Origin of the sequence: Mesorhizobium sp. B2-3-15, assembly GCF_006442875.1 — a bacterium.
GTDB classification, from domain to species: domain Bacteria; phylum Pseudomonadota; class Alphaproteobacteria; order Rhizobiales; family Rhizobiaceae; genus Mesorhizobium; species Mesorhizobium australicum.
Window position 1 is genome coordinate 115,344 of the sequence record NZ_VFVO01000008.1, and the last position, 56,227, is coordinate 171,570.

Genomic DNA, 56,227 nt, shown 5'->3' on the forward strand with positions numbered 1-56,227 from the left:
TCGGCGGGCGTCATCCGCGCTTTCTTGTCCACTGGTCGGCAAAGACCGCCAGAATGACCACAGTGCCTGAGGCGACATATTGCCAGAAGGAAGGCACGTTCATCAGGGTCAGTCCGTTCTGCAGGGCGCCCAGGGTCAGCGCGCCGATGAGCGAACCCAGCGGATTGCCGACGCCGCCGAACAAGCTCGCCCCGCCGATGACGGCCGAGCCGATCGCCTGCAGCTCGAAGCCGCTGCCACCGATCGGTTCGGCAGCACCAATGCGCGCGATCAGCACGAAGCCGGCAAGGCTCGAAAGCACCCCGGATATCGTGTAGACCGTGACCTTCACCCGCTCGATGTTGATGCCCGAGAGCCTTGCTGCCTCCTCATTGCCGCCAATGGCGATGATCTGCTCGCCGAGCGCCGTGTAGCGGACCAAGAGATAGGCGAGGGCTGCCACCGTCAGCGCCAGCAGCACGGGCGTGGGGATATCAAGGACGCGGCCGGCGAAGATGGCGCGGAATTCCTTGGCCAGCCCGTAGATCGGCTGGCCGTCGGTGTAGATCAAGGCGGCGCCCCGGAAGATGCTGAGCGTGCCAAGCGTAACGATGAAGTCGGGCAGCTTCAGCCTGGCGATCAGCACGCCGTTGAGGAAGCCGCAGACCAGGCCGACCAGCAATCCCGCGCCGATGCCGGCGAGCAGCCCATGCGAGAGCATGTCGGCGGCCACCATGCTGGACAGGCCGACGATCGAGCCCACCGACAGGTCGATGCCCTTGGTCATGATGACCAGCGTCATGCCGACTGCGATCACTGCATTGATCGACGACTGCAGCATGATGTCGATGAGGTTCGACGGCTGGTAGAAGGTGCTGTTGAGCACCGAGAAAACCAGGAAGAGCGCCACGCAGCCGATCGCCACGCTTGCCTTGCGCAGCACATCGCCGCGCCGCGCCAGCGCGGGGCTCTTTCTGACGGCCGCTTCCGTCCGCGGCGGGGAACTGAGTTCGGTCACGAATTATCCTCTCTGGCGCCAAGCGCGATCAGCCGCTCCTCGGTCAGGCCGCCGGTGTTGTCGACAATGTTGCGCAGGCGCCCGCCGCTGACGATCCCGATGCGGTGGCAGATCAGCAGCAGTTCCGGCAATTCCGACGACACCACCAGCAGCGCCGCTCCATCGGCGGCGAGGCGGCGCAGCAACGCATAGATCTCCGCCTTGGCGCCGACATCGATTCCGCGCGTCGGCTCGTCGAACAGGAACACGCGCGCGCCCGTCGCCAGCCAGCGGGCGATCACCACCTTCTGCTGGTTGCCGCCAGATAGGTTGCGCATCTCGGTGCCGATCGAAGCCGGGCGGATGTGCAGCTCATCGACATAGCGCCTGGCGGCCCGCTGCCTTTCCGCGCCCTTGATCACGCCAAGCGAGGCAAAGCGGCCATGATTGCCGAGGCCGAAATTGCGTTCGACATCCATCATCGGGACGATCGCATGGCCCCTGCGGTCCTCGGGGATCAGGGCGATGCCGGCCCGCATGGCGTCCGCTGGCGTGCCGAGCGTCACGCGCCTGCCGGCAATGCTGATCTCGCCGGCCGAGAGCGGATCGATGCCGAAACAGGCGCGCAGGATGGCGGAGCGCCCGGAACCGACAAGCCCCGACAGGCCGACGATCTCGCCGGCGCCGATCGACAGGGTAACGTCGCCGATGCGGGCCGTGGAGATGCCGCGCAGCTCGATCAGCGGTGCACTTGCGACCGGCGCCGGCTTTTCCGCACTCATCTCGCGCGACAATTCGCGGCCCGCGATCAATTCGTTGAGCCGGGCCTCGGAATAGTCGCCGATCGGACCGAAGGCGACGACTTCGCCGTCGCGCAGGATCGTCACGTGGTCGGCTATGGCGCGGATTTCGTTCATCCGGTGCGAGATGTAGACGATCGCCTTGCCTGCCGCCTTGAGGCGCCGGATGACGGCGAACAGGCTTTCCTGCTCGGCCGGCGTCAGGCTTGACGTCGGCTCGTCGAAGGCAATGATGCGGCCGCCGCGCGCAAGCGTCCGGCTGATCTCGACCAGTTGCCGGTCGGCCATGCCGAGTGCCGATACCGGCGTGTCGGTATGGAGATGCGGCGCGAGGTCGTCGAGGATGGCGCGCGCCTGGCGGCGGAAGCCGGCGCGTGGAACGAGCTTTAACCCGCGTGTCCGGCCGAGGAAGATGTTCTGGGCGACGTCGAGCTGTGGCACCAGGCTGAGCTCCTGGCTGACGAGGCCGATGCCCATGGCCAATGCGTCGCGCGGCCCATCGATGCGCACGGCGCCGAGCGGATCGAGCGCGATGCGGCCCTCATCCGGCTGAACGATGCCGAACATCACCTTCATCAGCGTGGACTTGCCGGCGCCGTTCTCGCCCAGAAGGGCGTGAACCTCGCCGCCGCGCAAATCGAGATTGACGCCTTTCAGCGCCTGGACGCCGGCGAAGCGCTTGGCGATGCCGGTCATCCGAAGTGCGGGAGGACGGCTTTCGCCGTCCTCCGCTTGGGGGACTACACTAAGCACCTGCGGTGCCTCAGTTTGTCTTAGGATCGGGAAAATCCTTGACGTTCTCCTTGGTGATAACGGCCTGGGGCGACAGGATCCACTGCGGAATGGCCTGGCAGCCGAGAAGCCGCAGCGCCATCTGCACGCCGAGCTGGCCTTCCTCGAACGGGAATTCCGCCACCGTCGCGCGCATCTCGCCGGCGCCGACCGACTTCTTCGCTTCCCGGATGCCGTCCGTTCCAACCACGGCGACCTTTTCCAGGCTGCTGCCGGTGGTGACGGCTTCGACGACACCGAGCGCCATGCCGTCATTGTTGGCATAGATCCCGGCGAGGTCAGGCGTCTGGCGAAGGATGTTGGAGGTGGCGTTCAACGCGGTCAGCCGGTCCCAGTTGCCGGGCTGGCTCGCGACGAGCTCAAGGTTGGAATATTTCTTCAGCTCTTCCTTGAAACCCTGGATGCGCAGGCGCGCATTGGGCGAACCGGCAGCGCCCTCGATCTGGGCGACCTTGCCGCCGTCCGGATAGGTCTGGTGAAGGAAGGCGGCTGCCTTGGCGCCGATCGAGACCTGATCGGTGCCGATATAGGTGCTGGCGCCTTCGGTGCGGGCGTCGTCGATGATGATGGTGGGGATGTTGGCGGCGCGGGCCGCTTCGATTACCGGCGCCAGATTGGAATCGGATTGCGGCGAAAGCAGCAGCGCGTCCGGCTTCTGCGACAGCACCGTCTGCGCAAGGTTGAGCTGCTCGATCATCGAGCTTTCGTCCTTGGCGGCCTGGACGTCGACGCTGATCTTGTACGTCGCCGCCTCGGCCTTCGCGCCGGCCGCGACGTCCTGCCAGAACTCGTTGATCAACGTCTTGGTGACATAGGCGAAATGCAGTTCCTTCTTGGGCGCCGGCACCGCGCCGAATTCCGCCTCGACGGCCGTCGACTCGATCTTGTCGGTCTTGGCGGTCGGATAGGCCGGGCAACTGTCCTGCGCGAAAGCGGGGATCGCGCTGAAAAGAGCGAGCGCCGTCGAGGCGGCAAGCAGGCCGCTTGTCCGTAACTTCATCGAAATTCCTCCCATTGGGTGCCGGATCAGCTCCGGAACTTCCTCTTCCCTGTAGACCGGGCGCCGGGCCAAATCCTCACGCCCTCCCGCGCCCTGACTGTTCACGACTTCACCGTGTTGCAGCAAGTTGAAAACTAGATCATTCAATCTGTTAGATGCAAATTAGAAGCCCTATCCGATTTGTTAGCCAGGCTAAAAGAAAAATGATATGGCGGAGGCCGGCCAGAACGGGTGGACAAGGCATGCAGATACCGGTCAAGGCGATTTGGGTTTTCCATGCCGCGGCGCGCGCGGGCAGCATTTCGCGCGCCGCCGAGGAGTTCGGCGTGACACCGTCGGCGGTCACCCAGCAGATCCAGGCGCTCGAGGTCCAGCTCGGTGTGAGCCTGCTGACCAAGATGGGCCGCCGGGTGGTGCTGACGGAAGCGGGCGAACGCTATTTCGCGACCATCACCGACCAGATCGAGCGCATATCCGAGGCCACCAGCACGATCCGCGGCTACCGGTCGGTGACTATGCTGACCGTCCGGGCGACGCCGACATTGTCCAACAAATGGCTGCTGCCGCGCCTTGCCTCTTTTCTCGACCAGAACCCGGAATTGGAAATCCGCCTCGATGGAACCAACGAGCCGACCGATTTCAATCGCGAGCTCGTCGATCTGGAAATACGCCATGGCGACGGCCGCTGGCCCGGCCTTTTCGTCGAGGGCATGGCCGAAGAGACGTTCATTCCAGCCTGCGCGCCGGCCTTGGCGGCAGCGGGCTCGCTTAGCGCCGAGGAGCTGACGCGGTTCCGGCTGATCCACTCGGTCAAGTCGCAGGCCCAATGGCCCGCCTGGTTCAAGCTCGCCGGCTTGCAGCCGGCACACAGATGGCGCCGCATCCTGTTCGACCGCAGCCACATGGCGATCGACGCAGCCCTCGACGGGATGGGGATCGCGCTCGAAAGCAGCATGATGATGGAGCGTGAACTGCGCGACGGCCGGCTCGTCTGTCCTGTCGCCAATCCTCCTTCCGTGCGCATCGTCACGCAGTGGATCGTCTGCCCCCGCGACCACCTTCGGCAAAAGAAGGTGCGGCTTTTCCTTGACTGGCTGCGCGCGGAGCGCGACCAGACGCCGGGCCAACCGGCACCGCAATAGTCATCCCCCGGGCTTGATCGGATCCGCCGCCAGCATTCAGGTCGTCTACTTGATAACTGTACAGCTTTCTGTATTTGTGTGAAAAATCCGAAAGCCGAAGGTTTCTCATGCTATCCCGTTTCGCCACCCGATTGAACTCGTTCGCTTCCGCGCCGCATCTGCAATGGCCGGACCTTTCCGGCAAGCCGAGCATGATGCAGATGGCTGAGCGCGCCGCGACGGTGCCTGGGCTTACCGACCTCGACCTGAACTTCCCGGATCACGTGTCGGGGGAGCCCGCGGCCATTGCCCGGCGGATCGGCGACCTTGGCCTGTCCATCAACGGCCTTGCGATGCGCTACTACACCAACCCGGCGTTCAAGCGGGGAGCCTTCACCAATCCGGACAAGGCCGTGAGGCGCGAAGCGATCGATCTGACCAAGCGCGGCATCGACGCGGCGCGCGCCATGGGGACCGATCTGATGACGATCTGGCTCGGCCAGGACGGCTTCGACTACAACTTCCAGCTTGATTACGCGCAGGTCTGGGATTGGGAGGTCGCCGGCATACGCGAAGTGGCCGGGCATGATCCGGGCTGCCGCATCAGCATCGAGTACAAGCCCGACGAGCCGCGCGCGCAGTCGCTGTTGCGGGACGCGGCGACGACGCTGCTTGCCATCGCCGAGGCGGGATCGCCCAATCTCGGCGTCACCATTGATTTCGCGCATGCGCTCTACGCGGGCGAGCAGCCGGCCCTTGTCGCGCATCTGGTCCATCGCCGCAGCCGGCTGCTGGGCGTTCATCTCAATGACGGCTACGCCAAGCGCGATGACGGGCTGATGGTCGGCGCGGTGCATATGCGCTCGACCCTCGAACTGCTCCACCAGATCCGCCGCGACGGCTTCGACGGCGCGCTTTACTTCGACACCTTTCCCGATACCAGCGGGCTCGATCCGGTCGCCGAGTGCGAGGCTAACATCGCGACCGTGCGGCGCCTGCTGAAGATTTCCGAGAATCTGGCTGGCGACAACGGCCTTGCCGACGCGCTGGCCGGTCAGGACGCTGTGGCAAGCCAGAGGATCGTCAACAGGGCCTTGATCGGCGCGTGACCGGCGCTCATCAATGCCGCGGGAGGCGATGATGCCGAGGAAGAAAGCATGAGCCTGCCGCTTGGCGATCCGAGGACGATCGGGCCGCGCATCCGCATGATGATGCCGCACCTCACGCCGCTGGAGGGGCGGGTGGTCGACATGATCCTCGGCCGGCGCGATTTCGGCGAGGCGACATCGTTGAAGACCGTGGCGGAAGACGCCGGCGTGTCGGAGGCGATGATCGTCAAGGTTGCCAAGAAACTCGGTTTCGACGGGTTCAGGGATTTCCGGGCTGGCCTTGCCGGCTACAACCGCCTGCCGACCGCCGATCTGCATGAGGAGCTTTCGCCCGACGACACGGATGCTGAGATCGCGCGCAAGGTGTTCCGCACCTCCGTCCATGCGTTGGAGGAGACGCTTGCCATTCTCGATCCCGAAGCGCTGGAGCGCGCGGCCGACCTGATCTTCGGCGCGCGCCAGCGTGACCTCTATGGCGTCGGCGGCTCGGCCCAGATCGCCCGCGACGTTGCGCACAAGCTGCTGCGCATCGGCGTGCGCACCAGCGTGTTCGACGATACGCATATGATGCTGATGTCGGCTTCGCTGCTGGGGGAAGGCGATGTCGCAATCGCCTTCTCGCATTCGGGCGCCAGCACGGCGGTGATCGAGGCTGTCGAGCTCGCGCGCCGGCGCGGCGCCCGCACCATCGCGCTCACCAATTATGCGACGTCGCCGCTCGCCGGGGTCGCCGATGTCGTGCTGTGCTCGACCGCCCAGGGCTCGCCGTTGCTCGGCGAAAATGCTGCCGCGCGCATTGCCCAGCTGATCATCTTCGACGCTGTCTTCGCCGCCGTCGCGCGGCGCGACCTGAAGGCGGCCGAGCGCAACCTCGCCGCGACCATGGGCGCCGTCGCCGGCAAGCGGCGCGGCGCATGATCGCTTCATCTCGCCCTGTCGTGGTTGTGGTCGGCAGCCTTCACTACGACATCATGGTCGACGCGCCAGACCGCCCCCGCAAGGGCGAGACGGTGACCGGCTTCGGCTGGCGGCCGAAATTCGGCGGCAAGGGTGGCAACCAGGCGGTCGCGGCGGCGAGGGCAGGCGCCGACGTGCGCATGGTGGGCGCCGTGGGCGATGATGATTTCGGCCGTTTTCTCCTCTCCAATCTCACCACTGCCGGTATCGACGCATCCCGTGTCGCCCGCATCGACGGCTTGGGATCAGGGATGAGCGTTGCCATAACGGATAGTAGCGGGGACTATGGCGCCGTCATCGTTGCCGGGGCGAATGCCGCAGCCGATCCGCAAGGCTTGGCCGACCCCACGCTTTGGCGAGATGCAGGCGTACTCGTTCTGCAGAACGAGCTGCCCGATGCCATCAATCTCGCCGCGGCGAAGGCCGCGAGGCTGGCCGGAGTGCCCGTGTGCCTCAATGCCGCGCCGTACCGGCCGCTGGCGGACGAGTTCATCGCGCTGGTCGACACACTGATGGTGAATGCGATCGAGGCCGAACAATTCTCGGGCTGCCCGGTCGGGGATATTGCTTCCGCCGTTGGCGCGGCCAGGCAGCTCTCCAGCCGCTGCGCCACTGTCGTGGTGACGGCGGGCGGAGACGGCGTGGCCGGCATGCATCGCGGCCAGGATCCCGTCGTGGTCCCCGCGCTTCCGGTCCAACTGATCAGCACGCATGGCGCGGGCGATGTTTTCGCGGGGACTTTCGCCGCCGCACTGGCCAGGGACCACGCCTTTGCGCAATGCCTCGAGGCCGCGAACCAGGCGGCCGCTATCCACGTTTCGACCTGAAGGGCATTTCAATCTTTAGCGCAGCTAAACAATCGAGCGCCCCTTCTAAATTGCGCTAACAGCTTTCTCGCCATACGAATGAGCCCGTCCGGCAAGCACAGGCCGGATCATCGGCGGCACGGCCGGCCGGGAGGTAGCAACGTCACTGCAGGAGGGCGCCTGGCGCCTTCGTTGCGTGCCCGGTTAACCGGGGACGCAAGCCTTTGTATGCCTCGCCGAAGCCGACGCCGGGCCCGAAAATTCGGTCGTGCGAAGGAAACAGACATGAACCTCTACACTTTGCTTGCCGCGCGCGCGGATCGTGGTCGTCCGGTGCGGGTGGGCCTGATCGGTGCCGGCAAGTTCGGCTCGATGGTGCTCTCGCAGGCACAGCGTATCGCCGGCTACCACATGGTCGCGGTGGCGGACCTGAATGTCTCCAAGGCACGAGACTCCTTGCAGCGCGTCGGCTGGCCAGCGGAGCGATACCAGGCAAAGGATGCCGGCGAGGCGGTGAAGAACGGCACGACCTTCGTCACCGACGACGTTGCCGCCCTGCTCGCCTGCGAGGAGATCGAATGCGTGATCGAGGCGACGGGTCATCCGATTGCCGGAACGCGCCATGCGCTGGCGGCGATCGAAGCCGGCAAGCATGTCGTCATGGTCAATGTCGAGGCCGATGTCATGGTCGGCCCCATCCTCGCCGAGAAGGCGCGCCAGAAGGGCGTCGTCTATTCGATGGCCTATGGCGACCAGCCGGCGCTGATCTGCGAGCTGGTGGACTGGGCGCGGGCGACCGGCTTCGAGGTTACGGCCGCCGGCAAGGGAATGAATTTCGAGCCGCGCTACCGCTACTCCACCCCCGACACCGTCTGGGGCTTCTTCGGCTGGAGCGAGGAGGAAGTGGCGAAGGGCGATTTCAATCCGAAGATGTACAACTCCTTCACCGACGGTACCAAGGCGGCGATCGAGATGGCCGCGGTCGCCAACGGCACCGGCCTCGACTGCCCCGATGACGGCCTGGGCTTCCCGCCTTGTGGCCTGCACGACCTTGCCAGGGTGTTCCGCCCGGCAGCCGATGGCGGCCGCATGGCGCGCTCCGGCCTGGTCGACATCGCCGCCAGCCAGGAGCCGGACGGCCGCGAGGTGTTCAACAACATCCGCTACGGCGTCTTCGTCACCTTCAAGGCGCACAATGAATATTCGCGCGCCTGCTTCAAGCAGTACGGGCTGCTGACCGATCCTTCCGGCTGGTACGCCTCGATGTGGCGGCCCTTCCACATCATCGGGCTGGAGACCTCGATTAGCGTGCTCTCGGCCGTATTGCGCAACGAGCCGACTGGCACCTCGAAGGAGTTCCGCGGCGACGCCGTGGCGACCGCCAAGAAGGACATGCAGCCGGGCGAGATGCTGGACGGCGAGGGCGGCTACGCGGTCTGGGCCAACGCCATTCCCGCCTCGATCAGCCTTGAGCGCGCCGCACTTCCCATCGGGCTGGCACACAATGTGCGGCTGAAGCGCGCCGTCCGGAAGGACCAGATCGTCAGCTTCAACGATGTCGAGCTAGTGAACGACCTCGATGTCGTGAAGGTACGCCGCGAAATGGAAGAGCGGTTCCGCCCGACGCCGAGCGTGGCCGCCTGACCGTCCCCGGAGGAAAATTCATGGGCGAGCACAGCACGCCACGCTTCGTGGTGATCCCTGAATTTCGCGTCAGGCCGGAGGTCAAGGCGGCGTTTTTCGAAGCGGCTCTCGACGATGCCCGCCATTCCTTGGCCGATGAAGGTGGATGCCACCGGTTCGATGTCGTCTGCCCGGAAGGCGCTGAGGACACGGTGGTGTTCTATGAGGTCTACGACAATCGCGCCGCATTCGAGGCGCATCTGCAAACTCCGCATCTGAAGCGCTTCCAAGCGGCCATGAGGACGCTCGGGGTCGCGGAAACGGTCGTGCGCTTCGGCGCGCTCAAGGGTCCGTGAGCAGGCAAGGCGCCGCAATGAATGCCAGCAGCAGGATCGGTTTCATCGGAACCGGGATCATGGGAAGCCATATGGCACGCCGCCTGGCGCAAGCCGGGTTCTCCGCGACGGCCTGGAACCGCAGCCCCGACAAGGCAGAGGCGCTGGCGCCCTTCGGCGTCGGCCTTGCTACGGAGGCCGCGGAGGCGGCGCGGCACGCGGACATCGTGATCGCAATGCTGAGTTCCGGACCGGTCTGCGATGAGGTGCTGTTCGGACAACATGCGGTGGCCGACGCCATGTCGCCGGGCTCCATGCTTGTGGTGATGAGCTCGATCCCTGTCGAGACCGCGCGCAGGCAGGCAGAACGGGCAGCGGACAAAGGCATCCGCTATGTCGACGCGCCGGTCTCGGGTGGCGAGAAGGGCGCCCGCGAGGGTACTCTCGCCATCATGGCCGGCGGAGAGGCTCGCGCCATCAACGCGCTCGCGCCAGTCCTTGCCCCGCTCGGCCGCGTCATCCATGTCGGTCCAGTCGGCGCCGGCAGTCTGGCCAAGCTCGCCAACCAGCTGATCGTCGCCAGCAACATCTGCGCCGTTGCCGAAGCATTGCTGCTTGCCGAACGGGGCGGGGCGGATCCGGCGCGGGTGCGCGAGGCACTGCTCGGCGGCTTTGCCGACTCGACCGTTCTTCGCGAGCACGGGCGGCGTATGATCGAGGCTGATTTCGTGCCCGGCGGTCCGGCGAAGTATCAAATCAAGGATACCGGCACGGCGCTTGCGCTGGCGGCCTCGCTCGGATTGACACTGCCGGTCGCAACGGAAGTCGACCGGATTTTTCGCGGCCTCGTCGACAATGGCGGCGGCGATCTCGACCACAGCGCCGCTATTGTCGAACTGCGGCGCATGAACCTTTGATAGGGTGGCAGATCAGTAGCTGGTCGACAACTGGGCGTTCAAGGGCTCGCGTAGCTGTGGCTTTTCATGGTGCAAAACGGTCTCTGCGTCACGCTGGACGCATCGCCCGCTAGCCTACCCATCGAATACATCAGGCAAACTATCTTCGACGACGCTCAAATTCCTATCGAAAGCCTCGATATCGGATGCGTGGGCCCGGAGAGACCGCACCTTGTTTAGGATCGCCGCAACTGCCGCTTCTTTGTCGGGCGCCATGCGTGTTGTCACCGCTTTGGCCGCCAAAGCAGAAAAATCTATGGCGGCATAAGCCGATACTGCTGAAGCATCTGTTGCTTTTGGCCGGTCTTTTACGATTGCGCGCCGGCCTGGCGGCGGAGTTATACGGCCTGCTTTTGCGGCAAATGTTGCGCCGCGCCGCAGGCGGGTCTGCAAGAGGCCTGAGCGGTACGCCGGTGCTGTCGGCACAATCGTCGGGAGCGCAGGAGATGGAACCGCCGCGGAAGCGTCCAACGCAGGTCTTTTCGTGCGCGAAGCGTCGGTCGAGGCGGGCAGGGGCATGAACGCGCGTTTGGCTAGCTGGCCGTCAGCGAAATAGAAATTGCGGGTGCCGAGGATCGGCAGTTCGCCACGCGGCAATATGATGACCTTATTCTTGTCGAGGGTGCGGATTTCATCTGGCCGCATCAGGGGCCGCCGCACTTCCTTGCGGTGCTCCGAGCGCGTGTAATATGTGTCGAATAACGTTGCCTTGGTGCGCGTAACATCCTTTTGCACGTCCGACGTTTCGCCGAGCTGCTCGGAAACGTAGCGCAGATCGTCGGCGTCCTGCGCGCCGAAAAAGATCTGCACGCGAGCAGCGTTGATGAGCGTCTTGCGCCCTTCCTGGCGATAAATCTCGTCTACGGCCTTCAGCGACTGCACGAAAAACCAAATGGAAACGCCGTTGCCGCCGAGCACGCTCGCCATTTCGGTCACGTTCTCGAGCTTGCCGAGGTTCTGGAACTCGTCGAGCAGCACAAGCATCGGATGCTCGTCCGGACGCGGCATGGTTTCCGACATGAAGTTCATCATCTGCGTAATCATGACGTTGAATAACGGTCCGAGGGAAGTGATCTGCTCGCGCCGTATGTCGAGATAAAGAGAGATCCGGTCGCGCTTGAGTTTGCGAATATCGAACGTGCTGCGCGAGGTAGCTCTCATCAGGCGCTCGTTGAGAAAGGGGGCCATGCCGGTCCGCACGCCGGCGTAGATTCCGGAAAACTGCCGCTCAGACATCTCGAAATAGGGCAACAGGGTTTGCAGCGTGAAATGCGAGCATTCGCGGCGTCGTTCCTCGCGTAGCGAGCCGATGAACTCCAGGAGCGGCTGCTCGGCGCCGTTCATTATCTCGAGGATTGTGGCGAAGGTCTTCCTCTCGCTCGGGATCGCATGCGATTCCATGACGAAGGACGCGATGCCGGTAAAGAGGAGGCGGGCATCGTTGACCCAATAGGGGTCCGCGTTCGAAGGGGGGCGAGGAAACAGCGCCGCGGCGATGTTGCGAAGGTCGATGTCGCGCTGTGCTGAGTCCAGCGAGATGAAGTCCATCGGATTGTAGCATGCGGTATTGCCGTCGGGATCAGCCGGCGCGAAACGCACCACGCGGCTGATGGTTGAACGATAACCGGCGGTGGCTGCATAGGTCTCACCCCGCAGGTCGAGAACCACGAGCGAATGCGGCCAGGTCAAGGCGTTCGGGATGATGAGTGACGTGCCCTTACCGGAGCGCGGCGGCCCTATGACGAAGCCGCCGACATCATCGCCATCAATCCACAATTTCTTGCCGCCGATCAGCTTGCGCTGGGTCCAGCGGATTTTGCCGGAGCGCTGATCGCGGCCGGGCGACAAAATTTCGGCAAACCTGCCGCCGGCTCGACCGACGAAGACGCCGCCAACTTTTGTCAGGCCGGTTTTCGATATGTCGCTCATGGTCATGAAGCGAGAGTCATTGCGCTTTCTCGGGCGCATGAGAAACAAGATGACCAGTGGCAAGAGAAACCCTAATGCACCCGCTGCAACGGCATATTGTACGCGGTCAAAATTTCTCGCGGTCACGTCAGTCCAGGCCAGACGAACAACCGGCAAGGGATTGGCGTTCAGCTGGTCAAACAGGACGTGGGAGCCAGTCCGGTACCAATCTGTCGCGACATAGGCGACCGTGAAGAGCAGGGCGCCCATGGCCATCGCCATGAGCACCATGAAAATTGCTGTTGCGATTTTCTGCATTGATAGGCCTCGTTAGATCGTCTCCGCCTTGGTGAACTTGATCTCGCTGATACCGCGCCGTCCGCCTTCACTGCGGACCATCTGGACGACCACCGGAATGACCTCGCGCAAGTAATCGAGGATTTCACTCCGTGAGAGCCCCGTACCGCCCTGCATGACCATGAGCGCCAGCCGCTCGTAGGCGGACCGGGCGGAATTGGCATGAACGGTCGTGAGCGAGCCCGGATGGCCGGTGTTGATCGCCTGGAGAAACGCGAAGGTTTCAGCGCCGCGTAACTCGCCCAACAACAGACGGTCGGGTCGCATGCGAAGCGAGGCTTCGAGAAGCTGTTGCGCGGAGACTTTGGCAAGGCCCTGGTCGCCCTTCGAGGCTATCAGGGTGACGTTGTTGGGAGCCGGCAGCCTCAGTTCGCGGGTGTCTTCGATCGTGATGATCCGTTCATGAGCCGGGATTTCCTTCAGGAGTGCATTCAAGAACGTCGTCTTGCCGGTCGACGTGCCGCCTGAAACGACTATCGAGACGCGGTTGCGCACCGCATACTGGAGGAACTCCATCGGCGAGGTGTCCTGCAGCATTTCGACAAGTCGCTTTTCTTCGGTTGAAAGCGCCAGGCCGCTGCCCATCGCCGTATTCTCGAATGCGCCAAGATCCTTGTAGGCATCAAGGCTCATATCCATGATGACCTGTTTGCGGATTGAGATCGCCCCGCCTTCGGGAGCCGCCGGCGGCAAGATGCATTGGATGCGCTCGCCTGAGGGTAGTGCTGCCGACAGGACCGGTTTTTCTTCGTTGATGACCTGATTTGTCGCCGAGGCGACACCCGTCGAGATATGCCTAATCCAGCCGGGCGTGACCTCGCGCTTGACGACGTGCTCCATTTCCTTGGCGCCGAGGCGTTCGATGAACAATTCACCTGGCCTGTTGATCGCAATCTCGGAAACCGAGTCTTCGTTCAAATAGGACCATACTGGCTCCAGATGCGCGCGCAGGACCGGGGCTCTTGCCCAAGGGTCGGGGAGGGGATGCAGGGCGTTCATTTCACCGGGCTCCCATAGCCGCGATAAAAATGATCCTTTGGCGTCGCGTAAAGAGGCGTCGGATCGATCGCGGCCTTCGGCCGCCCACCTGCCCTCATTCGTGCAACTTCTTCCTGAACCGGATCGGCGTACAAATCCGAGAAATCGAGATCTCGCCGCACCAGCACGACGATGGACGTGCCCTGGTCTACGTAGACTGTCGGGCCAATGTTCTGCGTGTCGCGAAACGCCTCTTGCGCGAGTTGCTGCAAGGCGGTCGATGACTTGTCGAACGCGATACCGCGGGCGTCGCGCTGCGAGCCATTGCCACCATACGTTACGGTTGTGGTCTCACCGGTCACGGGATCGGTCGTCGACACCTGACGCTGTTGTCCATTCTGGCTGCTGTCGCCAAGCGAAGACAGATATTCAGAGACGCCGCCAACGACGGAGAGCATGATGGCGTTGCCATACCGTTCAACCCAATGCGTATCGACACGACCGCCCATGCCGCCGCGGCCGAGCGCATCTGCACCAGGCGACTTTATATCGACGGAAATACCGTCCGAGCGAATGACCCTGTTCCAGACGATGAAAACACGCTTTTGTCCGCGCGCTAGCCCCGAGCGGTATTCTCCGGTCAGACGCGATCCTTTCGGAATCAGAACACGCCTGCCGTCGAGCGAGAAGACATCCTCCCGCACGACAGCGCGTACGGCACCGGGAAGGTCGGTGTTAACAGCGGTTTCCAAATAGCCGCGAAGGATCGTTCCCTCTGGGATCAACGCATCGGTGCGTCGGGAGACCCTGGCTTTGACAATACTAGAAGAACTTGCCTCTGACTGCGCCAGGAATGCCTTGTTGGGATCGCTGTCGGCGCCGGGGACCGGGATGATCTGACCGTCGGGCGCGATTTCGGCCTGTGCCGCCTGGGCGCCGGTATCCGTCGAGCCGGTTTCACCATTTGTCACCATCTGGTTGGATCGTAGGCGTTCCCACACGGCCTTTTCATGCTCGGCGGCCTCAGCCTTGCGGCGAGCCTCGTCATCAGCCTCGGCCTTGCGGCGGGCTTCTTCCGCCTCGGCCTTGCGGCGAGCTTCCTCGGCCGCCATTTGTGCTTCCAGCGCCCGCCGCTGCGCATCGAGATCCGCGCCCTCCTGCACTGTCTGATCGACGTTCTCGGCTTGTTGCGTGGCCTTCTGGTCGTCAGCCGGTGGCGGCACCACGATCTGGTCGATCGTGCCGTCGGCAGGTTGAGGCGGCTCGTTCAACGCCGGCGGGCGAAACTCCGGCTGGTTGAAGTTTTCCTCGCCATCGCTGCGAAGATCGCGCGATACCGGCTCCCGAGGCCAGTTCAGCCATATCAGCGCGCCCACCAGCACCACGCCGAGGCCGACCAGGGCGATTTTGGTACCCACACCCGCACCGCGGCGCGCGACCGTCGGGCTGCCGTCCAGTTGGTTATAGTCGATCTGCGTCATCACCGCCCTCCGCTGGACTCGAACAGGGTGGAACCACTTGTCAGTTTCGTTGGACCGTAGACCTGCTCGACTGGATCGATAGCGTTGGGTCGAGCCCGGTTGTAAAGGCAGAGTGTCTTGCCATCGGCTCGCAGGGTGAATTGCCGTGCCACCTTGTCGATGACGGTGTATTTGCCCTGAGTGCGAACGTTGACCAGCGACTCATGGCGCTTGTCGTCGACCACGAAAATCGCAGGAATGTCACCCTTGAACTCCAGAAACACCTTGGTGCCGTCGTCGAACACGGTGCGCGGCTTCAAGCTGTCATCGCCTTTGTACGCATAGTCGTAATTGAGATCGGCATAGTTCAGGTCCTTCAAATCCGGATCGGCGGCGCTCTCCTTGGCCTGCGAGAGCAGGCGCGCGTTGATATCCTCGTCCGGGTATTTGAACCGGACCTGGAAGGATGCCCGGTCGCGGCTATTGTCAGTTGCCTGCAGCAGCAGGGAATAGACGCGCCGGTTGGTGACCACGTTGACGTTGGTCCAAGCATCGCGCTCCAGCGGCTTGACGAAGAGAAACCGCGATCCGCGTTTGGGGATGATCGACCAGCCCTTCGTGTCGCCGGCGGAAACGGTTTCGATGACTTCGGTCGGACTGAGTTCGACCATCGTCGAAATACCGAGAGCGGCGCGCACCGACGTCACGTCGTCATTGTTGAAGGTGACATATCGGATGCGGCCGTCGCGTGCGGCCGCGCCGTGGATCGTGCCGAGCAGAAGGGCGGCCGACAGGACGAGGCCCGCGCGCCGTCTCATTGCAGGCTCCCCGCCGCCGGCGCCGATTCCTGGTCGCGGCGGTAATCCGTAACCTGAAATCCCAACGGGTTGTCGAAACGCCATTCGTTCTTGAGCGGTGTTGAGGTATAGCGGAACTTTATCACCGCCACCCAATTGTCGGCGGTGGATGAATTGTCCCGCCGCGTCGTCGTGGCAAAGCGCACCGAGGCCGTGTTGCGATTGAGCAGGGAAACCGACTTGATCTCGACCGCTACAGTGACATTGCGGCCATAGGTCTTGTCGAGCGATTGCGGATTTGCTGGCGTGAAAAGCCAAGTCAAATCCTTGGACGCCGCGTCGGTGGAGTAGAGCTGCGCCAGGTCGTAGTTTTGTTTCAGTTCACGGGAATCGTAGGTTTCCCGGGCCCTGATGTAGCGGACGAGATTTGCCGCCGTGACGGCTTCGTTTTGGGACAAATCTCCAGGCTTGAGCGCGCGCATGATCTCGAGATATCCCGTCGATTTGTCGACCTCGACAACATACGGTTCGAACTGCCGGAGCGGCAGGATCAGCACGAGCGCCAGCAGCGACAGCACCGCCACCAGCCCGGAAACGCCGCTGACGATCCACGCCAATGTACGCGATCGCCGCATTGACCTGTGTGTGTCGTCTTCCCAGGTCGTGCCGGCCCTGTAATAGCGTCTGTCGACGAGCTCGCTGCCGCTGTTGGCAGCTGTTTCCGATGGTGTTGACACTTACTATGCCTCGTTTGCGTGACGCATCCTGATCCAGGGACGCGATCGGCGATCGTTATGTTGTCTAGGCCAGAGGCCTGGCGTTATCGCGCGCACCTTGCTGGATGGCGGACCGGGTTGCGTCGTCCGCCCTTGCTGCTCGCGAAGATCGAAAACTGTTTGTCGCGAGCTGCCGGGCGCCCCGAGCGGCGCGGCCTGCGGCCCATCGCGCACCGGAATAGCGCACGGCATTCCTGCCGAACGTCCCATATGAGTAACGAGCGCCCGTGGTGCTGAGATACCCGCCGCCATTCAGGATCGAAGCAATCGAGGGTATCTGCATGAGAATGTAGATGCCGATGATCGTCACCAGCACCAAGGGCAGCACCAGCGACATTTTGCTGTCCATGGTCGCTCCGCCTGATGTGGCGGTGTTCAGCGCCGCATTGACGAGTGAGAAGTAGAAGCCGAGAAAGCCGTAGATCAGGATTTGCTGGATCATGAGAAAGGTGGTCAGCGAAAGGAAGCCTTCGCTCATGCGCGAGGACCAGCGGTAAAGCCAAAGAATGATCCATATCGGCGCCAGAGCGAGCGTGATGAACAACATCACCTTGGCGGCGATGATCGCGGCAATGGCAAGCGCTGCGAAGATGATGGCCGACAGCAGGACGAGCAGCGACAAGAGCGCGCCAAAAATGTCATAGAAGGATCCGCTATAGACCTGATTGGCGACGTCCTGCGCCCCTTGGTAGAGGTTGTCGATAAGTGCTGGAATTGCCGCCTGGTCGCTGAGCTGGTTGCCGGTGGCACGCGACACGGCGCCGACGATCACCTTGCCGACCTCATCTGGGATGCTTTGGACAAGCTGGTAGATCGTCGCGGAGAATGTGCCCCATCCAGTCAGCAGCAGATAGATGATGACGGCGCGGCCGAGGCGATAGGCCGCTTCGAGCGGCGAGATCGACTCTCGCCCGCTCAGGATCGAATAGCCCCACCATACGATATAGAGGGTCAGCATCAGGGTGAAGACGTTGCCCATCGCATTGCCCAACTGCATATAGACGGTGCGAACGAAGTCCTCACCGATGTTGTCAATGCCACCCAGAATGCTTGCGGCGAGACCGTTCATGGATCCTCGTCAATGATGTTGGCGAACGGCGTTGAATTGACCGGCTTCAGCGGGCCGCATTCATCGGCATGGGCATACGCCAAAGGCCCGCACGGCGCTTTCAGTTCGCGATTTGCACAGCCAAACAGCCCCGCGCTGAGGCCAATCACAGCGCATATGCGCAAGGCCCGCCTCAACAAGCGCTAGCCTCCGCTCTTGCCAAATTCCGCGAACGGATTGACGTTGCGCGGCGTCATCATCTTCTGCACCTGGCTTTGGCGAAGAAGATCTCCCTTCAGCTTCTCATTAAGGGCCGCGACCGCACCATTCTGGACGCCGATCAATTCGTTGACCGCGCGCGCGTTTTCCAGCTGCATTCGGGTGTTCTGGTCCACCGATCCCTTGACGTCCTCAGACTGCCCGATCTGCCCACTCGCGGACTGCAATGACCGTTGGCGCTGGGTGACGCCCTGCGAGGCCTGCGAAGTCAGCGCGCTCAGAAGCGAGGCCACGTTGACGCTGCCGCTATAGGCTGTGTTGACGGCGCTCGTCTCCTTGCCAGCAATCTGCTGGAGTTGCTTGACCAGTTGCAGCCCATTGATGACGGCGCCGGCGATTTTCTGGATCTCGGGCGACAGGCCACCAAACGAAAGCGCGCCGCCGTTCAGGATCGATCCGAACGACGGAGCCTGGGCAATCGACATGTTGCCGGCGAGCCCCATTTGTCCGATGCCGAGCGAACCGTCACGACTTCCGCTGAGAGCCTGCAGGATCTCCTCGCTCTTTTTCAGGATATCCTTGTTGGAATCCAGGATGGAGTTGGTGTTCTCCGCATTCTTGCGGGCGACATCGAGATTGGCGCCATCGATGACGGCAATCTGCGCAAAGGCCGCGCTGGTCCAAAGCGCCATGCCGGCAGCAATCGCGATTTTCTTCATGTCAGCCTCCTATTGCTGTAGAGAATTGATCACGCTGTCAGCGCCGGCAGGATCACTGGTGATGATCATCGAGCGGCTGTCGGCCGAGCTTGCCCCCGCGTTTTCAACCGCGCATGGTAGCCATCGGCCGCGATCGATCTTCAAACGTTCCAGTTCGGTGGGATTACAGGAGAACGGATTTGGAGAGCCGCTCTTTGGCGGTTGCACCAGCTTTGCGGACTGCGATGCCTGAACGTTCTGCAACGACAGAAGTTGGGCCAGCAACGCCGTAAAATCCCCCGCCTGGCCGAGGTACTGGTTGGTGACATCAGCGTTGATTCCACGAGCCGATGAGTTCAGCTCCCAGGCGTCCTTGTATTCGGTCACCTGGCCAACAGAGCCCGACAGCGCGTCGATTGCCGCGTCGTTGGCGCCCATCTGCGATGAGCTTGCATTGAGCCCGCCAGCCGCCTTCCTCACCGTGCCCATGGCTGCGTCCTGCGCCGTGCCGCCCGCGCCGTCGGCCGTGACGATCGAGAAGGGTGGCGGTGCGGCCGCCGGGGCCTTGCCGCTCGATACATAGTCGTTGAAGTAGCTGTTCCAGCGGCCGACACCGCCGGCCCACCCTCTCTGCTCGACAGCATTCGATCCGTTGTAGAAGGAGGCGAGACAGCTGTAATTCGTCGCCCCGCATTGCTTGACACCCATGCCGAGATATTTGACGCCGCCTTCGACGTTCTGCTCGTTCACGTCGCGGTCAAGTCCCATGGACTTGCCGGTGCCCTTGGTCAGCTGCATGACGCCTTTGACGCCGGTGTGGCTCCCGGCGCATGTGTCGAAGCGCGATTCCTGATAGGCAACGGACAGCGCAAGGCCTTCGGGCACGCCGTATTTTTGCGCGTAATACCGGATCATCTTCACGTTGCCCACGTCGCGCTGCAACGCCTCTGTCGGGGATCGCCGAAACATCTGTGAGCGGTATTTGTTCGAATAGGTGCAGACGACGCTTTTCTTCTTGTCGGTTTCGTCCCTCTTGGCCTGGTCCGACTTCGTGCTGTGCTGCTCGTCCTCTTTCCGCTTGTCGAGGTTCGGCCCGTCGATGACCGCGATCTGAGCGACAGCCACGGTCATGCTTGCCGCTGTCGCGAGAGCCACGGCCAGACAAAAGCTGCTAAGCCGCTTCGTCATGCTCGTTCTCCCATCCGCAGAAGTACGGCAGCCACATCTCTGGCTCGTCGCCGAAGGTCTCCCGGAGCCGAGCGCATTCCTTGCTGTTGGCTTCGTTTGAGGACAGGACCTTGATGAGATCTGGCATCGCCCATAAATCGAGCTTGGCTACGACCGAGTCGCTGTCGTGCTTGACGAGGAAGGTGCGTGTTTCTTTCGCGGTTCGGCGCACGAACTCGAATTCCTTCGCTGTCAGCGAGAAGCGCTCCATGTAGGACTCTTTGCTCGCCTTCGGGTTGGGGAAGAAAATGTTGGTCTTGGTTTGCTCGATCAGCGACGAAGAGATGGAGGAATTGACGACGTCTTCCGCTGTTTGCGTGCCAAAGCCGACCACGCCGTTGCGGCGACGAATCGTCTTCAGCGTCTCATTGATGAAGGCAGCGAAAACCTCGTCGTCCAGAAGCTTCCAACCTTCATCGAGGAAGAGCATGATTGGCGAGCCGTCGATGACGTCCTCAAGACGGTGGAAGATGTAGAGCAACGCCGCCGAGCGCAGCTTTCGGTCACCCAGAATCTTGGTCATGTCGAAGCCGACAACGGGCTTCGAGAAATCGATGAGATCGATGGGATTGTTGAAAAGCCAGCCCTTGTCCTTCGGGTCGAGCCAGGGTTGTATGCGTGCCGCCAGATCATTCATGCCAGGCATGAGCGAGCCGCGCAGCACTTCCGGCAGCAGGTCGAAGGTCCGCTGTTGGCGCGGGATCTTGTAGATCATGTCGACGGCGGCGTTGATGACACGCATCTCCGCCACATCAAGCGCGCCGCTTTCCGGCGTCAGAATGTAGATGAGCAGATCTTCCAGGAACGAACGGTTTTCTGCCGTGTCATCAAGCTGCAATGGCGCGAACCCGGTCGGCTGAGAAGGTTCCATCACCTCGTAGCGACCGCCGAGCGCCCGAACGAAGATCTCGGCGCCGCGCATATAGTCGAAATAGATACATCGCGGCCGTGGCATGATGCGCATGGCCTGCGCCATCAGAAACGACAGCACCACGGTCTTGCCCGAGCCGGTCGGGCCGAACACCGTGAAGTGCCCGACATCGTGAACGTGGAAATTGAAATAGTAGGCCGTCTGGCTGGTCGTTTCGAGCAAAGCGATGGGTCGTTTCCAATGCAGCCGCTCACGTTGGCCGGACGGGAAATTGTGTCCTGAGAAAAGGCCGGCGAAATTTAGCGACGAGATCAACGCACGTCGCGCGATGTAGCTGAAATTTCCCGGCAACTGCGCCCAGAAGGCCAGTTCCGTGTTCAGTGTCTCGCGGACCGGCACGATCGACATGCGCGAGAGCTCCGCCGTGATGTCGGATAGCGCGCGGTTGAGGCCATTCATGTCCGAGGCCAATGCCATGACGCTCATGTGATGTTGTCCGAACACGACTTCGCCGCCGGCCAGTTTGTCGGCACCGTCGTGAACGGAGACCTCGACCGTCGTGCCCGCCTCGTCGGAACCCTCGACCTGGTTGGCAATGGTGTTGATCCTGCGCATCGCCGTAACGCGGTCTTCGATCGCGAAGCTCTGCGTCAGGACAAACTCATGTGGCAGGCGCAAGAGACCGTCCAATGAGCCCGGAGCGGTGAACGGCGGGTATTCCTTGATCGACACCATGGCGCCGAGTTTGGCGGCGTCCGGCCCGCGAAGTTCCAGCGCGGATTTGCCGAAAAACAGCTGTCGTGTCGCCAGTACATCACCAAGGCTCATGCGCGGCAGAGGCATTTCCGCGTCGACGCCGCCGGCGAGGATCTTCGCCAGAAATTCTGCCGGCTCGGAAAAGAAGCTGTCGCGGCGCTTCACGACGCCGAGAAGGCGTCCCCCATAAGCGGTGAAATCCTTCACCATCCCGTCAAGGATGTCATGCAGTTCGACTATTGCCTCTTCACGGGTTTCTTCGCCTGCTGTGCTGATGCGAAATGCATTAAGCGCCTTGTCCACCCAACCGACACGGCCGACCATCGGGCGGCGTATGACCGTCAGATACGCCTCGTTGACGAAAAGGCTTTTCGACCCAAGCTCGTCCATGTAGCGGGCGTCGAGCTCGGCCACGAAAGGATTGTCAAAGTCGCCTTCGATCTCCGGCGTCACGTGGCGGCGGATGATCGTTGTGTAGACCGCAAAGCGAGAGGTCGACAGGTTGCGGAAGGTAGTGTTGCGGTTGAACATGCGGCTGTTCAACTCGGCCTGGTCCATCGTCTGGAACGGCAGGCCGCTGAGCTGGATGGCGCCGACCAGAAAGCCGCTCTTCGTCACGATCAGATTGTCATCGACATGACGAAGGTAGGGGATGTGCATCGCAGCCCGCTTTTCGCGGCGGCGCTCACGGCCAAATTTCAGGTCTGCATAGAGGCTCATGGCGAATAACTCCTCGCCCCCCAGAAGGTGAGGTTCGCCACCGCTCCGCGTTTGGAGACGCGCCGCTCGAAAATATGAAAGATGTAGGGATCGCGCTGGCACAGATATGCGCTGACCAGATGCACCACGCCGAACACACCAAGACCGAGCATGAAGCTGCTCGTGGCGATAAAGCCGATCACCGCCAGGATGCCGTTCAGTGCAAAAACTTCATAGCGCACCCCCCATTTCATCGGCGGGCGTGTCAGGGGCAGGCTGACCGGCTCGACATAGACTTCCTCGTCATCCATGGCTCAGCTGCCTCCCGCGGTCGCACGAACCGCATCCACCAGCTGGGCCGCGCCGAAGATCAGAGCGATGCCAATGATGATGGAAAAAGCCATCATCCACGCCAGACGCCCCGTCATGGCGAGGAAGCCAAGAAAACAGACCGCGATGATGGCAAATGAGCGCGCGATGTTGCCCTGCAGAACGCCGACGAACCATTCCAGCACGTTTTCGACTGGCGCCGCCGATTGGGCGTATGCGGTGGCTGGCGCCAGAGCTATTCCGACCGCCGAGGCCAAGGCCAGTTTCAGGGCAAATTTGCGTGCTTTCCTGTATTCCACCCTTGGCTCCTTTCAGTTGCCGAAATCCATGACATGGCCGTCCTGCCAAGCGTCCTCGCTTGCTGGCGGAGCGGCCGCGAGCATTTCGGATTTGGTCAGGGCGGACTTCTTCACGACACCGCCGAACTTCCAGCGGTTCAGTATCTTCACGATGTATTCAGCCGTCTCCGGATTCACCGGAATGCCCTGCGCCTTGTAGACGCTGTTGGGCCCGGCGTTATAAGCCGCCAGCATCAGCAGCGGATCCTGGAACTCGTCATAGAGGGACTTCAGATAGCGCAGGCCAGCCCGAACATTCGCCTGTGTATCGCAACGGTCGCTCACGCCGAGATCGGCCGCCGTTCCCGGCATCAACTGCATGATCCCAAGGGCTCCGGCCTTAGACGGACCCTGATTGGCGCCGAGATCGCTTTCAGCCCATGCAATCGCCTCGGCCAGATCGGCGTCGAAGCCTTCGTCCTGCGCGACTGAACGCACAAGTTCGGCGACTTCAGTACGGTTTCCGGTTTTGCACGCCCCCGGCCTCTGCGTCCCGACTGAGGGAAGGGCTTGCGCCGGCGTTGCAAAGGCGACTGCGACGCGGTCTGATGCCAGATCCCGGCCGAGCGCTTTCAAGGGCATTGTAGCGGCACACAGGGTGAGCAGAAGAGCTGTTCGAGTGTTCATACTGTCGCCAAAATTTAACACTTTACTATGGCTACACGCAGCCCTAGTAAAGTGTCAACACCATATGCACCGCGGGGACGGATTTCGAATGAAACAGATTGCCCTTTGCACGGCTTTACTGCTCCAGGGTACCGCGGCTTATGCTGCCGGCGCCGACGCCCCAAGCGCTTTCGCGCAGCCGTCGGAGCGCTACCTGCTCCAGTTTGCGAAGCCGGGCGAGAAGGTGTTCGTCTACGAGCGCTACGATGCCAAAGGCGCGCTCTTTCAGCGCGATGCGGCCGCCCTCAGCTCGCCGGTCAAGGTGCCGTCGGCAACCGAGCGCATCATCAACGGCGTGCCCTATCGACTGCGCGGCCTCGCGGCCTGCCCAAAACCGAAGATTACCTACAAGGCGCAGGAGTGGGACTGCACGAAGGCCGCGCAGGACTATGAAGAGGGAATCTACAACCATCGGGCTTCTGTCGTGCTTTGCAAAACGCTTGTGCTGCAAAGCAGGAAAGGGGAACCAGACGCCGTGTCGTGTTTTTCTCTCGTGGGAGCGGGCAATACAAATGACCCGTACAACGTCGCCTACGACGATGACGAAATGGTTTTCTTCGACATGGCCGCAATCGGACGCAACAAGGACGGCAAGTCGCTGCGCCCCGATCTGGAGCACTCTGCTGACCTCGGTGGACAGTTCCAGGAATGAAACGGGCGCGCTTGGCAGTGCTGGCCGCTTTTGGTTTGTGCGTATCGGCACACGCGCAGGACGCATCCGAATCTGCCGCGCCAACGCCCTTCGCGGTATCGAAATCGGCTCAACTGCTGACTGGAGATACGTGGCGTGACGGCGACCACCTTTTCCGCCTCTATGGCGTGCAGTCATGTCTTCGCGGCACGTCGGCTGAACAGCCAAATGGGAACAAACTCGATTGCGGGAACATCTCGCTGGCGCACCTTGCTGCGCTGTTCGATAGCGCTGCGGTGACATGCCAGCCAATCGGCTACGCCCTCGACAAGGCGGCCTTTGTCGTCTGCGGTGCGCAGCTCAATGGCGACACAATCGACGTCGGCACCGCGCTCATAGCGACCGGATACGCGTTTGCCGCAACGACAGCAAAGGGCAAAGCCGTCAATGAGAACTACCTCGTCGCGGAAATCAACGCTAAGATGAAACGCTCAGGTTTGTGGGGCACGACGTTTCAGCATCCTGTTCAGCTGCTGCTAAATAAGCGGTAGGAGAGACAACAATGAAGCACGACGATGAGGCGCACAAATATTACTATCCCGTGGAAGGACGCACCGAAGGCGCCATCGGCGATGCTATCGCATTCATCGCGATCATCTTGGTGCCGGCGGGACTCTATGCGGCCTGGAATACCGTGGCTGCATGGATTTCAGTGCTCTTCTCCTAGGACTGCAGTTTCATGAAAGAACCAAGCAACGCGCGCAAATCGTCGACGTCAATCTCGCACCAGCCATGAGCCGTCAGCCGTTGGAAGTAAGCAGCCTTCATTTTGATTTCCGCGATAGTGGCTACTGGAGCAATGGCGGCACGCCTTCGCACCGCGGCCTCTTCCGCCATGACCGCGTCCAGCTTTTGACCCAGCAGAACCGCGTCCTTCCCCTCGGCCTCCATCGCTTGCTTGCCGAGACTTTCAAGCTCAGCGACGCTCTGACGATGTTCCGCAATCAGTTTCGCAACGCCTTCAGCCGCTTCCATCTGTCGGTTGCTGCAGACCAGTTGAATAGGCATCCTCGTGCTCCTGGCTTACATCGATCAGACACAGATACCTGTGGAGGTGAGGAAAAATAGGGATGGTCCCATCCCTTTTTTGAAGCGACCAATTCTGGAAGACAGGGGCGGGGGGCGCCTGCGTAGAAGGATTGGCTTCTAATGTTTCGTGCCCTGGTGGTCGAAGACCAGACACTTATGCGTCTGGCACTGATGAACGAAGTGCAAGCAAGCTTCGAAAAATGCGTCGTCCTGGGCGCCGAAACGCTGAACATCGCGACCGTAGAACTTCAAAACAACCATTTCGATCTGGTCGTTATCGATCCTGGCTTGCCCGGTTTTGATCCCACCTCACAAGGCGATCGCGTCGCTGTCGTTGACACGATCATCGAGGCTTCACCCAGTGCCATCCATATTGTCGTCACCGGTTCCGACAACCGCTGCGAGGCAGATGGTTTCCGGCGAATCGGCGCCGCCGCCTATCTCGGCAAGACCGGCCTTGCGCCCGGCGTGTTCAGCGACGTGCTGGACGACATTTCCACGAAGGGATTCTCCTTGCGCCTGTCGCGGGCGGTCATGACCAAACCCGATTACCGTTTTTCCGTCCTTACACCGCGCGAACAGGAGGCCATCGACATGATGGCACACCGCGCACCCGGCGTGAAACGCAAGGAGATCTTTTCGCTCATGGCCGATCGGCTCGCCATCGATGCCGGCTCGGCCGAGAAATACTACAAGCAAGCTCGCGCCAAGCTCATGCGGCAAGGTCATCCGCTACCACAGGGGTTGTGAGCGCGATGGCCTCCCTAACCGTACATGGGATCAAGGTTCCCGTCGAACCGCAGGATGTTTCGCCGGTAATCTGGCGAGCGCTTCAAAGCCAGAGCTATGAAGCAAAGGAAGCGAAGTGGATCTTTAGGGCGGTCAAGGCGCGCGATCGCGTACTGGAGCTGGGGTCGGGCATCGGCATCATCACCGCACTGATCGCAAAGATCCCCGGCGTTCAGGTGTGGGCTTTTGAAGCAAATCCCGCAACAGCGGAACTAGCCAAGCGTGTGATAGCGGCCAACGATCTCAACAATGTCAAATATTCGCAAGGTATCCTCACGGCAGGTCCGCCGCGATCCTTCACCTTCTACGTTCGCCGCGACCTTTGGATGTCTTCCACGGACAAAGACCAGGGACCTTACGAGCGCGAACTGTCCATCGTCTCGGCCAATGTCGATCGTTTCATCACCGATCATCGAATAAACGCCCTCGTCATGGACATTGAAGGTGCCGAAAAAGAGCTTCTGCAGGATGCCGAGTTGCCCGGCGTCGAGCGCATCTTTCTTGAGCTGCACGACCATCTCTATGGCCTTGACGGCATCCGCAACATCACGCTTGCGCTTGCAGAAAAGGGGTTTGCCTACGACCCGCGGGGGTCCCGAGGACCATGCGTGCTGTTCGCCAAGAACGACGGACCGCGCGAATACGAGGATGTCGAAGATGTTGCGTAATGCTCTCGCCGTCATACTCACCCTGACCCTTCCGCTCGCCAGCGTCGCCGAGGAAATTCCCCTCGACCCCAACCAAGTGTCGGTTCAAGACGCCAGCGGCAAGACCGTCGCGGTCTTTTCGGTGAAGCAGCTGCGAGCAGAGTTTCCGCAACAGACCTATGACACACGTACGCCCTGGACGGGCGACAACGAGAAAATCGAATATCGTGGGCCACTGCTCGCAAACGTGCTTGCCAAGGCCGGAGTAACCGTCGCGCAGGAGGTGAAGGTCGTCGCCTTTGACAATTTCGTTTCCGATATTCGTATTGACGAAATCCAGTCTTATAATCCGATCCTGGCAGTCGAGCGTCGTTGCAACGAGAACGACAAGGCCAGCTCGCTCTGCTCGTCAGGCCAGGAGTTTCGCCCGATCAGCATGGTTGAGAAAGGGCCCATCTTCATTGTTTGGCCCTTCGACCAGTTGCCCGCTTCCTACGTTCCCGCAAGAAACTCGATCTGGGTGTTTTTCCCAGTCATCCTACGCGCCACGCAATGAAGTTCTACAACGGCCGTTTGCTCGCTGTTCTGCCGTATCTCGGTATGGCTGCAGCCCTTGGCCTGAGTGCGTGGACATTCATCCAATCCGACCGCTATCGCCAGGAGACGGATGCCATCCTCAATCAGACCTTCGAGATTCAGTGGCGCGCGGCACAGATTCGCGAGCGCCTTATACGGGTCTATGGCTATCTTCGCATTGCCGACGCGACGGGCAAGCTTGATGCGGACATCGATCGGCAAATGGCGCTGGTGAGCGTCAACGTCGCCCAGCTGGAAAACCTGCCCTATCTGAACCGCTTTTTTCCCGATCATGACGCCGAACTCCTAGGCGGGGTTCGCCTGACCCTCGAGCAGAAAATCGCCCCCCTTGTGTCGGCGCGCAAGAACTACACACAAGCCATTGCCGACATGACCAAGCTCGAACAGTCAATTTACGAGATCTCCAGCTCCACCGTTGATCACAGCGCCACGTTGCAGCAGACCGCCAACATCGACATTGCGGCCTCGCGCAACTGGTTCATCTTCGCCATAGCGCTTGGCCTCGGTGCCACCTTCTATCTCGTTATCCATCAGCGCTATTCCTCGGCCAATCGCCGTGACCAGCATATGCGCTCGTTCGCGTCGCTGTTTGCGCATATGACCCGATCGCGTGTTACAGCCTTGCGTCTTTTCCTTGAGCACGCACAGCCAGACAAGCAGCCGAGTGGTGAAATGCTTGACGCTGCGCGCGGTGCTGCCAACGAACTGGAATCGATCACCAACAGCGTGCTTCAGATCGCCTATGCACCACAAGATTCCAGTACCGTGGCGCTCGGCCAACTGCTTGAGGATCTCACGCGCGATCGCAGCAGTTTCGTGCAAGTTCGGGTCGATACTAAAGCGCGTCTGCATCCTGTGCCGGCGGCGCCCTTCCGGCTGGTGGTCAATGAGCTGATCGAAAACGCTCTGGCCGCGTTTTCCGGCGCCAGAACCGCACGAGTACTCATCTCCGCGACACTCAAACGACAACCATTCCTCCCCCGCAGTTATCTCGTGCTAGAAGTGGCCGACAAGGGCGCAGGCATGCCACCTGCAATCGTTGCAAAGGCAACTACCCCCTTCTTTTCAACGCGGGCTGGAAATCATACTGGCCTTGGACTGACCGCATGTTCCCAAATGGTCTCGACGCTGAACGGAAAGCTCGTCATCCATAGCGCCCAAGGTGTCGGTACAACGGTACAGGTCAGGATTCCTGTGCGTTCCACCGCAGCCAGATTTTGGCAATCGTCCTCAGGCGCAAGGTAGAGTGCGCGGGGTGGATCACAAAGAACCCTGCTCCATTTTTTCTTGAAGCGCACCGGTATGCGCCACCACCGCGAAAACCTGCCGGGCATTCGTCTGGGCCAGCCTAGCCGATGATGACCCTGGCAGCTTACGGCTCTCTGAAGTGAGGATCTACGACTCCGGCTGCGTCAGAAGCAGGTGGTCAGTTGTTGGGGGAATTTTATCGGAAAAGAGGAAGGTCGCTGGATCAAGTTTCAACGCCTTGGCGATCGCGGCAATCGTGTCGACGCTGATGTTGCCGCTGGCGCGCTCTAGTTTCATGTATGTCGCCTCCGCCACGCCGATGAGCTCAGCCATCTCGTACCGGTGCAAAGTTCGTCGTTGTCGCTCAATATCGATGATTTGCGCCAGCCGCTTGCGGATCGCATTGTCGTCCAACTGATGCGCCCATTCCGGAACCTTCTTCCCGCCTGCGAGCAGTCCTGCAAAAGACACTTGCAAGCCGCTTGCCATGATCTGCAACGTGGTCAGCGTGACATTGTTTTTCTGGCGCACGGTGTGAATGTAGGTTCGATAGGCCAGCTTTTCGCCCTCGGCGGTCCGAAACAGCTCGGCCATGTGCATATGGGATAGGCCACGTTTGGCTCGCTCCCGCTCAAGCGTCATAGCAATGTTGGCGCGCAACGGGTTATCGACCACCCCCGCGTCGTCTCGTTTCATGAATCGATGTAGTCGCACAAATCTGCCTTTTCGATCTGTCCTTTTTCGCGCGGATCATCCATAGTAAACTGTCAAAATCCGCAGCGAGGAAAAGGCTATGACCATACTGAAATTCCTTTTTGTGGGCGCCGTCGCCATCGTGGGCGCCGCGACTCTTCCATCCCAATCGAAAGCGTCGGAATGGGGTTGTCAGGTGCTCCTTTGTCTTTCCGGCGACTGGCAGGGTACCCCCTCGTGCCACCCGCCAATTTACAAGTTGATTGCGGCGATGGAAGCCCCGGGCTTTGACTGGCCGACCTGTCCGCAAGCCAACTCCAGCGCCGCGAGGTTCGAGAAGTATGCGGATTGTCCGCCTGGCTGGCAAGCAGTTGGCGGCAATGACTCCGATCGACCCGGAATGGGGCAAGAACGCAACATCTGCCGCATCGCGTCCGACCGGCTCACGCTGCCCGTCACTTTCATGAACAGTCGCCTCGGCCAGAATCATGACGGATCTCGGCAGGCCCAAGTCGAAATCAACGGTAAGTTGGTGTCGGCAGAAATCCAGAGCACGGGCAACGATAGAGGGCATTCCGTTGGTAGTGGTCCCACCTACTTCACCATCTCTCGTCCGATGCGCGGAAAACCCTGGTTCATCGAGTATGACGACGCGAACGGCATACGCCAGAAAAGCTGGTTCAATCTCAACATGCCATAGGCGAGGCGATCACAGGACGGGTCGCTATGAGGGTCACAATTCAGGGTGGTTTGTAGTGTTCAAGGTGCTTCTCCTGTCCACTGTGATTTTGAATATAGGCGCTGTGTTGACAGAGGCTGGTCAGAGCGACAAGCCGCGATCAAACGTGGACAATCCTATGTGGCCCGCTTCACTAAAATGGGACTGCAACACAGCTGCCAAAATCGTATGCGAGCGTGATGGCGGTTGCTCGGTGGCTGAGGACCACACTGGATTTGTGCTGAACTACGGCAGCAACGAAGCTGAGTTTCCGGCCAGCAATGTCAGGATCAAACGCCACTATCAACAGACCGTGCAGGGGAGCCCTTTGCAGCAGGAAGTTAAAGTTGAACTGGCCGACAATCGCGTTCTTTGGCTGACGGCCGTGGATGCCAGCCGCACTTATTCGCAAGCGTGGGTCGGCGCATTGAGCGAGTTGAAGGGTGGCGCGGTACTGATGGAATCCGAGGGCGTCTATTGTATGCCTCACAAGTGAGTGCGCCGACAGCTGACAATCGAAAGCTGAAATTGCCTGCCCGGGGCGCCGACCGGCATCGATGCCGAACAAAAGTGTGGTAGGCGTGCTGCAGGATGTGGCTGCACTGGCTCTTGCTTCGCGCGCGGCCGCACGCGGAAGCGGCGTTGCCATCGATGGGTCTTTCATATCACCCGATCTCCGCGCTGGTACATCATCACCGACATGCAGACGTCCTCTCGGCGCTTTCGCGGGTAAGGCCCATTTTTGTCGCTCCCGGGCATGAACGCGCCCGGCTGCTGCGCCTGGCCCATGCGCGCCAGATCGCCGAGCACGGCGCGCAGCTCGGGCCAGGGAAACTCAGTGCAGTCTTCGGCGCTTTCGCCCTCCCGCAGGACCACATCGAGCTTGGCGGCCACGCCGGCGAGTGTCGTGGCAGGTGCCGCCATCAGGGACTCCACCAGCTCTTGCTCTCGGTCTGCGGCGGCAAGTTCCTCCCGCTTGGCGGCGGAATAGCCGATGCGTCGATCCTCGGCATCCCAGCGCGCCTGGTGGGCAGCCAAATCCGCCTCCGCCCGGGCGCGCAGGTCGGCAAGGCCTGGACTGTCCCCAAACAGATCTTCGAGGTCGCCCGGCCACGAGACGGTGACGCCTACATTCTCGTCGGGCAATTCGACTTCTGCTTTCGGGAACCCGATGGCTTCGACCAGTCTGCTCTCAAGGTGCTGCTGCTTGCGGCAGAGCGCGGCGGTGCGTGTGTATGCGGACTGCCACTTATGCCACAGCGCCAATGCTGGATCGAAGGCAGTGTTGCCTGCGAGCGCTCCGTCTGCCGACGCGCTTGGCTGAAACTGCAGCGTCGCCGCGACCGCTGCCGTTCCCATCAGCAAATGCCTCCGGGTGACGAAAGGTAGAGTCATGCTAATCTCAGAATCAGCCATCATCCGAGCTCCCTATAGCTTGGGGTATGGTCAGGCTGGCCAGGGTGTTCCTGCATCCTGGTCAGCTGCTCTGCCTGCACGGCCCAATACGAAGCAGGCCGGGCATCAGATTATTGATAGAAAAAATATCAATTCGATTGGTGCGGATGTCAATAGAAAATCTATCAAATCGCCATCCAGCGGTTACAACACGGCAAGTGAAGGCCGCCAGGGCGTTGCTCGGTTGGTCCCAAGGTGACTTGTCGGCCCATTCTGGCGTTTCAGAACCAACGATCGCGCGCCTTGAAGCTGAGGACGGACCGCTCGGTGGCCGTACTGAGACTGTCATGAAGATCGTCCATGCCCTAACGCAGGCAGGGATAGAGTTTCTTTCAGACAACGGCGGCGGGCCTGGCGTTCGCCAAGCGCGGCCCGCCGCCAGCGTCTGAAGAGGGAGCGGAATGGCAACTTTCACCGCACGACGGTCGGCGGCAGAGACCTCCATGGCCGCTTTATGATCTTTTGGTTCTCACGCATCGTAGGATTCGCGAGTGATCACAAGGCCGTGTGTTTCTGAGCTGCCCGCGTCGCGCCACCGGCGACGATAAGGCGTGGTTCAGGCTACGGAGAGGCTAAGCAAGCGATCGGTAGTTCTTCGCTGGAGACGGCGCGCGCTAGCGGCTGCGTCGAACGTGCAATGGCGGGTCGGTTTTCCACTGGGCGCTTGTGTGTAAAATTGATATTAAGTAATCCATCTGCGAACCAAAATTTCATTTGCCCGTAGTGCTGCTATCGAGCCTGCTTATCCTCTAATAAGCACATATAGGACTTGCGTTAAGCTCGATGAAAATTTAGCAATGTTGAGAAATATTCACTTTTTACTGGTGAAAGTCGCGTAATCTATCTTATGGAACTTGCTAAGCGGCCAGAAATCGAACACGTATTTATTAGCTTCCGGTTCTCTCCAGTATCCCTTCGATTCGTTACAGCGCGCTCTGGCCCCTTTTGCGGGGCGCCGCGTTCTATGCGTCTTTCACCCTTTCCTTGAACACCGCGGCCTACTGTGGCGGGATATGGAGCGGAGCGATACAGGCCATTCCGGAAGGACAGCGTGAGGCCGGCCAATCGCTTGGCCTGTCCAAAACATGGATCATGATTTCCGTCCTTCTCCCGCAGGCTTTCAGGCTGGCCCTGCCAGCGATCGGCGGTCAGAACATCCTGCTTTTGAAGGGGACCGCGCTGGCATCGACGATCACGGTTTTCGAACTCATGGGTGCGGCCAACCTCGTTCGCGCACAGACGTTTCGGGTCTACGAGCCTCTGTCCGCCGCGGCGTTTGGATATTTCCTGCTGGCGGTGGTGATCACTACTGGCTTCGGGTTTTTCGAGAGACGGCTCGCCCAGCGATATTGAGCGGAAGCGAGCGGTGTCGTTGAGGTAGTGGCCGCTTTCCCGACACAAGTATCTCTGTTTCTGTGGCTGAGATGAGGTGCAAGCGGCCGTTCGCGTCGTGACACCTTCTAGCCTGTGACCTTGAGCAGCGCGCGTTCCATGGATGCAAGGAAAAGGTCAACATGCTCGGCTTGGCAAACGAGCGGAGGGCGCACTTTGAGTGAATCCTCGTTGGCGCCTGTGGTGCTGACAAGTACACCGTCATCCCGCAGGGCGTTCACCACATCCAAAGCCATTGCACGCCGGTCTGCCGACGGCGCGCCTTCAAGCCCCATGTCGACGCCAAAAAAAAGACCGGCGTTTCGGATTCCGCGAACCCCGCAAGGCTGCAGCGCGATTTTCTCCAGCCCGGCCCGAAGGCGCTGACCCATGGCAAGCGCTTTCTGGGGGATTTGGTCCCGCTGCAGGATGGTTAGCACGGCGTCCGCGGTCGCTATGCCGACCGTATTTCCGGCGAACGTGTTCGAGTAGCGAGATGTGGCACCAAACTGCTCCATCGGTGCTCTTCGACCAACGACAGCGCCAATTGGAAATCCATTGCCCATCGGTTTGCCGAGGGTAACCAGATCCGGAACGATGTCGTGCCGCTCGAAGCCCCACATGTGAGCGCCGGTTCGCCCAAAGCCCGGTTGAACTTCGTCGGCGATGACGAGACCACCTGCCTCCCGCACTGCCGAAACGCCGCTGGCAATGAAGCCGGGAGGATCCACCCATACGCCATCGCTGGAAAAAATACTGTCGATGAGCAGGGCTGCAACGCCAATGCCGCGACGGTTCAGGTCCACAATGGCCGAACGGATCTGCGCCTCGAAAAAGTCCGCTGCCTGCGATTCCGGCACACCTGCTGGCCCGGGTAGGGATACCATGCGCACAAACGGGCTGAGCTTGACCGCGTCGCCCAGGTTCGGGGAAACCGCGGCAGTGGCGGCACTCGTGCCGTGATACGCATAGGTGGAGACGATCACACCTTCGTTGCCGCTGGCAAATCGCGCGACGCGCAATGCCAAATCGTTGGATTCACTTCCCGTGCACGTGAATACTACGCGGTCGAGCACGTCCGGGAACGTATCGACCAGGCGCTCGGCATAGTCGACGAGTTTTGGCTCGAGATAGCGCGTGTTGGCGCTTATCCGCCCCGCCTGCTCAGCCATTGCGGCGTTAACTTCCGGATGACAATGGCCCAGAGACGGCACGTTGTTGTAGAAATCAAGATAGGGCCGGCCGTCAGGATCGTAGAGCCACATGCCTTCGCCGCGAACGAAGTGCACGGGGCGGCGGTACTGGAGCCGATAAGAAGCCCCAAGAACCTGATCACGGCGGGCGATCAGGTCGGACTCCCGCCTGGGAAGGTCGGATTCGCCGGCTCTGTAGCGATTTGGCATCAGATCTAAGGACATGTGCTTCTGCCTGGTTGAAAGAGTAGCTTGAACAATTCGCAGTTTCTTCTTTTTGGCGCCCGCGCCTGTCGAGTGAACCGAAATGGCGTTACGGCTGGAAGGATGACATTGCCGCCAGGACCGCCGCCTCGCCAGAGGCAACATCAAGAGGTCTTAGAATAGAAAGGCCGTGCTCGGCGCGCGCGACGTTCTTTTTGATGTACTGGGCATCGGCCGGAAAGAGATGAGATCGCCAATAGTTGATCAAGATCAGTGCGCTTTGTCGCGCCCGCATCAGTCCGACGAGCAGTCTTGCTTCCAGCGCCGAAAGGGGAGTGACAGAGGCATAGCCGGCAATGAGATGTTCGGCCCCACCCAAAGGAAGGATCGCATCAGCTACAACATGGCTTGCCGCGATCGCCAAATCCTGGATCCTGGGGCCCCAGCAGCCATCGCCGAGTCGATAAAACCCATCCCCTGGTTGGTCACCATCACATTGAACGGGCTGGGATCATTATGAGTTACCTGCCACGCCACATCCGAGATTAGCGGCTCAACAAACTCGACATACTCACCCATCGCGACGCGAACGCTGCCGGCGACGGTCCCGGATGGCAAATACTGCTCCAACTCCTTCAACCTCGACCAGCAACCGACATGCCATAGAACGGGACGGTGGGCTGCGGGCACGCTGACCCGATCAAGAGCTAGGTCCAGGCGGGCCAGAGCGCTGCCGGTTCGAAAAAGCAGGTCGCGGGTTGGCATCGCCTGGTGCAGTGGCATGCCTTCAATGCGGGTCTGCAAGTAGCCACATACCCCCTCTTGCTCAAACATCAATGCGCCGTTGATCGTGCGGATCGCTTGGGGTGCAACGAAGCCTCTTGCCCCTTCCAATCCGGCTATGGCGGCGGATTGGAAACGAAAGCTGTCGACCGCCTCCGGTCTTGTAGCCATCTTCAGGATCAATTGGCGGCCGTCCGACAGGTTGACCTCTGCCGTGCGCTCGACCTCGGAGGACAATGTCGCGATCGATCCCGTCAATCCATAATGGCGCTTCAGGAGTGTCGCCGATATGTCCGGTTCGGAAGAGCCCGGCCGCACGGCCAAAATTTCACCGGCAGCGCGAAAATAGGTTTCGGTAAAAGCTGCCGCGTAAAGCGGATGATCGCGTCCGGCAGCCACAGAGCCATTGCGTTGACCTACCTCTTCGGGGACCACATCACTAAAAGCACCCAATTTGAAAGATCCTCGTCTGTGGGGAATGGTTGTTCCTCATGCTTGAGACACGGAGCGCTCCAGCGATTAGGACCTGCAAGCAAGTTTCTGTAGTCGCCGTGTTCAGGTAGCTCTGCTGGCAACTTTGGTGAGGGGGCGGCGCGATGCGAGGCCCGCCCCCATCCTCGCCCTTCAGAGTCCGAAGACGCCCGGCAGCTGCGTCACATCGGCGATTTCCGTATACTCGTAGTAGGGGTTGGCTGGCTCATGACGGCGATTGACCCAGACCTTGTTCTTGATCCCGAGATCATAGGCGGACATCAGATCGTAGCGGAATGACGAGGAAACGTGTGTTATGTCCTCTGGGCCGCATCCCAGCATGTCGAACATGTACTCGAACGCTTTGAAGTGCGGCTTATAGGCGCCGGCCTGTTCCGCGGTATAGACCGCATGAAATGGCGCGCCGAGTTTTGCCACATTCGACGGAATTAGAGCCGTCATGGCGTTCGAAAGGATAACCAGCGGAATTTCCTTGGCCAGTTTGGCCAATCCCTCAGGTACGTCCTGATGCGGTCCCCATGTCGGGACGCGGTTGGAAATCGTTTCGGCGTCTTCGGCACGGAACGCAACGTTGTTGCGGCGGCAGGTGCGCTCCAGTGCATTGTGAACGACATCACCGTAAGGCTTCCAGTCCTGCATCACCTCGTCGAGGCGGTAGGCTGAGAAATTCTTGATGAATTCGTCCATGCGTGGTCGGTCCAGCAGATGGCCGAACAGATCGCTGGCGGCTTCCGCCATCTGGAAATTGATCAGCGTACCGTAGCAATCAAAAGTCACATATTTCGGCCGGAAGCGTTGCATGTCCTTGGTTCCTATCAAGTTGCCCTACTGGCCAAAGCATAGCCGCGGGCGCTTGGCAGAATATGCGGCAATGCATGGTCATTTGGCAGAAGGACCTCCTGTCGACCGCAGAACCAGCATGTCCTTCCGCAGTCCGGTCTCTCGCAACCCTGACCCAAACAAACCTGTAGGGCGGTTGCCCAGCGACTGCGGTCATCAGATACGCGGCAGCACATCGCTCGCATCACCTTGAGGCCCTCAGATTGGCTTGAAGCCATGGGAGTCCCGCTCCAGGCCAAATGTATTCGGCCAGCATCGCCCGTTAGCGGCACCACTGGCGACGGAATAATGCGAAGACAGTGCCTGAATGGAAAGGTGCCCATTACAGGCAGCCTACTGGCGTGGATGACGCCGGCGACGCGCCTCTGCGGCGGGCAAAGATGTCGCCTAGAAATAGCCGAGGATGGATTTGACCTCGAGATATTCCAGCATGCCCTCGACACCATATTCTCGTCCGTTCCCGGACTGCTTGAAACCGCCAAACGGGGCGTGTGGATCCCAGGCCGGGTAGTTGAGATGCACCTGGCCGGAGCGGATCTGCGACGCGACGTCCCTGACGGCATCCAAGTCCTCGCCCTGCACATGGGCTCCCAGGCCGTACACCGTGTCGTTGGCGATGGTGACGGCCTCCTGGACTGTGTCGTAGGGGATGATGCAGAGAACTGGACCGAAAACCTCTTCCTGTGCAATGCGCATGCTAGTGCGCACGTCCGAAAAGATCGTCGGCCTCACATAGAGGCCGACGTTCAGATCGTGTGCACGACCCGGCCCGCCGATGATGAGCCTGGCGCCTTCCGAAATGCCGACGCCGATCATGGTTTGGATGCGATCGAATTGGGCACGGTTGGCGATTGCACCATGAGTTGAGGCTTCGCAAAGTGGATCGCCAACAACGATCTGGGCCGTGACTCTCTTGGCGATTGCCTCGATCTCGGACAGCCGCTCGCGTGGCACGATCATGCGCGTCGGGGCGCTGCATGACTGGCCGAGATTGCGGAAGGCGGCGGCTATGCCCAGGGAAACGGCGCGGTCGAGATCGGCGTCCGGCAGGATCACGTTCGGGGACTTGCCGCCGAGTTCCTGCGCGACACGCTTGACCGTCGGCGCAGCCGCCTGGGCCACCGCGATGCCCGCCCGGGTGGACCCGGTAATCGAGATCATATCGACATCCGGATGGGATGCGAGATTAGCACCCACGCATGCACCATCGCCTTGCACGAGATTGAATACCCCGGCAGGGAAGCCGGCTTCCTCGATCGCCTCGGCGAACAGCAGGGCGTCCAGGGGAGAAAGCTCGGACGGCTTCAACACGACCGTGCAGCCTGCCGCGAGCGCCGGCGAAACCTTTGCGGTAATCTGGTAAAGCGGCCAGTTCCAGGGAGTAATGAGTGCGCAGACCCCGATCGGTTCGTGGGTGACGGCGGTTTGCCCCCGCTGCTTGACGAAGGCAAAGGCACTCACCAGATCGCGAGCGACTTTGACATGCGCGATCGCCAGCGGCACCTGGGCGGTGCGCGCATATCCAATCGCCGCCCCCATTTCGAGGGTGAGGCATTGAGCCATCAGTTCGCCGCGCGCCTCGAGCAGCACCTGCAGGCGATCGAGCAGACCGGCACGATATTCCGGCGTGGTCCGGCTCCAGGCGGCGAATGCCCGGCGGGCCGCTGCAACGGCCGCATCCACGTCCAAGCTGTTTCCGAGCGGAAACCGAGCCACAACCTCTTCGGTGGAGGGGTTCACCACCAAGCCCTTGGCGGTGCCGCTTGGCTCGACCCATTGACCGTCGATGAAGAACATTTCCAGGTGGCCGTTGCGCGATAGATGTTCGAGGGGCGCCATCACGCGACAAGATCCTTCATGTGACAATAAATCCTTCCAGGGATTTTCAGGGCGCCCATCGATGACATCAGTCGTGGTGCTGCCCATCAGCGTCGACATATCCAGCCCGTAAGAGGTAGACTTCATTTTCTTGACCACCAATGCTGATTTGAGTGGGGCGCCATGCAAGGCATAGTTGCGCGCCTACCAGCCGCGCATCCGCTCCCAACGCGCTTCAATCCCGGGGCTGTGCCCGTTAACGACGCTGTAGAAATCATGCTGGGCCGCCATCGCACACGCATGGTTGGGCAGGATCCGCACCCGAGAGCCGAGCGGCAGTTCGGGCATGGATTTCCCTGAACCAGCACGAATGGCGAGGATACCGTGTTCCTGGCTGGCCTGGACCACGATCACATCTTCCAGAACCCGCCCCTTCTCGTCGCAGACCACACCGTAACCCTGGTCGATCTGCTGGTTTGCGGTTCCTCTGTCGCGCGAAAGTGCCATCCACCCGGCATCAACCAGCACCCATCCCTTTTCCGGCTTGGAGCCGATCACGGTGGCCAATACGGAAATCGCGATATCGTCGCGGTCGCAGACGCCAACCCCGTGCTGAACGAGATCGAAGAACATGTAGACCCCGGCGCGCAATTCCGTGACACCCTCGAGATTCTGAGCGAAATGCGCGGTTGGCGTCGAGCCGACGCTGACGATCGGACAGGCATGGTCATGGGCGCGCAGGATTTCAGCAGCGCGCACGGTGGCCGAACGCTCGTTCTCCGCTGCCCTGACCAGTGCATCGGGCGTGTTCAAGCCATAGGATTCGCCTGCATGAGCGAGAACGCCGACGAGTTTGGCACCGGCCGCGACGACCCTACTGGCCACCTCGAGCAATCTCGGGTCGTCCGACTTCAAACCACCGCGATGGTCATCGCAGTCCAGTTCGATGAAGACCGATGGCGCCATGCCGGTGGCTTCGGGCACGCCGGCCAGGGCGTCGGCCTGCTCCACGCAATCGAGCAACAGCTTCACATCGGCGCCGGTTCGGCGGCAAAGCTCCATGGCCCGCCTTGCCGAAGCCGGCGAGATGCCGACCGCATAGGTGATGTCGCGAAAGCCGTGGTCCGCGAAATACTCCGCCTCGGCGATCGTCGAGACCGTGATCGGACCAGGCTCGCGGGGGAACGCGTATCGGGCGACGTCGATGCTTTTGGCCGTCTTCATATGCGGGCGCAGCACCACGCCAAGCTTCTTGGCGTGCTCAGCCAACCGTTGAATGTTGCGCTCGAGCCGTCCGCGATCCAACAGCAGCGCTGGGGTAATCAAGGCGTCGATCGTCTCAGTCGTCTCGCTCGCTGCCAGGTTTGCCGCCATCTTGTTCATCATCTCGTTTCCTAGGTGAACGACTGGTTTGCCAGCGCGTACATATGGGCTGAGCCCTCGGAGACAGGCCGCTGCCCCTTGACCATGGCGGTCGCCGAGCTGACCTGCTGGAGGCCGAGGCTCTCAAGCCAATCGCCCAATCCATCTTCGGCATAGATGTCGATGCGAACGAATTGATCATGAAGCCTAGAAAGCTGCGCCAAGATCAAAAGCCGCGCATCCTGGTCACTGTCGGCCGCACAGGGGCCGATGACATAGCCACGGCCGAACCTCCTGCTGATGGCGTAGCCGGCAATCCGCCCGTCGCGTTCGATTACGACGACCTTGCCCACATCGGCGAGTGCCGCGACCATCGATGGTCGCGGCATGCCGGTGGCCCGTTCATCGAAAGCCTGGATCGCGGGGAGGTCGGAGAGCCTCGCCTGACGCACACCGTCACCGGCCGCCAGCGTCATCGCAGTGGATAGCAGGCCTTGGTGCTGGAGCACCGTGCCCCAAGCAGTGAAGCCGCGGCGCTTGTAAAGCGCGAGCCCCTCTTCGGTGGACGTGAGCAGCACGTTGCGACCGTGCGCCGCCTCAAGCAATCCATCAAACAGCCGCGAACCGTTGCCACCGCCTTGCGCAGGGCCAGTGACTATGATCATGCCGACGGTGGCAAAAGCCTTGCCGTAAAGCCATGACATGGCGGTGCCAATCACCTGCCCTGCCTGCTCGAGAACCAGCCCCCTACCGACAGTGGCGGCGAATTCCCAATCCTCCAGGCGATAGGGCCAGCCCATCTCCTGCGACAGCTTCAGCGCGCCCGGCAGATGGCGGGGCTCCAATTTCATCAGCTCCATCTGGTTGCTGACGATGTCTGAGTCATGCTCAATGGCCATAAGTGCAACGCTGTCATTATATCCAGGATTGAAGTCGCACCTTAGAGTCGCGTCTGGCGGACAGATTTCGCTGCTGTTTTGCCCTTTCAATTCAGCGGGATTGTTCGTTTTACGCAGTTCCTCGGCATCCCAAATTGCGCAAATCGGGCGAGGACTATCTGGCACCTTGAATCGCTCCCCTTGTGGTTGCCCGCGATCGGCTGACATCCGCACCGTTCACAATGGGTGTGATCTCAGCCTCTGCATGACTTAGCCGCAACACTCCCCAGCGATGAAACGCCTGATACTCACGAGGAATTTTGGATGATCTACATCAGCGAAGAGGAGTCAGCCGCCCTCGTCACGCATGAGCTTGCCTTCGAAGCGGCGCGGGAGGCGCTCGTGGCAGCAGCATCGGGGCAGAGCTGGGTCTTCCCTGCTGTGATCGGGCGCACCCAGGTGGCGACCAATACCTTCTCTATCAAATCCGGGTCGTCTGACGACCTGACCGGAGTGAAAATCGGCTCCTTCTGGTCGGGCAACCCGGCACGTGGCCTTCCCCGCCACAACTCCACCATCGTGCTGCTCGATCAGAATACAGGACGGCTCCGCGCCGTTATCGAGGCCGGGAAGGTGAACGCCTACAGGACGGCCGCAGCCGACGCGGTTGCAGCTGATCTTCTTGCGCGCAAGCAGGCCAAGGTTCTGGCGATATTCGGCGCCGGCAACCAGGCGGGCTTCGAAGTGAGAGCGCTGGCACGCATCCGCGCAATCGAAAGCGTGTTGGTGGTGGCCCCGCCTTCGCCTCGGCGCGACGCTTTTGTCGATCAGATCGGCGAATTGGGCCTGCAGGCGCGTGCTGCCTTGCCCGAAGAAGCCGTGGGTGCGGCCGACATCGTGGTCACGGCCACACCCTCACGCGAACCGCTGTTCGATGCCGCTTGGGTGGGACCGGGAACCCATATCGTCAGCATGGGGTCGGATGCTCCAGGCAAGCGCGAATTGCCGAGCGAACTCTTTCCCAACGCACGTCTGTTTTGTGATCTGCTTTCCCAGTCCGTCCAGATCGGCGAGTTCCAACACGTGCGCGATGAGATCGACGCCGGCGTGCTTGCAGTAACACCAATCGGCGACGTCATTGCCAAGCGTATGTCCAGACGCCTCTCCGACACCGAAATCACTGTCTTCGACAGCTCTGGTATCTCTCTTCAGGATCTCTACATGGCCAACGCGCTGATCCGCGCGAAAGCGTCCCACCGCTGATCAGCTTCGCACCGACAGGTCCCAGCCCCGACGGATTTTTTCCACCGCACTGGAAAAAACCTTTACAGCCGAGCCGTGCCTCATGACGCCGCATGAGCTCAAGACTCCGGCCCACCGCCAACGACCACATGGAACCAAGCCCCCTAATCGATAGCCCTGAGTGAGAAACCAGCGTCATCGTCGCCATCAGAATTCTGCCATGGACGTTCGTGCCGTAGATCGCGCCCTTGAGGCTAGTCCCAACCGCCGCCTACCAGTTCATCACCACCTTGCCCGAACTGCCACTGCGTCGAACCCCGTCTGGAGATCATCGATTGCCGCAAGCTCTGGCGGAGCCGATCGCAAGCAGGCTGACGGCCTTTCGTCTGGCGACGGTCGGCCTTGCCCTGATTACGACACTTCTGGCACCTGCCGCTGCAGGCCGCGATGATCGGCGATGGATGGCCGGATGCCGTGAATGTTGAGGTGCTGAGCGAGGTCGTTGCCTCGGCAAGCGTCGGCAAGGCATGGCTGGGGCAGCGGTTCGGCGCCAGCGTGCTGGCGATCGCGCAATGCGCCCCCCTCGCCTCGCACCGACCGTGACGGCAGCGGCATCGGGTCTGGCGCTGGCCACGCTGGCGCTCGGTGGCCACGCTATCATGCAGGATGGCTGGCAAGGCATCCTGCATCCGCTCAACGATGTCCCGCAACTGTCCGCCGACGCCTGGTTCGGTGCGCTCCTGCCGCTGCTTCTTGTGCTCGCCAGATTCGGGCAGGCACCGCTCCAGAGGGAGGCAGGGATCGCGCTTCGCCGTTTCTCGACGGTCGGCCACTGGAAGGATGTGGAACATATTTCGCAGGTTTCGGATATCGAATCGTACTTGGGAAATAATTCTCCTAGGAATGAGAAGTCCGAGAGGATCGGTATACTGCCGCAGTATCTGGCGGTGATAGGCGCTCCGCTCCGACTAGAGTATCTCCAGCATACCGCACAGGTGGCCACACCGCGGTCGTTTGACAATGTGCAGGTGGCTCCGTTGAGTCGACGCGCATTGATGGGCTCCGGTCCGCGATCGACAATGAGATGTTGCGGCAAGTCCCGGGCGCGAAGACCAGTCAGTGCTTCGGTGCGTACCCCGTCCCCGCGACCGGATACCATCTTGCCCCCCTAGCGCCAGCAAGTCACTCGTGCGGAGGGGTCCCTGAATCGTCCATGCTTGCTCACCTTCGAACGATAAGAGAAGGAGCGAATGAACCGCCCCGATCTCATCATAGCAACAGTGCCTGGGCGTTGGTGTTTCAGGCTCGCTCCAGGGCGGGTTCCAAGCCGACGGCGGCGGCTAGTCCGCCGATATTCTTGATCTCGGTATATTCATAGAAAGGATTGGCGGGTTCGTGGCCGCGGTTGACCCAGACCTTGCTCTTGATCCCCAGATCATAGGCCGGCATCAGATCGTAGCGGAAGGAGGAGGAAACATGAGTGATTTCTTCTGGACCGCAGCCGAGCTTGTCGAGCATGTACTCAAAGCCCTTCATCAGCGGCTTGTAGGCGCCAACCTCTTCGGCGGTGATGATGGTGTGAATGGGCGCACCCAGCTTTTCCACATTCGACATGATCAGGTTGTTCATTGAGTTCGACAGGATCACCAGCGGGATTTCCTTGGCCACCTTGGTAAGTCCTGCCGGGACGTCTGGGTGCGGGCCCCACGTCGGCACCTCGTTGTGGATGCGTTGCGCATCTTCGGGCTTGAACTGGATACCGATGCGCTTGCAGCTGCGCTCAACGGCATTGTGCACCACCTCAGCGAAAGGCTTCCATGCCCCCAGGACCTCATCCAGGCGATAGCCCCTGAAAGCTTCGACAAAGTTGGCCATCGCCTCAACGGAGAGACGCTCGGCATACACACGCCGCGCTGCACCGGCCATATCAAAGTTGGTCAGCGTACCGTAGCAGTCGAAGGTGACGTATTTCGGCCTAAATTTGGTCATGGCGTGCGTTCCTTTCAATTTGTCGACCCAGAGCGGCCGCTCCATGCACGCCATAGTTATGCGAACAGCGGAGCATAACTTTCCAAACGTTCGCCGCTTGAAGTGCATTGTTCTGAATTTGGCACCTTCTTAGGCAGAATGTATTCCGCCCTGCCGCCCGGAAGGGCCAATAGGGCGACCAAGCGCGCTGTAACGATCGGCACTCCGCCAAGCGGAGCACCCCGCCCGCAGCCGCGTTCCGCCCCCCAACCACAAGCACGGCGAAGCAGGTGTGCGAAGATTGTACAACGATCAGTTGACGTGTACGGTGTCCGCCACTACGGCAGCGCTGATGCTCGTGGGCACAAGTTGATGTTCGGCGCGCACCCAAGGAGCACATACCTCAGTATACTGCTGATATAACCTTTATTTCAGGTGATGATATCAGCCAAACAGTTGGTGATCGCACCCGAAATACGAGTCGAGCTTTGCCTTGACCCTTGATGCAAACAGAAAGTTGACCTTGAAACCACGCGGAGATTGTTGTACAAAATTGCGGGTACAGGCGCTCGAGCCTGCGGCATTGCGCCCTAACTCGGCAGCCCCTGAACTGAGTGGGAAAATGGGTAATCAACAGATCCAGCCAGCCCGCGCGTCGGAGCTTTCCGAAGCGTGCCATCCAGTCGGTGCGGCGGAAGCCGAATTAATCGCCGCGCATCTTTATGATACGCGCGGCTCGGCCACGCGCTTTGAGACCGAGAAAGACGACACGTTTCTTCTAGACTGCGTGGACCGAGGGAAATTCGTGCTGAAGATCGCTCATCCTTTCGAGCGGGTGGAGGAACTCGATTTCCAGGTCGCGCTCTTGCGCCACATCGAGGGAAGCGCTCCGGATCTGCCCGTTCCTCGTGCGCATTGCGACGTCAACGGCGTGGATTTGCCTATCGTCATGACCAGCGCCGGTGAGCGGCGTGTCGTGCGGCTCATCACCTTTCTCGCCGGCACACCACTCGACCGGACAATTTCCACCGCCCCGCAGCGCGAGCGGATCGGCGAGGTCCTGGCAGAACTCCGCCACGCTATGGCCGAATTTTCCCACCCCGCGGACAGTCGAACGCTGGCATGGGACGTCACCCACCTGCTCGATCTCTCCGACCTGCTGGGCTTCATCCCAGCAGGCGGGAAGCGCGCATGGACCATCCGTGCGCTGGAGCGGTTTGCGGAGATCAAGCCGCAGCTCGACCAGTGCCGGCGGCAGGTGCTCCACAACGATTTCAATACGTCGAACCTGCTCTTTGATCATGCCAGTCCAAATTTCCTGACCGGCGTCATCGATTTCGGCGATGCGATTCGCACAGCCATCGCCGTCGATGTCTCCACGGCGTTGATGAACCAGATGCCCAAAACCTTGGCCCACGGCAGTCGGCGTGACCTCTTCGACGAACCGCGCGACGTTTTGCGCGGCTACCTGCGCCACGCTGAACTGACGGACGAGGAGCTCAAGCTTATCCCCTTCCTGGCACAGGGGCGGCTGGCGGTTCGCGCGCTGCTGACCTGCTGGCGCGCCGAACTCTTCCCTGAGAACAGCCGCTACATCCTGCGCAACACCGAAGCGGGTTGGGCTCACCTCGAGTGGTTCAACTCGCTGTCAGCCGCGCAAATATCAGACCTTCTGACCCGAGAGGAACCGTAATGTCCAAACAAGCAGCCACCCTTCCCAAGGGCTTCCGGGGCGATATGGCGAATGGCTTCAACCCTCGAGATGCAGCCCATCTCTGCGACGAAGACTCGGCACATGTGGCCAGGCGGCAAAGGCTGCTTGGGCCCGCTTATCGTCTCTTCTATAAGACGCCGGTCGAGGTTTCCCGCGCCAAGGGCGTCTTCCTTTATGACAAGCATGGCAACGAATATCTCGACGCCTACAACAACGTCGTATCGCTGGGTCACGCTCATCCACGCGTCGTCGCGGCTATCCAGAGACAGCTCGAAATCCTCTGCACCCACACGCGCTATATGCAGGAACCCCTGCTGAATTATGCCGAATCCCTTCTCAATACCTTCGGGGGCGAACTCGGCGCGACTGGATGCGCCATGTTTACCTGCACCGGCTCCGAGGCCAACGATCTCGCCTTGCGAATCGCGCGCTATCACACACGCAGGACCGGCGTCATCGTCACGGCCGAAGCCTATCACGGCAACAGCGGCGCAGTGGCGGCGATCTCGCCGTCTCTGGGCAAGAAATCGGCGCTGGATCCTTACCTTCGAACTGTCGCCGCCCCGGACTCATACCGTTTGCCTGCCGCAGAGATTGGCCGGCGGATGGCGGAGGATGTCGCCCGACACATCGCGGATCTCGAAAGGCATGGCGACGGCCTGGCGGCATTCATCGCCGATTCCGTCTTCTCCTCCGATGGTCTTTATGTCCACCCCGCGGACGTGTTGGCGCCAGTGGCGGAAGTCGTCCGCAAGTCCGGAGGCCTGTTCATCGCCGACGAAGTGCAATCCGGTTTCGGGCGGACCGGTACCCACCTTTGGGGACACACCCGACACAAAGTCCATCCTGACATCGTCACCCTTGGGAAGCCCATGGGCAACGGCTATCCCGTGGCGGGGCTGGTTGCGCGGCCCGAACTCGTTGCCGAGTTCGGGGCCAGCATGCGCTACTTCAACACGTTCGGTGGCAATTCCGTCGCTATTGCCGCCGCGCAGGCAGTGCTCGACACGATCTTCGAAGAGAATCTGATGGACAACGCGACCAGGGTCGGCGGTGAAGTCCTCGACGGCCTCCGCAACCTGCAAAACAAATACGAATTCGTCGGTGATGTGCGCGGGACGGGCCTCTACTTCGCCGTTGAACTCGTCAAGGACCGCGACCGGAAGGTTCCGGACATGGATCGTGCGCTCGCGGCCGTCAATGCCCTGCGCGACCAGCGCATTCTCATCTCCGCGACCGGAGCAGATGCCCATATTCTCAAAATCAGACCCCCTCTTGTCTTCACGTCCGCCAATGCAGGGCGTCTGCTCGAAGGTGTCGACAATGCGCTTCGGGCGGTGCAGACCTAGCAGCAGATGCAACAGGACCCCTTGCCGGCACTGCTGCACCTGACGCAACTGCACGAGCAACACCATCAACGACCAAGGCCATGAAGCAAGTCCAGGACCTTGACGCCGAACCCGTCCCCGTCAGCGCTGTAGATATCCTGGCGCAGGACTTGCGACGCCGTATCCTATCGGGAGCTTTCCAGCCTGGCGAATTCCTTCGCGACGCCAGGATGTGCGAGGAGCATTCGACCTCTCGGCACACATACCGCGCGGCGGCCCAGTTGCTCGTCACACAGGGTCTGCTGCGCCAGATCCCGAACCGAGGGTTCATGCTGCCCGAATTCGGACCGGACGACATTGTCGATATCACACGCGTGCGCGGCGCCATAGAGGGCGAAGCCATTCGTTTGATTGTGCAGACCGGAGGCATTCCACCCCTGGCGCTCGAGGCGGTCGAGGTCATGCGTGCCTCGACCCTGTCCTCAGACAGGTCGGCGCTGGTTACTGCGGACCGCGACTTCCATCGCGCCATCATCGCAGCGAGCGGGAGCGCCCGCCTGGAGCGAGCCTATTCGATCCTCGAAGGGGAGATCGAGCTTCTTCTCGTCCAGCGGCAGGCCTTCTACGGCACCGCCGAAGAAATGGCGCTGGAGCATGAACGCCTTGTCAAGAGCCTGAGAAGCCGCCACTTCGACACCGCCCGAGAGGCCTTCAAGGAGCACTGGGAAGATCTCCAGATCAAGCTGCTCGATCAGCGCTGACCAACGCTCCCACGGCCTTGAAGTTTGCGCTGCCACGTGTGTAGGTTGCAGCAAACACCTCGGCCGCTGGCGCGGCGTACGGGCCGAGCAATTCGCCTTACCGGCAGAAGCAGAAAACGCTTGAATGAATATTGCGACGGTTCAACTGCGCCAAGAAGAGCGCGATGAGCGCGGCACTCACCCGAGCGGATTCTGGTGCAACTCCTACCACGTTGCCCTCATGCCCTGAGACTTGACTGCGAGGGAACGTGGAGATTCCGCTCACCCGTCTGCTGACACTTTGACTTCGCTTGGTGCGCGTCAGGCCTGACTTCCGGCTGATCTTCAGATAGCGGCGATGTCGAGCTTCGAGCCGTCGACCAGACGCGACAGGCGGAACGGAGTAGGATCGACGCAAGGCGTGTCGTTTACGACAAGCTCTGCGGCCAGATAACCAAGCCCCGGGCCCAAACCGAAGCCGTGGCCCGAGCAGCCCGCCGCGAGGACGAGGCCTTTTACCCCGTCCACCTGCGACACCACAGGCACTGCGTCCGGCGTGCAATCGACGAATCCCCCCCAGGCACTATCAATCTCTATATCGCCGAGTTGGGGGAAGGTCTTCCGGACACTCTCGACCACTTGGCTTACTAGCCATTTTAAGGGTGGAGGATCCAGCACGCGATTCTGTTCGAAGATCCGGTCGTCGTTGGTCAGCAGCGCCGGCATTGAATCCGGCCCCGAAAGGAACGATTGGCCGATGCCGAGCCTGACGTTCTTTAGGCGACGCAAGAATTGCGGCATGAATTCCCGGCTATACCGGATAGCTTGGGGCGTGATTTCGAGGTTCGCCTTGCCGCTGATCGCAAGCGTATAGCTGCCGTCCAGTCGGCGCGTGATCGTGCAGTAGGGTGTGGAGATCGCCTCGCCTATGTTGATTGTCGGGGTGGAACGCAGCGCGGTCTGCCGGATGCTCGCTTGGGGGAAACTGGCCCCGAGCGGCCTAAGGAAGCGCGAGGACCAGGCACCAGCGGCGCACAATACCGCGCTGGTTCTGATGTAGCCCTTCTCCGTGTGCACGCCCGCAATCTTGCCATTGGCCGAGTCGAGCGCCCGCGCGGCGCATTCCTGGTGGATGGTGGCGCCCAGAGCTCTGGCCCCATCGGCGATAGCCGGCGCGGCGAGCGCAGGTTCGGCCTTACCATCCCGTTCCGAATAGGTCCCGCCGACCCATTTGTCGCGCGCTTCGGGGACGCGCTCGGCCACCTCCGCCCGGCTCAGCATGCGGGTGTCGACCTCGTACTCCCTGGCGACCTCGCGCCACCTTTCCCAGCCGGCGAGCACAGCCTCGTCGTGAGTCGCAGAGACGAGACCGCAGCGTCGAAATCCAAGGTCCCGATTGATATCACGCGTCAGCTCGTCCCACAGTCGCATGGAGATTACTGAGAGCGGCAGTTCGCGCCGATCGCGGTTCTGCTGACGGCACCAACCCCAGTTTCGGCTCGATTGTTCACAGGCAACGTGGCCCTTCTCGAGCAGAGCCACAGAGAGGCCACGCTTTGCCAGGAAATAGGCGGCCGTAGACCCGAGGATGCCGCCGCCGACGATGACGACGTCGACCTCGGCCGGGAGACGCTCATCGCTGTGAATGCGTTCGACTCGGGGCGACATGTTCCAACCAACCTCGGCTGCCAAGAGTGCGGAAGCAAAGTTCCGATCAGCCCTTCATCGCATCGTGCGCTCGAAAGAATGTGCCGAAATCATCGAGGACTTCGCCAGATGTGCGGGTTTTTGATCCCTTGATCGATACGAACTGCTCAAGCCCGACCGAGTTCCAGTTCGGCGCTGAGCGGGGTCACCTGCTCGCGAGTCCGTTGGATCGCGCTTGAGGGTCTCGAGCCTGCATGCGAAGTAGTAGGTGGGCAACGAAGTCAGCGAGGTGTTACCTGAGCTGATCGTGGCTCTCGTGGAAGAAGCGTTTGACCGTGGCGTCCTTGATCGTGCGGTCCATCCTCTCGGCCTGTCCATTGGTCGAATGATGCTTCGCCTTAGTCGTACGGTGCTCGATGTCGTTCGTGGCGCAGGCATATTCGAAGGCATGCGCTCCGTCACCTTTGGCCGTCAGCGGCTGGCGCGCCAGAAGGCGATGCGGTCCTGCAACCGATAGCCCTGGATAATCGCCGGCATGAACCACGGATTGCCGCGGTAGAGCGGGATGGCGGAAGGCGGTCGAAAGTCGAACGCCGTGCGCGACTGCTCGCCATGCCCCATCAGCTTGTGGGCCGCACGCATTCCGATCCATGGTGCCCAGACCACGCCCGAACCGCAGAAGCCGGTGGCATAGACCACACCACCCTTCTCGAAGATGCGGGGCAGCATGTCGCGGTTCATCGCGACGTTGCCGAACCAGCAATGCGAAAGGCGCACGTTTTCCAACCCCGGGAAAAGGTTCACCAGGCCCCTGCGTAGGAGAAGTTTCGGGGCAATCGGATCGCCGACACGAGAACTGTCGCGCCCCCCCAGCAGAATGCGTTTTCCGTCAGGCGAGGGACGATAATAGAAACCGAGTTGCCGATTCTCCGTAATAGTCATCAGCTTCGGCATCAGTCGCGCCATGACATCGGGCGCAAGTTCCTCGGTGACGATGATACGACTGCGAACCGGAACCAGGCGGCGACGCAGGAAAGGAGCGGCGGCGTCGGTATATCCATTTGTACAGACCAGAACCTGCCGCGCATCCACCGTCCCTGCGGAAGTCACCACGCGAAAGCCCGAACCATTCCTCTCGATCGACTTGACTACCGTATGCGAATGAACCGTCAACCCGGATGCGAGCGCGACCCGCAGAAGTTCAGCATGGAATTTGGCCGGGTGTAGCCCGCCAATGTCCATCCGGACGGTCCCGCCGCGGTAGAAGTCGGTGCCAATATAGTTTCGCTGCTCTGCATGCGGAACGGCGTAGGACTCGATCCGCAGTTTCTTCGCCAGAGTCTCGGCGCCGCGCGCCATCTTCTCATACTGTTCATATCCGAAAGCGCCTTTGAACTGGCCGACGAGGCGGAAATCGCAGTCGAGCCCTTCGGTCTTGATGAAGTCGTACAGGAATTCGCGCGCGATCTTGCCCTCGGCCTCGATCGCCATGGCCTTCTCTTCACCGAAGCGCCTGGTGATCGTGGCAGAATCCGGCCGGATGCTCCCGCTCGTAATCCCGCCATTGCGCGTGGAAGCACCCTCGCCCGGATGCATCGCATCAAATGCAGCAACCGAGCGCCCCTCGCGCGCCAGCACGAGCCCGGCCGAAAGCCCGGCATAGCCGGCGCCGACAATCACCACGTCGAGCGTCTTTGCCAGCGGCTGCCGCGGCAGCGGCATGACGGGTGCCGCTTCCCACCAGTAGGGCGTGTTTTTCTCGGCGACTTCTGGCTCTTGCACGTGACTGACTTCTCTTGATGTTCCGGGGTTTAACAAAGCGATCGCTCGCGACACTTCAAATATGGTCGTCCCGGACGTCCAGCGCGTCACGCAGTCCGTCACCAATGAAATTGAAACTGGTTACCGCGATGGTGATGGCAGCTCCGGGAATGATTGCCAGCCAAGGCGCACTGCCCAGATATTGCTGGGCGCCGTTGAGCATGTTGCCCCAGCTTGGTAGTGGCGGCTGGATGCCGTAGCCGAGAAAGCTGATGTAAGCCTCCATGAGAATGGCGCGCGCCACGGTCAAGGTGGAAGCAACGATAATCGGTCCCATGGCGTTGGGCAGTATCTCGCGGAACATGATGTGGGTGCCGCTCAATCCGAGCATGCGGCCGGCCAGGACGAACTCGCGTTCGCGCAACGAGCGGACCTCGGCCTCCACAATTCGCGCTACTTCCATCCAGCTGGTCGCGGCGATGACGACGGTGATCATTATCGGGCTGGGTTTCAGGGCTGCGGCAAGAGCCAGCACAAGGAAGATAGACGGGAAGGCCAGAAAGCCGTCTACCATTCGCATCAGCGACGCTCCTATCCAGCCGCCGCGGTATCCGGCAACTACCCCAACGAGCGTGCCAATCAGCGTCGACAGCAGCATGGCGAAGAAGCCCACAAGCAACGAGATTCGTCCCGCCATCAAGAGCCTTGCCGCCAGGTCGCGGCCGAGCGGATCGGTGCCCAGAAAGTGGTGGCCCGTAAGCGGGGGAGCAAAGCGGGCCCGCAGATCGATATACAGTGAATCGTAAGGCAGGAGATGGGGGCCGACGATGCAAGCGAGACACAGAAAGACGATCATCGCCAAGCCGAGCAGCGCCAGGCGATGGCGCATGAAACGAAGCGCCGCACGGTTGTTTCTCCAGCGGCTTGGAGCTGCATTTGTATTTGCCGTGAGGGCGGTCATATCGGCTGTCTCCTGTCGGGGAAGTTGCGTGATCAAGCCAGACGAATACGCGGATCAACAATAGCGACGACAATATCAGCGATCAGGTTTCCAAGCAGAACGAGGATGGCCGAGAACATCAGCAACCCCATCACAACCGGATAGTCGCTGTAACCAAGACTATCGAGGAACAAACGTCCCATTCCTGGCCAGGTAAAGACAGTTTCGGTCACAAGCGCGCCGGTCAGGACGCTGGGAAGCTGCATCCCCGCCAGGGTAATCATCGGCAAGAGCGCGTTGCCGACGACATGCTTCATCAGAATCCGGCGCTCACTCAACCCCTTGGCTCGAGCCGTCTTGACGAAATCCTGGCTAATGGCTTCGAGGGTCGCCGTTCGCATGTAGCGGCTCCAGATCGCGACATGGACCAGCGACAGCACTATACTTGGCAGGATCAGGTGGTGGAGATAGCCCAGGATCGAGCTATCGCCGATCTCGGACATATTGCCCGCCGGCAGCCAGCCCAGCTTCAAGGTAAAGATGTAGATGCCGACGAGGCCGAACCAGAAGGTAGGGACCGACAATGCAACCATGGCGCCAACGGTTGCGAGATAGTCGAATAGCGAGTAGCGGCGTGTGGCGCCCCGGATTCCGATCCAGGCGCCAAGGGAGATCGCAATCACGGTTGAGGATCCCATCAGCAACAGCGTGGCGAACAGATGGCTGCCGATGATCTGCAATACCGGCGCTCCGTCACGGAAGGAGTGACCCCAGTCGCCCTGCAGCAGCCGCCATGCCCAGTCCAGGTATTGGATCCATATAGGCCGATCGAGGCCCAGCAACCCCTTCAGCCGCTCGATATCCTGCTGGGTCATTCCGGGATCGAGCCCGAATTGCGCGAGCGGGCCGCCCGGGAGGAGGTTCAGAATGCCGAAGCCGATGATCGAAACGATCACAAGCAGCACCAGGCTCTGCGAGAGGCGATTGAGCAGGAAGCCGCGCATTCTGAGTCCTCCGTTGTGGGTTGGCGATTTTAGGCTGTTGCCGTCGCCGCAGTGAAATCCGGCGACGGCAATAGGATGGATCAGGCCTTCCAGCGCCAGTCTGCGGCATGCCACGACGCGGTGCGCGTGTTGGCATTGGGCTTGAAACCATCCAACCCTGCCTTGCGTCCGAGCACGTTTGTGATCGCCAACAGCGGCAGGAAGGGCAGATCATGGCGCACCACTTCCTGTACGTGATTATAGATCCCGCGCCGCTCTTCCTGATCGAAGCTGCGAGCACCCTTTTCAAGCAGGGCATCGACTTCGGGGTTGGAATATTGCCCGGTGTTCGAACCGTGCCCGCCTTGAGCAGCGATTGCCTTCGTATGGAGGCGGTTTGTGGCGTCGGGGTCCGCGGCTATCAGATAGGTAACGCCGACCATGGCGGTGTCGAACTGCGACTTCAGCCAGAATTCGCCCCACATGACTGCAGCCGGCAAGTTCGAGATCGTCATCTCGACGCCGATCTCGGCAAACGTCTGCTGCAGGAACTGCTGCGTCTGCTCGCGAAGGTTGTTGCCTGAAGTTGTCGAGTTGGAGAAGGCCAGTCGCACTCCATCCTTGACGCGGATTCCATCCGACCCCGGCACCCAGCCGGCCTCATCAAGAATCTGACGTGCGCGGTCCAAATTGAACTCCTGCACGGGCAGGTTCGGATTGTAGTAGTAGGACTCCTGCGGCATGAAGGTCTCGGTGAGTGTGCCCACGCCGTAATAGATCGTGTCGACGATCGCTTTCCTGTCCATCGCGGCGTAGAGCGCCTGGCGCACAGCCAGGTCCTTGAACTGCGGGCGCCCCAAATTGAGGTAGATCGACTCCACGGATGCGCCGGTCTCCAGTGTCACCACGCGGTCAGGCAGTTCGCGGGCTTCAGCATAATGGTCGGCGGTAATGTAGGATTGATCGACCAGGTCCACGTCGCCGCTCTTGAACTGCGTGTACAGCACGGTCATGTCGGGGATGTATTTGAAGATGAGCTGCTCGACATAAGGGCCCTCGCCGGCATACTCAGAATTGGCGACGAGTTCGATATGATCGCCCGCGACGCGCTGGCTCCATTTGAATGCGCCGGTTCCGACCGGCGCCTGGTTGAACGCGGCTGTATTGGGATCGGCCTCTTTCCCCAGAATGTGCTTGGGCACCATGAAGGTTTCGGCCAGGAACGAAAGATAGGGCGCAAAAGCCTCCTTCATCCGCCATGTGATCTCGGTTGGCGAAACCACCGTGATGTCCTGGACGAGCGAATGGCCGCTCGTACGCCAGGCGCGAAACTTCGGGTCCGTGATGAGTTCAAGAGTGTACTTCACGTCCTCGGCCGTAAAGGGCTCACCGTCGTGCCAGCGTACATCGTCACGCAACCGGATGCGCCAGTTGAGGCCGTCCTCCGAAATGCCGCCGTTCTTCTGGCTTGGCACCTCGGCCGCGAGATTTGGTTGAAGGACGCCTTCAGCATCCATCCTGACCAACGCATCGAAAACCGAGAAATGGACCGCATCATCGACTTCGATGTGCGCCATCAACGGATTGAACACGGTCGGCTCTTGTGAAAGACCGACGACGACGCGACCGGCCGGACCTCCGGCAGGGGTCTTGGCAAAAGCGGGCTTGCCCAGCAGATTGGGCGCGATCAAGCCTGCAGCTCCACCTAGCGCCATCAGCCGCAGCGCCTGGCGTCTCGAGTAGTTGGATGTAGTCGTTGAATCTTTGGTCATGGTAGTTCCTCTCTTGTTATTTTTCATGCGTTTGCTGCAATTGGACGGGCATTGCCCGGCCTCTCTCCTGGAATTGCCGCCACGAGTTGGCGCGTGTAGTCCGCTTGCGGGTTCAGGAATATCTGCGAGGGCGGTCCGCGCTCGACGATCCGGCCTTTCTGCATCACAGCGATTTCGTCGCAGATCTGGCTGGCGACGCGCAGGTCGTGGGTGATGAAGACCATCGACACGCCGGTCTCGCGCTGGATCTGATCCAGAAGCTGCAGGATCTGCGCCTGGATCGACACGTCGAGCGCGGAGACCGCCTCGTCCGCAATCAACAGCTTCGGCTTGAACATGAGCGCGCGAGCGATGCCGATGCGCTGGCGTTGCCCACCCGAGAACTCGTGCGGATAGCGGCCGAAGGCGCCCGCATCGAGACCGACATGGGCCAGAAGCGCACGCGCTTCCTCGCGCGCTTGGGCATAGGGCATCCCGTGCGCCACCGGACCCACCGTCAGTATATGGCCGACCGTCGAGCGTGGGTTCAGAGACGCAAAGGGATCCTGGAAGATCATCTGGATCCGCGGTCGAAGTGGGCGGAACTTCGCTTCGGAAAGCTTGGCTATGTCGGATCCCTCGAACAAAATCCCACCGCCGTCGCTGTCCAGCAGTTTGATCAACAGTCTGCCCAGCGACGATTTTCCCGAGCCGCTCTCGCCTACGACCCCCAGCGTTCGGCCAGGCGCCAGTTCAAACGAAACCTCGTTCACAGCTTTCACAATCCGCTGCGCGCCGAACAACGCACCGCCGCCACGATACGTCTTCACCAGACCCTCGACCTTCAGGATTGGCTCCTTGCTGGCAGGCTCCGCACGAAGGCGATCCTTGCCGATCAGATGCGGTACGGCCGCGATCAGGCGCTGGGTGTAAGGATGCTTGGGCGCCTTCAACACCTGGTCGGCGCTGCCCTGCTCGACGATGTGACCCTTTTCCATCACCACGACGCTGTCGGCGATCTCGGCCACTACGCCGAAATCGTGGGTGATGAACATCACGCTCATCCCCTTGCGGCGCTGAATGTCGCCGATCAGCTCCAGAATCTGTGCCTGGGTGGTCACGTCGAGCGCGGTCGTCGGTTCATCCGCGATCAGAACCGTCGGCTCGAGCGCCAAGGCCATGGCGATCATGACGCGCTGCCGCTGCCCACCCGAAAGCCGGAAAGGATATTGGTGATACATGAGTTCGGGATCTGGCAACCCCACTTCGGTGAGCAACTCGGTGGCGCGGTTTCGACAGGCTTGTGACGTGCCGAAGCCATGCGCGGCCATGACCTCGTCGATCTGCGCGCCCACCGTCATCAGGGGGTTGAGCGCCGAGAGCGGGTCCTGAAAGATCATCGACACGACCCGCCCACGCAGGTTGCGCAGCTTCTCGGGCGACATCCCGACGATGTTCATCCCCTCTAGCTGGATGACACCCGAGGAGACGCGGATCACCTTTGGCAGAAGGCCCATGATCGCGTTTGCGGTGACCGACTTACCCGATCCGGACTCGCCTATGATGCAAAGGATCTGGCCGCGTTTCAGATCGAAGGAAATGTTCTCGACCGCATAGGTTCGTTCCATGCCTTTCGGCAAATTCACCGTGAGGTCGCGCACCGAAAGCGCCACATCGTGAGAGGCTACAGCTTGGATGCTTGCGACCATCTGGATCACCTCCCATTCCATCGAAGCGGATCC

General features: G+C 60.9%; 56 protein-coding genes and 1 pseudogene (1 of these 57 running past the window's edge). 22 read left to right on the plus strand and 35 right to left on the minus strand.

What is annotated here, in order from left to right; all coding sequences use genetic code 11:
• From FJ954_RS17695 to FJ954_RS17710, 4 genes are all read right to left on the minus strand, one after another.
• Nucleotides 1–14 carry the beginning of an amidohydrolase family protein gene (locus tag FJ954_RS17695; RefSeq protein WP_140662175.1) on the minus strand. The gene continues 895 nt to the left of window position 1, outside the view, so only the first 14 of its 909 coding nucleotides appear in the window; its start codon is at nt 12–14; its stop codon lies off the left edge, out of view.
• Nucleotides 11–997, minus strand: a complete 987-nt coding sequence (locus FJ954_RS17700) for an ABC transporter permease (protein ID WP_140662176.1) — start codon at nt 995–997, stop codon at nt 11–13. Before FJ954_RS17700 ends, FJ954_RS17695 begins: the two co-directional genes overlap by 4 nt.
• A complete protein-coding gene (locus FJ954_RS17705; RefSeq protein ID WP_140662177.1) occupies nt 994–2,472 on the minus strand; it encodes a sugar ABC transporter ATP-binding protein in 1,479 nt (492 codons plus the stop codon). Before FJ954_RS17705 ends, FJ954_RS17700 begins: the two co-directional genes overlap by 4 nt.
• 67 nt (nt 2,473–2,539) lie before the next feature.
• The gene (locus FJ954_RS17710; protein ID WP_181177846.1) at nt 2,540–3,568 is read right to left on the minus strand and encodes a substrate-binding domain-containing protein; all 1,029 of its coding nucleotides are present in this window, start codon (nt 3,566–3,568) and stop codon (nt 2,540–2,542) included.
• A 242-nt stretch (nt 3,569–3,810) separates the two neighbouring features.
• Between FJ954_RS17710 and FJ954_RS17715 the strand changes: the two genes are divergently transcribed.
• The 7 genes from FJ954_RS17715 to FJ954_RS17745 all read left to right on the plus strand — a co-directional run bounded on the left by FJ954_RS17715 (nt 3,811) and on the right by FJ954_RS17745 (nt 10,436).
• Nucleotides 3,811–4,710, plus strand: coding sequence for a LysR substrate-binding domain-containing protein (locus FJ954_RS17715; RefSeq protein ID WP_140662179.1), 900 nt, complete (start codon nt 3,811–3,813; stop codon nt 4,708–4,710).
• 107 nt (nt 4,711–4,817) lie between these two features.
• Nucleotides 4,818–5,798, plus strand: coding sequence for a sugar phosphate isomerase/epimerase family protein (locus FJ954_RS17720; RefSeq protein WP_140662180.1), 981 nt, complete (start codon nt 4,818–4,820; stop codon nt 5,796–5,798).
• Between the two features lie 48 nt (nt 5,799–5,846).
• Nucleotides 5,847–6,716, plus strand: coding sequence for a MurR/RpiR family transcriptional regulator (locus tag FJ954_RS17725; protein WP_140662181.1), 870 nt, complete (start codon nt 5,847–5,849; stop codon nt 6,714–6,716).
• Nucleotides 6,713–7,582 (plus strand): PfkB family carbohydrate kinase, encoded by an 870-nt coding sequence (locus tag FJ954_RS17730; RefSeq protein WP_140662182.1) that lies wholly within the window; start codon nt 6,713–6,715, stop codon nt 7,580–7,582. The genes FJ954_RS17725 and FJ954_RS17730 overlap by 4 nt, the downstream gene beginning before the upstream one ends.
• A 264-nt stretch (nt 7,583–7,846) precedes the next feature.
• On the plus strand, nt 7,847–9,205 hold the full coding sequence (locus FJ954_RS17735) for a Gfo/Idh/MocA family oxidoreductase (RefSeq protein ID WP_140662183.1): 1,359 nt from the start codon (nt 7,847–7,849) through the stop codon (nt 9,203–9,205).
• Nucleotides 9,206–9,225: 20 nt separating this feature from the next.
• A complete protein-coding gene (locus FJ954_RS17740) occupies nt 9,226–9,540 on the plus strand; it encodes a putative quinol monooxygenase (RefSeq protein WP_140662184.1) in 315 nt (104 codons plus the stop codon).
• A gap of 17 nt (nt 9,541–9,557) precedes the next feature.
• Nucleotides 9,558–10,436: an NAD(P)-dependent oxidoreductase gene (locus tag FJ954_RS17745; RefSeq protein WP_140662185.1), complete on the plus strand. Its 879-nt coding sequence runs from the start codon at nt 9,558–9,560 to the stop codon at nt 10,434–10,436.
• A gap of 114 nt (nt 10,437–10,550) precedes the next feature.
• On the opposite strand, the gene FJ954_RS17750 is transcribed toward FJ954_RS17745, so the two are convergent.
• From FJ954_RS17750 to FJ954_RS17805, 12 genes are all read right to left on the minus strand, one after another.
• Entirely contained in the window at nt 10,551–12,701 is a 2,151-nt protein-coding gene (locus FJ954_RS17750; protein WP_140662186.1) for a type IV secretory system conjugative DNA transfer family protein, read from the minus strand.
• 12 nt (nt 12,702–12,713) lie between these two features.
• Nucleotides 12,714–13,739 carry a P-type DNA transfer ATPase VirB11 gene (gene virB11 / locus FJ954_RS17755; RefSeq protein WP_140662187.1) on the minus strand — a complete coding sequence of 342 codons (1,026 nt, stop codon included), beginning with the start codon at nt 13,737–13,739 and terminating at the stop codon, nt 12,714–12,716.
• On the minus strand, nt 13,736–15,199 hold the full coding sequence (virB10, locus tag FJ954_RS17760; RefSeq protein ID WP_140662188.1) for a type IV secretion system protein VirB10: 1,464 nt from the start codon (nt 15,197–15,199) through the stop codon (nt 13,736–13,738). The genes virB11 and virB10 overlap by 4 nt, the downstream gene beginning before the upstream one ends.
• Nucleotides 15,199–15,996: a TrbG/VirB9 family P-type conjugative transfer protein gene (locus tag FJ954_RS17765; RefSeq protein WP_181177847.1), complete on the minus strand. Its 798-nt coding sequence runs from the start codon at nt 15,994–15,996 to the stop codon at nt 15,199–15,201. Before FJ954_RS17765 ends, virB10 begins: the two co-directional genes overlap by 1 nt.
• Nucleotides 15,993–16,712: a type IV secretion system protein gene (locus FJ954_RS17770; RefSeq protein WP_140662190.1), complete on the minus strand. Its 720-nt coding sequence runs from the start codon at nt 16,710–16,712 to the stop codon at nt 15,993–15,995. The genes FJ954_RS17765 and FJ954_RS17770 overlap by 4 nt, the downstream gene beginning before the upstream one ends.
• A 64-nt stretch (nt 16,713–16,776) precedes the next feature.
• Nucleotides 16,777–17,820, minus strand: coding sequence for a type IV secretion system protein (locus FJ954_RS17775; RefSeq protein ID WP_140662191.1), 1,044 nt, complete (start codon nt 17,818–17,820; stop codon nt 16,777–16,779).
• 182 nt (nt 17,821–18,002) lie between these two features.
• On the minus strand, nt 18,003–18,737 hold the full coding sequence (locus FJ954_RS17780) for a type IV secretion system protein (RefSeq protein ID WP_140662192.1): 735 nt from the start codon (nt 18,735–18,737) through the stop codon (nt 18,003–18,005).
• Between the two features lie 9 nt (nt 18,738–18,746).
• Nucleotides 18,747–19,904, minus strand: a complete 1,158-nt coding sequence (locus tag FJ954_RS17785; RefSeq protein WP_140662193.1) for a lytic transglycosylase domain-containing protein — start codon at nt 19,902–19,904, stop codon at nt 18,747–18,749.
• On the minus strand, nt 19,888–22,290 hold the full coding sequence (locus tag FJ954_RS17790) for a VirB4 family type IV secretion system protein (RefSeq protein WP_140662194.1): 2,403 nt from the start codon (nt 22,288–22,290) through the stop codon (nt 19,888–19,890). Before FJ954_RS17790 ends, FJ954_RS17785 begins: the two co-directional genes overlap by 17 nt.
• Nucleotides 22,287–22,580: a VirB3 family type IV secretion system protein gene (locus FJ954_RS17795; protein ID WP_006339854.1), complete on the minus strand. Its 294-nt coding sequence runs from the start codon at nt 22,578–22,580 to the stop codon at nt 22,287–22,289. Before FJ954_RS17795 ends, FJ954_RS17790 begins: the two co-directional genes overlap by 4 nt.
• 3 nt (nt 22,581–22,583) lie before the next feature.
• Entirely contained in the window at nt 22,584–22,898 is a 315-nt protein-coding gene (locus FJ954_RS17800) for a TrbC/VirB2 family protein (protein ID WP_140662195.1), read from the minus strand.
• A gap of 12 nt (nt 22,899–22,910) precedes the next feature.
• On the minus strand, nt 22,911–23,564 hold the full coding sequence (locus FJ954_RS17805) for a lytic transglycosylase domain-containing protein (protein WP_181177848.1): 654 nt from the start codon (nt 23,562–23,564) through the stop codon (nt 22,911–22,913).
• 88 nt (nt 23,565–23,652) lie between these two features.
• Between FJ954_RS17805 and FJ954_RS17810 the strand changes: the two genes are divergently transcribed.
• Genes FJ954_RS17810 through FJ954_RS31610 form a run of 3 tightly spaced genes read left to right on the plus strand, consistent with a single transcriptional unit; the run spans nt 23,653 to nt 24,961 of the window.
• Entirely contained in the window at nt 23,653–24,255 is a 603-nt protein-coding gene (locus FJ954_RS17810; protein ID WP_140662197.1) for a hypothetical protein, read from the plus strand.
• Entirely contained in the window at nt 24,252–24,785 is a 534-nt protein-coding gene (locus FJ954_RS17815; protein WP_140662198.1) for a thermonuclease family protein, read from the plus strand. Before FJ954_RS17810 ends, FJ954_RS17815 begins: the two co-directional genes overlap by 4 nt.
• An 11-nt stretch (nt 24,786–24,796) precedes the next feature.
• Nucleotides 24,797–24,961, plus strand: a complete 165-nt coding sequence (locus FJ954_RS31610; RefSeq protein WP_181177849.1) for a hypothetical protein — start codon at nt 24,797–24,799, stop codon at nt 24,959–24,961.
• Here FJ954_RS31610 and FJ954_RS17820 read toward each other — a convergent pair.
• Nucleotides 24,958–25,302 (minus strand): hypothetical protein, encoded by a 345-nt coding sequence (locus FJ954_RS17820; RefSeq protein ID WP_140662199.1) that lies wholly within the window; start codon nt 25,300–25,302, stop codon nt 24,958–24,960. The genes FJ954_RS31610 and FJ954_RS17820 overlap by 4 nt on opposite strands.
• Before the next feature lie 156 nt (nt 25,303–25,458).
• Between FJ954_RS17820 and FJ954_RS17825 the strand changes: the two genes are divergently transcribed.
• The 4 genes from FJ954_RS17825 to FJ954_RS17840 are packed head-to-tail and all read left to right on the plus strand — an operon-like array spanning nt 25,459 to nt 28,601.
• Nucleotides 25,459–26,073: a DNA-binding response regulator gene (locus FJ954_RS17825; RefSeq protein WP_246681090.1), complete on the plus strand. Its 615-nt coding sequence runs from the start codon at nt 25,459–25,461 to the stop codon at nt 26,071–26,073.
• A 5-nt stretch (nt 26,074–26,078) separates the two neighbouring features.
• Entirely contained in the window at nt 26,079–26,780 is a 702-nt protein-coding gene (locus FJ954_RS17830) for an FkbM family methyltransferase (protein ID WP_140662419.1), read from the plus strand.
• A complete protein-coding gene (locus FJ954_RS17835; protein WP_140662201.1) occupies nt 26,761–27,315 on the plus strand; it encodes a hypothetical protein in 555 nt (184 codons plus the stop codon). Before FJ954_RS17830 ends, FJ954_RS17835 begins: the two co-directional genes overlap by 20 nt.
• Entirely contained in the window at nt 27,312–28,601 is a 1,290-nt protein-coding gene (locus FJ954_RS17840; protein ID WP_140662202.1) for a HAMP domain-containing sensor histidine kinase, read from the plus strand. Before FJ954_RS17835 ends, FJ954_RS17840 begins: the two co-directional genes overlap by 4 nt.
• A 150-nt stretch (nt 28,602–28,751) precedes the next feature.
• Here FJ954_RS17840 and FJ954_RS17845 read toward each other — a convergent pair whose 3' ends face one another.
• Nucleotides 28,752–29,300 carry a helix-turn-helix transcriptional regulator gene (locus FJ954_RS17845; RefSeq protein ID WP_140662203.1) on the minus strand — a complete coding sequence of 183 codons (549 nt, stop codon included), beginning with the start codon at nt 29,298–29,300 and terminating at the stop codon, nt 28,752–28,754.
• A gap of 97 nt (nt 29,301–29,397) precedes the next feature.
• Here FJ954_RS17845 and FJ954_RS17850 point away from each other — a divergent pair, with 97 nt between their 5' ends.
• Together FJ954_RS17850 and FJ954_RS17855 are read left to right on the plus strand one after the other, a co-directional pair.
• On the plus strand, nt 29,398–29,997 hold the full coding sequence (locus tag FJ954_RS17850; protein ID WP_140662204.1) for a hypothetical protein: 600 nt from the start codon (nt 29,398–29,400) through the stop codon (nt 29,995–29,997).
• 55 nt (nt 29,998–30,052) lie between these two features.
• Nucleotides 30,053–30,511, plus strand: coding sequence for a hypothetical protein (locus tag FJ954_RS17855; RefSeq protein ID WP_140662205.1), 459 nt, complete (start codon nt 30,053–30,055; stop codon nt 30,509–30,511).
• 164 nt (nt 30,512–30,675) lie between these two features.
• On the opposite strand, the gene FJ954_RS17860 is transcribed toward FJ954_RS17855, so the two are convergent.
• Nucleotides 30,676–31,410 carry a hypothetical protein gene (locus tag FJ954_RS17860; protein ID WP_140662206.1) on the minus strand — a complete coding sequence of 245 codons (735 nt, stop codon included), beginning with the start codon at nt 31,408–31,410 and terminating at the stop codon, nt 30,676–30,678.
• A 167-nt stretch (nt 31,411–31,577) separates the two neighbouring features.
• On the opposite strand from FJ954_RS17860, the gene FJ954_RS32040 reads away from it, so the two are divergent.
• On the plus strand, nt 31,578–31,859 hold the full coding sequence (locus FJ954_RS32040; RefSeq protein WP_140662421.1) for a helix-turn-helix domain-containing protein: 282 nt from the start codon (nt 31,578–31,580) through the stop codon (nt 31,857–31,859).
• A 556-nt stretch (nt 31,860–32,415) separates the two neighbouring features.
• Nucleotides 32,416–32,823, plus strand: coding sequence for an ABC transporter permease subunit (locus FJ954_RS17870; protein ID WP_281407728.1), 408 nt, complete (start codon nt 32,416–32,418; stop codon nt 32,821–32,823).
• 107 nt (nt 32,824–32,930) lie between these two features.
• Here FJ954_RS17870 and FJ954_RS17875 read toward each other — a convergent pair whose 3' ends face one another.
• The 7 genes from FJ954_RS17875 to FJ954_RS17900 all read right to left on the minus strand — a co-directional run bounded on the left by FJ954_RS17875 (nt 32,931) and on the right by FJ954_RS17900 (nt 40,639).
• On the minus strand, nt 32,931–34,259 hold the full coding sequence (locus FJ954_RS17875; RefSeq protein WP_140662208.1) for an aspartate aminotransferase family protein: 1,329 nt from the start codon (nt 34,257–34,259) through the stop codon (nt 32,931–32,933).
• Nucleotides 34,260–34,347: 88 nt separating this feature from the next.
• Entirely contained in the window at nt 34,348–34,662 is a 315-nt protein-coding gene (locus tag FJ954_RS32045; RefSeq protein ID WP_246681092.1) for a hypothetical protein, read from the minus strand.
• Complete coding sequence (locus FJ954_RS17880) at nt 34,635–35,474, minus strand: phosphotransferase (protein WP_246681093.1); 840 nt, start codon at nt 35,472–35,474, stop codon at nt 34,635–34,637. Before FJ954_RS17880 ends, FJ954_RS32045 begins: the two co-directional genes overlap by 28 nt.
• 171 nt (nt 35,475–35,645) lie before the next feature.
• A complete protein-coding gene (locus FJ954_RS17885) occupies nt 35,646–36,314 on the minus strand; it encodes a haloacid dehalogenase type II (RefSeq protein ID WP_140662209.1) in 669 nt (222 codons plus the stop codon).
• 426 nt (nt 36,315–36,740) lie between these two features.
• Nucleotides 36,741–38,195 (minus strand): aldehyde dehydrogenase family protein, encoded by a 1,455-nt coding sequence (locus FJ954_RS17890; RefSeq protein ID WP_140662423.1) that lies wholly within the window; start codon nt 38,193–38,195, stop codon nt 36,741–36,743.
• A 180-nt stretch (nt 38,196–38,375) separates the two neighbouring features.
• The gene (locus tag FJ954_RS17895) at nt 38,376–39,554 is read right to left on the minus strand and encodes an alanine racemase (protein WP_140662425.1); all 1,179 of its coding nucleotides are present in this window, start codon (nt 39,552–39,554) and stop codon (nt 38,376–38,378) included.
• A gap of 11 nt (nt 39,555–39,565) precedes the next feature.
• On the minus strand, nt 39,566–40,639 hold the full coding sequence (locus FJ954_RS17900) for a GNAT family N-acetyltransferase (protein ID WP_246681094.1): 1,074 nt from the start codon (nt 40,637–40,639) through the stop codon (nt 39,566–39,568).
• Nucleotides 40,640–40,735: 96 nt separating this feature from the next.
• Here FJ954_RS17900 and FJ954_RS17905 point away from each other — a divergent pair, with 96 nt between their 5' ends.
• A complete protein-coding gene (locus FJ954_RS17905; protein WP_140662210.1) occupies nt 40,736–41,674 on the plus strand; it encodes an ornithine cyclodeaminase family protein in 939 nt (312 codons plus the stop codon).
• A gap of 233 nt (nt 41,675–41,907) precedes the next feature.
• Here FJ954_RS17905 and FJ954_RS17910 read toward each other — a convergent pair whose 3' ends face one another.
• Nucleotides 41,908–42,504: a hypothetical protein gene (locus tag FJ954_RS17910; protein WP_140662211.1), complete on the minus strand. Its 597-nt coding sequence runs from the start codon at nt 42,502–42,504 to the stop codon at nt 41,908–41,910.
• 448 nt (nt 42,505–42,952) lie between these two features.
• Nucleotides 42,953–43,642: a haloacid dehalogenase type II gene (locus tag FJ954_RS17915; RefSeq protein ID WP_140662212.1), complete on the minus strand. Its 690-nt coding sequence runs from the start codon at nt 43,640–43,642 to the stop codon at nt 42,953–42,955.
• Between the two features lie 601 nt (nt 43,643–44,243).
• On the opposite strand from FJ954_RS17915, the gene FJ954_RS17920 reads away from it, so the two are divergent.
• The 3 genes from FJ954_RS17920 (at nt 44,244) to FJ954_RS17930 (ending at nt 47,424) form a co-directional block, all read left to right on the plus strand.
• Nucleotides 44,244–45,314 (plus strand): phosphotransferase, encoded by a 1,071-nt coding sequence (locus FJ954_RS17920; protein WP_140662213.1) that lies wholly within the window; start codon nt 44,244–44,246, stop codon nt 45,312–45,314.
• Nucleotides 45,314–46,684, plus strand: a complete 1,371-nt coding sequence (locus tag FJ954_RS17925) for an aspartate aminotransferase family protein (protein ID WP_140662214.1) — start codon at nt 45,314–45,316, stop codon at nt 46,682–46,684. The genes FJ954_RS17920 and FJ954_RS17925 overlap by 1 nt, the downstream gene beginning before the upstream one ends.
• A gap of 80 nt (nt 46,685–46,764) precedes the next feature.
• Nucleotides 46,765–47,424, plus strand: coding sequence for a GntR family transcriptional regulator (locus tag FJ954_RS17930; RefSeq protein WP_140662215.1), 660 nt, complete (start codon nt 46,765–46,767; stop codon nt 47,422–47,424).
• A gap of 324 nt (nt 47,425–47,748) precedes the next feature.
• On the opposite strand, the gene FJ954_RS17935 is transcribed toward FJ954_RS17930, so the two are convergent.
• From FJ954_RS17935 to FJ954_RS17965, 7 genes and pseudogenes are all read right to left on the minus strand, one after another.
• Nucleotides 47,749–49,071 (minus strand): FAD-binding oxidoreductase, encoded by a 1,323-nt coding sequence (locus tag FJ954_RS17935; protein WP_140662216.1) that lies wholly within the window; start codon nt 49,069–49,071, stop codon nt 47,749–47,751.
• A 274-nt stretch (nt 49,072–49,345) separates the two neighbouring features.
• Nucleotides 49,346–49,474 (minus strand): annotated as a pseudogene (locus tag FJ954_RS17940) (IS481 family transposase); the annotation flags it as partial.
• 47 nt (nt 49,475–49,521) lie between these two features.
• Nucleotides 49,522–50,832, minus strand: a complete 1,311-nt coding sequence (locus FJ954_RS17945; RefSeq protein WP_140662429.1) for an FAD-binding oxidoreductase — start codon at nt 50,830–50,832, stop codon at nt 49,522–49,524.
• A 55-nt stretch (nt 50,833–50,887) separates the two neighbouring features.
• Nucleotides 50,888–51,772, minus strand: a complete 885-nt coding sequence (locus FJ954_RS17950; protein WP_140662217.1) for an ABC transporter permease — start codon at nt 51,770–51,772, stop codon at nt 50,888–50,890.
• 32 nt (nt 51,773–51,804) lie between these two features.
• Nucleotides 51,805–52,755, minus strand: coding sequence for an ABC transporter permease (locus FJ954_RS17955; RefSeq protein WP_140662218.1), 951 nt, complete (start codon nt 52,753–52,755; stop codon nt 51,805–51,807).
• 80 nt (nt 52,756–52,835) lie between these two features.
• Nucleotides 52,836–54,506: a peptide ABC transporter substrate-binding protein gene (locus tag FJ954_RS17960; RefSeq protein ID WP_140662431.1), complete on the minus strand. Its 1,671-nt coding sequence runs from the start codon at nt 54,504–54,506 to the stop codon at nt 52,836–52,838.
• Nucleotides 54,507–54,529: 23 nt separating this feature from the next.
• On the minus strand, nt 54,530–56,194 hold the full coding sequence (locus FJ954_RS17965; protein WP_140662219.1) for an ABC transporter ATP-binding protein: 1,665 nt from the start codon (nt 56,192–56,194) through the stop codon (nt 54,530–54,532).
• Nucleotides 56,195–56,227 lie beyond the last annotated feature (33 nt).

Coding starts and splice junctions, on each gene's coding strand:
- FJ954_RS32040 (WP_140662421.1), top strand. CDS start 31,578: ATGTCAATAGAAAATCTATCAAATCGCCATCCAGCGGTTACAACACGG.
- FJ954_RS17785 (WP_140662193.1), bottom strand. CDS start 19,904: ATGACGAAGCGGCTTAGCAGCTTTTGTCTGGCCGTGGCTCTCGCGACA.
- FJ954_RS17960 (WP_140662431.1), bottom strand. CDS start 54,506: ATGACCAAAGATTCAACGACTACATCCAACTACTCGAGACGCCAGGCG.
- FJ954_RS17725 (WP_140662181.1), top strand. CDS start 5,847: ATGAGCCTGCCGCTTGGCGATCCGAGGACGATCGGGCCGCGCATCCGC.
- FJ954_RS17735 (WP_140662183.1), top strand. CDS start 7,847: ATGAACCTCTACACTTTGCTTGCCGCGCGCGCGGATCGTGGTCGTCCG.
- FJ954_RS17925 (WP_140662214.1), top strand. CDS start 45,314: ATGTCCAAACAAGCAGCCACCCTTCCCAAGGGCTTCCGGGGCGATATG.
- FJ954_RS17905 (WP_140662210.1), top strand. CDS start 40,736: ATGATCTACATCAGCGAAGAGGAGTCAGCCGCCCTCGTCACGCATGAG.
- FJ954_RS17720 (WP_140662180.1), top strand. CDS start 4,818: ATGCTATCCCGTTTCGCCACCCGATTGAACTCGTTCGCTTCCGCGCCG.
- FJ954_RS17850 (WP_140662204.1), top strand. CDS start 29,398: ATGACCATACTGAAATTCCTTTTTGTGGGCGCCGTCGCCATCGTGGGC.
- FJ954_RS17710 (WP_181177846.1), bottom strand. CDS start 3,568: ATGAAGTTACGGACAAGCGGCCTGCTTGCCGCCTCGACGGCGCTCGCT.
- FJ954_RS17765 (WP_181177847.1), bottom strand. CDS start 15,996: ATGAGACGGCGCGCGGGCCTCGTCCTGTCGGCCGCCCTTCTGCTCGGC.
- FJ954_RS17815 (WP_140662198.1), top strand. CDS start 24,252: ATGAAACGGGCGCGCTTGGCAGTGCTGGCCGCTTTTGGTTTGTGCGTA.
- FJ954_RS17780 (WP_140662192.1), bottom strand. CDS start 18,737: ATGAAGAAAATCGCGATTGCTGCCGGCATGGCGCTTTGGACCAGCGCG.
- FJ954_RS17955 (WP_140662218.1), bottom strand. CDS start 52,755: ATGCGCGGCTTCCTGCTCAATCGCCTCTCGCAGAGCCTGGTGCTGCTT.
- FJ954_RS17715 (WP_140662179.1), top strand. CDS start 3,811: ATGCAGATACCGGTCAAGGCGATTTGGGTTTTCCATGCCGCGGCGCGC.
- FJ954_RS17915 (WP_140662212.1), bottom strand. CDS start 43,642: ATGACCAAATTTAGGCCGAAATACGTCACCTTCGACTGCTACGGTACG.
- FJ954_RS17895 (WP_140662425.1), bottom strand. CDS start 39,554: ATGAACAAGATGGCGGCAAACCTGGCAGCGAGCGAGACGACTGAGACG.
- FJ954_RS17830 (WP_140662419.1), top strand. CDS start 26,079: ATGGCCTCCCTAACCGTACATGGGATCAAGGTTCCCGTCGAACCGCAG.
- virB10 (WP_140662188.1), bottom strand. CDS start 15,199: ATGACGCAGATCGACTATAACCAACTGGACGGCAGCCCGACGGTCGCG.
- FJ954_RS17740 (WP_140662184.1), top strand. CDS start 9,226: ATGGGCGAGCACAGCACGCCACGCTTCGTGGTGATCCCTGAATTTCGC.
- FJ954_RS17805 (WP_181177848.1), bottom strand. CDS start 23,564: ATGAACACTCGAACAGCTCTTCTGCTCACCCTGTGTGCCGCTACAATG.
- FJ954_RS17950 (WP_140662217.1), bottom strand. CDS start 51,772: ATGACCGCCCTCACGGCAAATACAAATGCAGCTCCAAGCCGCTGGAGA.
- FJ954_RS17810 (WP_140662197.1), top strand. CDS start 23,653: ATGAAACAGATTGCCCTTTGCACGGCTTTACTGCTCCAGGGTACCGCG.
- FJ954_RS17930 (WP_140662215.1), top strand. CDS start 46,765: ATGAAGCAAGTCCAGGACCTTGACGCCGAACCCGTCCCCGTCAGCGCT.
- FJ954_RS17845 (WP_140662203.1), bottom strand. CDS start 29,300: ATGAAACGAGACGACGCGGGGGTGGTCGATAACCCGTTGCGCGCCAAC.
- FJ954_RS17835 (WP_140662201.1), top strand. CDS start 26,761: ATGTCGAAGATGTTGCGTAATGCTCTCGCCGTCATACTCACCCTGACC.
- FJ954_RS17795 (WP_006339854.1), bottom strand. CDS start 22,580: ATGGATGACGAGGAAGTCTATGTCGAGCCGGTCAGCCTGCCCCTGACA.
- virB11 (WP_140662187.1), bottom strand. CDS start 13,739: ATGAACGCCCTGCATCCCCTCCCCGACCCTTGGGCAAGAGCCCCGGTC.
- FJ954_RS17900 (WP_246681094.1), bottom strand. CDS start 40,639: ATGTCAGCCGATCGCGGGCAACCACAAGGGGAGCGATTCAAGGTGCCA.
- FJ954_RS17920 (WP_140662213.1), top strand. CDS start 44,244: ATGGGTAATCAACAGATCCAGCCAGCCCGCGCGTCGGAGCTTTCCGAA.
- FJ954_RS17775 (WP_140662191.1), bottom strand. CDS start 17,820: ATGAACGGTCTCGCCGCAAGCATTCTGGGTGGCATTGACAACATCGGT.
- FJ954_RS31610 (WP_181177849.1), top strand. CDS start 24,797: ATGAAGCACGACGATGAGGCGCACAAATATTACTATCCCGTGGAAGGA.
- FJ954_RS17840 (WP_140662202.1), top strand. CDS start 27,312: ATGAAGTTCTACAACGGCCGTTTGCTCGCTGTTCTGCCGTATCTCGGT.
- FJ954_RS17910 (WP_140662211.1), bottom strand. CDS start 42,504: ATGTTCCACATCCTTCCAGTGGCCGACCGTCGAGAAACGGCGAAGCGC.
- FJ954_RS17965 (WP_140662219.1), bottom strand. CDS start 56,194: ATGGTCGCAAGCATCCAAGCTGTAGCCTCTCACGATGTGGCGCTTTCG.
- FJ954_RS17860 (WP_140662206.1), bottom strand. CDS start 31,410: ATGACTCTACCTTTCGTCACCCGGAGGCATTTGCTGATGGGAACGGCA.
- FJ954_RS17885 (WP_140662209.1), bottom strand. CDS start 36,314: ATGCAACGCTTCCGGCCGAAATATGTGACTTTTGATTGCTACGGTACG.
- FJ954_RS17745 (WP_140662185.1), top strand. CDS start 9,558: ATGAATGCCAGCAGCAGGATCGGTTTCATCGGAACCGGGATCATGGGA.
- FJ954_RS17705 (WP_140662177.1), bottom strand. CDS start 2,472: ATGACCGGCATCGCCAAGCGCTTCGCCGGCGTCCAGGCGCTGAAAGGC.
- FJ954_RS17935 (WP_140662216.1), bottom strand. CDS start 49,071: ATGTCGCCCCGAGTCGAACGCATTCACAGCGATGAGCGTCTCCCGGCC.
- FJ954_RS17750 (WP_140662186.1), bottom strand. CDS start 12,701: ATGCAGAAAATCGCAACAGCAATTTTCATGGTGCTCATGGCGATGGCC.
- FJ954_RS17730 (WP_140662182.1), top strand. CDS start 6,713: ATGATCGCTTCATCTCGCCCTGTCGTGGTTGTGGTCGGCAGCCTTCAC.
- FJ954_RS17820 (WP_140662199.1), bottom strand. CDS start 25,302: ATGCCTATTCAACTGGTCTGCAGCAACCGACAGATGGAAGCGGCTGAA.
- FJ954_RS17875 (WP_140662208.1), bottom strand. CDS start 34,259: ATGTCCTTAGATCTGATGCCAAATCGCTACAGAGCCGGCGAATCCGAC.
- FJ954_RS17790 (WP_140662194.1), bottom strand. CDS start 22,290: ATGAGCCTCTATGCAGACCTGAAATTTGGCCGTGAGCGCCGCCGCGAA.